At 70.2% G+C, this 43235-nt stretch carries 43 protein-coding genes and 2 pseudogenes; 24 read left to right on the forward strand and 21 right to left on the reverse strand.

The features are described from left to right. A partial coding sequence (locus Q0R13_RS04615; RefSeq protein WP_293900184.1) for a TonB-dependent receptor plug domain-containing protein occupies positions 1-827 on the reverse strand: 827 nt, incomplete at its 3' end. A gap of 200 nt (positions 828-1027) precedes the next feature. After that, positions 1028-1839, reverse strand: a pseudogene (locus Q0R13_RS04620) (glucose 1-dehydrogenase). A gap of 461 nt (positions 1840-2300) precedes the next feature. Between Q0R13_RS04620 and Q0R13_RS04625 the strand changes: the two are divergent. From Q0R13_RS04625 to Q0R13_RS04640, 4 genes are all read left to right on the forward strand, one after another. Further along, positions 2301-3845, forward strand: coding sequence for an enoyl-CoA hydratase/isomerase family protein (locus Q0R13_RS04625; protein ID WP_293900187.1), 1545 nt, complete (start codon positions 2301-2303; stop codon positions 3843-3845). Between the two features lie 187 nt (positions 3846-4032). Further along, the gene (locus Q0R13_RS04630; protein WP_293900189.1) at positions 4033-5694 is read left to right on the forward strand and encodes an NAD(P)/FAD-dependent oxidoreductase; all 1662 of its coding nucleotides are present in this window, start codon (positions 4033-4035) and stop codon (positions 5692-5694) included. Positions 5695-5764: 70 nt separating this feature from the next. Further along, positions 5765-6388 carry a TetR/AcrR family transcriptional regulator gene (locus Q0R13_RS04635; protein WP_293900192.1) on the forward strand — a complete coding sequence of 208 codons (624 nt, stop codon included), beginning with the start codon at positions 5765-5767 and terminating at the stop codon, positions 6386-6388. 99 nt (positions 6389-6487) lie between these two features. Then, the gene (locus Q0R13_RS04640) at positions 6488-7951 is read left to right on the forward strand and encodes an enoyl-CoA hydratase-related protein (protein WP_293900195.1); all 1464 of its coding nucleotides are present in this window, start codon (positions 6488-6490) and stop codon (positions 7949-7951) included. Between the two features lie 39 nt (positions 7952-7990). On the opposite strand, the gene Q0R13_RS04645 is transcribed toward Q0R13_RS04640, so the two are convergent. Beyond that, complete coding sequence (locus Q0R13_RS04645) at positions 7991-8455, reverse strand: helix-turn-helix domain-containing protein (RefSeq protein WP_293900198.1); 465 nt, start codon at positions 8453-8455, stop codon at positions 7991-7993. A 129-nt stretch (positions 8456-8584) separates the two neighbouring features. Here Q0R13_RS04645 and Q0R13_RS04650 point away from each other — a divergent pair, with 129 nt between their 5' ends. Further along, entirely contained in the window at positions 8585-9136 is a 552-nt protein-coding gene (locus Q0R13_RS04650; RefSeq protein WP_293900201.1) for a hypothetical protein, read from the forward strand. Positions 9137-9151: 15 nt separating this feature from the next. Here the strand turns inward: Q0R13_RS04650 and Q0R13_RS04655 are convergent, their stop codons facing one another. After that, entirely contained in the window at positions 9152-9853 is a 702-nt protein-coding gene (locus Q0R13_RS04655; RefSeq protein WP_293900204.1) for an SDR family NAD(P)-dependent oxidoreductase, read from the reverse strand. A 272-nt stretch (positions 9854-10125) separates the two neighbouring features. On the opposite strand from Q0R13_RS04655, the gene Q0R13_RS04660 reads away from it, so the two are divergent. After that, positions 10126-10671: a helix-turn-helix domain-containing protein gene (locus Q0R13_RS04660; protein ID WP_293900206.1), complete on the forward strand. Its 546-nt coding sequence runs from the start codon at positions 10126-10128 to the stop codon at positions 10669-10671. A 59-nt stretch (positions 10672-10730) separates the two neighbouring features. Here the strand turns inward: Q0R13_RS04660 and Q0R13_RS04665 are convergent, their stop codons facing one another. Together Q0R13_RS04665 and Q0R13_RS04670 are read right to left on the reverse strand one after the other, a co-directional pair. After that, positions 10731-11354, reverse strand: coding sequence for a 2-hydroxychromene-2-carboxylate isomerase (locus Q0R13_RS04665; protein WP_293900208.1), 624 nt, complete (start codon positions 11352-11354; stop codon positions 10731-10733). A 2-nt stretch (positions 11355-11356) separates the two neighbouring features. Further along, a complete protein-coding gene (locus Q0R13_RS04670) occupies positions 11357-13171 on the reverse strand; it encodes an AMP-binding protein (protein WP_293900211.1) in 1815 nt (604 codons plus the stop codon). Between the two features lie 312 nt (positions 13172-13483). Between Q0R13_RS04670 and Q0R13_RS22590 the strand changes: the two are divergent. The 7 genes and pseudogenes from Q0R13_RS22590 to Q0R13_RS04700 all read left to right on the forward strand — a co-directional run. Continuing rightward, positions 13484-13801, forward strand: a pseudogene (locus Q0R13_RS22590) (acyl-CoA dehydrogenase family protein); the annotation flags it as partial. A gap of 29 nt (positions 13802-13830) precedes the next feature. Then, on the forward strand, positions 13831-15072 hold the full coding sequence (locus Q0R13_RS04675; protein WP_293900214.1) for an acyl-CoA dehydrogenase family protein: 1242 nt from the start codon (positions 13831-13833) through the stop codon (positions 15070-15072). Between the two features lie 39 nt (positions 15073-15111). Next, a complete protein-coding gene (locus tag Q0R13_RS04680) occupies positions 15112-15864 on the forward strand; it encodes an SDR family NAD(P)-dependent oxidoreductase (protein ID WP_293900217.1) in 753 nt (250 codons plus the stop codon). Between the two features lie 161 nt (positions 15865-16025). Continuing rightward, positions 16026-16613 carry a helix-turn-helix domain-containing protein gene (locus Q0R13_RS04685; RefSeq protein ID WP_293900220.1) on the forward strand — a complete coding sequence of 196 codons (588 nt, stop codon included), beginning with the start codon at positions 16026-16028 and terminating at the stop codon, positions 16611-16613. Between the two features lie 70 nt (positions 16614-16683). After that, complete coding sequence (locus tag Q0R13_RS04690; RefSeq protein WP_293900223.1) at positions 16684-17154, forward strand: (2Fe-2S)-binding protein; 471 nt, start codon at positions 16684-16686, stop codon at positions 17152-17154. After that, on the forward strand, positions 17151-18140 hold the full coding sequence (locus tag Q0R13_RS04695) for a xanthine dehydrogenase family protein subunit M (protein WP_293900226.1): 990 nt from the start codon (positions 17151-17153) through the stop codon (positions 18138-18140). Before Q0R13_RS04690 ends, Q0R13_RS04695 begins: the two co-directional genes overlap by 4 nt. Then, complete coding sequence (locus Q0R13_RS04700; RefSeq protein WP_293900229.1) at positions 18137-20338, forward strand: xanthine dehydrogenase family protein molybdopterin-binding subunit; 2202 nt, start codon at positions 18137-18139, stop codon at positions 20336-20338. The genes Q0R13_RS04695 and Q0R13_RS04700 overlap by 4 nt, the downstream gene beginning before the upstream one ends. 12 nt (positions 20339-20350) lie before the next feature. Here the strand turns inward: Q0R13_RS04700 and Q0R13_RS04705 are convergent, their stop codons facing one another. Further along, positions 20351-20719: a Rap1a/Tai family immunity protein gene (locus tag Q0R13_RS04705; protein WP_293900232.1), complete on the reverse strand. Its 369-nt coding sequence runs from the start codon at positions 20717-20719 to the stop codon at positions 20351-20353. 40 nt (positions 20720-20759) lie between these two features. Continuing rightward, complete coding sequence (locus tag Q0R13_RS04710) at positions 20760-21068, reverse strand: hypothetical protein (protein ID WP_293900235.1); 309 nt, start codon at positions 21066-21068, stop codon at positions 20760-20762. A 177-nt stretch (positions 21069-21245) separates the two neighbouring features. Between Q0R13_RS04710 and Q0R13_RS04715 the strand changes: the two genes are divergently transcribed. The 7 genes from Q0R13_RS04715 to Q0R13_RS04745 all read left to right on the forward strand — a co-directional run bounded on the left by Q0R13_RS04715 (position 21246) and on the right by Q0R13_RS04745 (position 26186). Further along, the gene (locus tag Q0R13_RS04715) at positions 21246-21899 is read left to right on the forward strand and encodes a helix-turn-helix domain-containing protein (protein ID WP_293900238.1); all 654 of its coding nucleotides are present in this window, start codon (positions 21246-21248) and stop codon (positions 21897-21899) included. Between the two features lie 33 nt (positions 21900-21932). Beyond that, positions 21933-22802: a universal stress protein gene (locus tag Q0R13_RS04720; RefSeq protein WP_293900241.1), complete on the forward strand. Its 870-nt coding sequence runs from the start codon at positions 21933-21935 to the stop codon at positions 22800-22802. A gap of 47 nt (positions 22803-22849) precedes the next feature. Next, the gene (locus Q0R13_RS04725) at positions 22850-23137 is read left to right on the forward strand and encodes a hypothetical protein (RefSeq protein WP_293900244.1); all 288 of its coding nucleotides are present in this window, start codon (positions 22850-22852) and stop codon (positions 23135-23137) included. An 8-nt stretch (positions 23138-23145) separates the two neighbouring features. Then, positions 23146-23529 carry a c-type cytochrome gene (locus tag Q0R13_RS04730; RefSeq protein ID WP_293900247.1) on the forward strand — a complete coding sequence of 128 codons (384 nt, stop codon included), beginning with the start codon at positions 23146-23148 and terminating at the stop codon, positions 23527-23529. 110 nt (positions 23530-23639) lie between these two features. Next, positions 23640-25139 carry a PAS domain-containing sensor histidine kinase gene (locus tag Q0R13_RS04735; protein ID WP_293900250.1) on the forward strand — a complete coding sequence of 500 codons (1500 nt, stop codon included), beginning with the start codon at positions 23640-23642 and terminating at the stop codon, positions 25137-25139. Beyond that, positions 25132-25737: a response regulator FixJ gene (gene fixJ / locus Q0R13_RS04740; protein WP_293900253.1), complete on the forward strand. Its 606-nt coding sequence runs from the start codon at positions 25132-25134 to the stop codon at positions 25735-25737. The genes Q0R13_RS04735 and fixJ overlap by 8 nt, the downstream gene beginning before the upstream one ends. Before the next feature lie 53 nt (positions 25738-25790). Further along, complete coding sequence (locus Q0R13_RS04745; protein WP_293900256.1) at positions 25791-26186, forward strand: response regulator; 396 nt, start codon at positions 25791-25793, stop codon at positions 26184-26186. A 6-nt stretch (positions 26187-26192) separates the two neighbouring features. Here Q0R13_RS04745 and ccoS read toward each other — a convergent pair whose 3' ends face one another. From ccoS to ccoN, 8 genes are read right to left on the reverse strand one after another with little or no spacing between them, the layout of a single operon-like run. Continuing rightward, positions 26193-26351: a cbb3-type cytochrome oxidase assembly protein CcoS gene (gene ccoS / locus Q0R13_RS04750; protein ID WP_293900258.1), complete on the reverse strand. Its 159-nt coding sequence runs from the start codon at positions 26349-26351 to the stop codon at positions 26193-26195. After that, on the reverse strand, positions 26348-28516 hold the full coding sequence (locus tag Q0R13_RS04755) for a heavy metal translocating P-type ATPase (protein ID WP_293900260.1): 2169 nt from the start codon (positions 28514-28516) through the stop codon (positions 26348-26350). Before Q0R13_RS04755 ends, ccoS begins: the two co-directional genes overlap by 4 nt. Continuing rightward, positions 28507-28998, reverse strand: a complete 492-nt coding sequence (locus Q0R13_RS04760) for a FixH family protein (RefSeq protein WP_293900263.1) — start codon at positions 28996-28998, stop codon at positions 28507-28509. The genes Q0R13_RS04755 and Q0R13_RS04760 overlap by 10 nt, the downstream gene beginning before the upstream one ends. Beyond that, the gene (gene ccoG, locus Q0R13_RS04765; protein ID WP_293900265.1) at positions 28995-30473 is read right to left on the reverse strand and encodes a cytochrome c oxidase accessory protein CcoG; all 1479 of its coding nucleotides are present in this window, start codon (positions 30471-30473) and stop codon (positions 28995-28997) included. The genes Q0R13_RS04760 and ccoG overlap by 4 nt, the downstream gene beginning before the upstream one ends. Beyond that, positions 30470-31378 carry a cytochrome-c oxidase, cbb3-type subunit III gene (ccoP, locus tag Q0R13_RS04770; RefSeq protein WP_293900267.1) on the reverse strand — a complete coding sequence of 303 codons (909 nt, stop codon included), beginning with the start codon at positions 31376-31378 and terminating at the stop codon, positions 30470-30472. Before ccoP ends, ccoG begins: the two co-directional genes overlap by 4 nt. Further along, positions 31371-31544: a cbb3-type cytochrome c oxidase subunit 3 gene (locus tag Q0R13_RS04775; protein ID WP_293900269.1), complete on the reverse strand. Its 174-nt coding sequence runs from the start codon at positions 31542-31544 to the stop codon at positions 31371-31373. The genes ccoP and Q0R13_RS04775 overlap by 8 nt, the downstream gene beginning before the upstream one ends. After that, positions 31541-32278 carry a cytochrome-c oxidase, cbb3-type subunit II gene (ccoO, locus tag Q0R13_RS04780; protein WP_293900271.1) on the reverse strand — a complete coding sequence of 246 codons (738 nt, stop codon included), beginning with the start codon at positions 32276-32278 and terminating at the stop codon, positions 31541-31543. Before ccoO ends, Q0R13_RS04775 begins: the two co-directional genes overlap by 4 nt. Before the next feature lie 11 nt (positions 32279-32289). Then, complete coding sequence (gene ccoN, locus Q0R13_RS04785) at positions 32290-33948, reverse strand: cytochrome-c oxidase, cbb3-type subunit I (RefSeq protein WP_293900273.1); 1659 nt, start codon at positions 33946-33948, stop codon at positions 32290-32292. A 475-nt stretch (positions 33949-34423) separates the two neighbouring features. On the opposite strand from ccoN, the gene Q0R13_RS04790 reads away from it, so the two are divergent. From Q0R13_RS04790 to Q0R13_RS04800, 3 genes are read left to right on the forward strand one after another with little or no spacing between them, the layout of a single operon-like run. Beyond that, positions 34424-35191: a glucose 1-dehydrogenase gene (locus Q0R13_RS04790; protein ID WP_293900275.1), complete on the forward strand. Its 768-nt coding sequence runs from the start codon at positions 34424-34426 to the stop codon at positions 35189-35191. A gap of 8 nt (positions 35192-35199) precedes the next feature. Next, positions 35200-35652: a hypothetical protein gene (locus tag Q0R13_RS04795; protein ID WP_293900277.1), complete on the forward strand. Its 453-nt coding sequence runs from the start codon at positions 35200-35202 to the stop codon at positions 35650-35652. Further along, positions 35649-35903, forward strand: coding sequence for an NAD(P)H-dependent oxidoreductase (locus Q0R13_RS04800; RefSeq protein WP_293900279.1), 255 nt, complete (start codon positions 35649-35651; stop codon positions 35901-35903). The genes Q0R13_RS04795 and Q0R13_RS04800 overlap by 4 nt, the downstream gene beginning before the upstream one ends. Positions 35904-35916: 13 nt before the next feature. On the opposite strand, the gene Q0R13_RS04805 is transcribed toward Q0R13_RS04800, so the two are convergent. From Q0R13_RS04805 to Q0R13_RS04815, 3 genes are all read right to left on the reverse strand, one after another. Continuing rightward, positions 35917-36639 (reverse strand): glutathione binding-like protein, encoded by a 723-nt coding sequence (locus Q0R13_RS04805; RefSeq protein WP_293900281.1) that lies wholly within the window; start codon positions 36637-36639, stop codon positions 35917-35919. Positions 36640-36720: 81 nt separating this feature from the next. Next, complete coding sequence (locus Q0R13_RS04810) at positions 36721-38988, reverse strand: TonB-dependent receptor (protein ID WP_293900283.1); 2268 nt, start codon at positions 38986-38988, stop codon at positions 36721-36723. Between the two features lie 94 nt (positions 38989-39082). Next, positions 39083-40162 (reverse strand): Gfo/Idh/MocA family oxidoreductase, encoded by a 1080-nt coding sequence (locus Q0R13_RS04815; protein ID WP_293900291.1) that lies wholly within the window; start codon positions 40160-40162, stop codon positions 39083-39085. Between the two features lie 138 nt (positions 40163-40300). Between Q0R13_RS04815 and Q0R13_RS04820 the strand changes: the two genes are divergently transcribed. Next, positions 40301-41524, forward strand: a complete 1224-nt coding sequence (locus Q0R13_RS04820) for an MFS transporter (RefSeq protein ID WP_293900285.1) — start codon at positions 40301-40303, stop codon at positions 41522-41524. Between the two features lie 53 nt (positions 41525-41577). Here Q0R13_RS04820 and Q0R13_RS04825 read toward each other — a convergent pair whose 3' ends face one another. Continuing rightward, on the reverse strand, positions 41578-42642 hold the full coding sequence (locus Q0R13_RS04825; RefSeq protein WP_293900287.1) for an LLM class flavin-dependent oxidoreductase: 1065 nt from the start codon (positions 42640-42642) through the stop codon (positions 41578-41580). After that, positions 42639-43235, reverse strand: a 597-nt coding sequence (locus Q0R13_RS04830; RefSeq protein WP_293900289.1) for an aldo/keto reductase, incomplete at its 5' end; no start/stop codon positions are given. The genes Q0R13_RS04825 and Q0R13_RS04830, both read right to left, overlap by 4 nt.

Raw genomic sequence — 43235 nt, forward strand, 5'->3', positions numbered from 1 at the left:
GCCGGCAGCAACGCGGCGTTCGCGCCCAGGCCCACGACGCCGATGAGCTGTGGCGCGGGGGAGTCGGACCGGTCCTGCCAGGCGTTCAGGTTGAGGCTGATGCGAAACCGCTGGCTTGGCGTCCAGTCCAACAGCAGCCGGCCCTGCAGGAGGTTCTTCTGGCCCAGGGTCGCGTCGCTCGTGTAGCTTTTCTGCCAGTTGCCGCCTTCCACCACCCGCGCCGCGAACCGGGCTTTCAGGGTGTCGCTGATGGGCCCGCTGACGAAGCCGGAGGTCTCAAGCGTCGCGAACCGGCCGAAGCTGGCGTCGGCGCCGGCCGCCAAGCGATCGGTCGGCCGGGCCGCGATGAAGTTCAACGCGCCGCCGGTGGCGTTTTCGCCGTAGAGCGTCCCCTGCGGGCCCTTCAGCGCCTCCAGGCGCGCGACGTCCAGGCCGACGCCGATGGTCTCGGCGGAAAACGGGATCGGGACCTCGTCGGTGTAGACGGTGACGGTTGGGCTCGCCGCCAGGGTCGAATCCTGGAATCCAACGCCGCGGATCGTGTAGATCGGATGGCCGAACGCGTTGGTGTTGTATTCGAAGCCGGGCACCGCCTTCGACAGCAGGGTGGGATCCTGGAGGCCACGCTGCGCCAGATCGTCGCCGGAAATGGCGGTGATCGACATGCCGACGTCGTTGATCCGTTCCTCACGCTTCTGGGCGGTGACGATCACCTCCTGCAGCGTGCTGGCCGACGCCGCCGGCTCGGCGCTCCAGGCCGCGCTGGCGATGGCCGACGTCACCACGATGAATGGCGCGGCGTAGAGCAAGGTCGCTGACCGACGCATGTCTTTCCCCCTTTTGTAGCCGGATGCACCCGGCGCGGCGTTTCACTCACTTCGGCCGCTCCGAGTCCGGGCGACCTGCTTGTTGTCGCGACGGGGGCGTTCCCCGAGGCGTCGCAATAACATCAAATTCGATTGACGTTTTTTGTCAATATCAATTGACGACATTCGACGCGATCCCGGCCGCGGGAGCTGGGTCGCGGCTAGAGCCCGAGCCCACCGTCGATGACGATCTCGGCGCCGGTGATGTAGCTGGCCGCGTCGGAGAGCAGGAAGAGGACCAGCCCGGAGATGTCGGCCGGCGTGCCGGCGCGGCCGAGCGGGACCCGGGCGGCCCGCTGGGCGATCACTGCCTCCGGAACCTCGGCCAGCATCGCGGTGAGCACGAGGCCCGGATGGATGGAGTTCACCCGGATCTGCCGCGGACCGAATTCCTTGGCCGCGCTCTTGGTCATGCCGCGCACCGCCCACTTGGAGCCCACATAGGCGATGTCGGCGCCGCCGGCGCGGAGACCTCCGAGCGATGAGACTTGACGATCGACCCGCCGCCCCGCTCGGCCATCAGGGGCGCGGCATGCTTCATGCCAAGGAAGACCCCGAGCTCGTTCACCCGCTGGTGCGCCTCGAACATGGCGACATCGGTCTCCGCGATCGAAGCGAACCGCGCGATGGCGGCGTTGTTGACCAGGTAGTCAAGCCCGCCGGCGAACGCTCGCGTCGCGGCCAGCACCCGCAGCCAGGCCGCTTCATCGGCGACGTCATGCGGGAGGAAGAGCGCCGCCTCGCCGAGCTCCGCCGCCAGGGCTTGGCCCTCCGCGTGCAGAACGTCGGTGAGCGCGACCTTCGCGCCCTCGGCGACCAGTTGTCGCGCGTGCTCCGCGCCCTGGCCGCGCGCCGCCCCGGTCACGAGGGCCACTTTCCCGGCAAACCGCTGCAAGCGCACTGCTCCCCCCGCTGGACCCTGTCCGGTCAGGATGGAATTATCCGAACCCCACCAACAGGCTCGATCCCGCACGGCGCTCGGCCAATGCCGACGCAGGTCCTCTCAGATGTCAATCGACATTGACGAGATCACCTGGATTTCGTCTCGCGGCCCGGAGGGGTCTTACGCCGGCCGGGCGGCGCGCGGGTCGCTCAATCCAGGAAGCGCACGATCACCGACTGGCTCGCCGTCGCCAGCAGTCGCCCGTCTTCCGAGAACAGGTTCATCGCACCCTGCGCGACGCCCTGGCTTCGAGGCCTGGCGCGACATCGCATCGCCCGGGATGGCGCCTGCACCTCGCGCGCCGGGGCTCGCCGAAATGGCATGGGCTTGACACTTCCGGCGTCTGCGCGTGACGCTGGATTGTCCAATCGATCGCCGGTCAACGGCGGCTAACCGCCAATGGGCGTACGGGAGGATACTATGGACGGCGACGATATCTGCGCGGGCGCAGCGCGCGGCGCCATCGACGGCAAGGCCGCGGCGCCTGCGTCATGAAACTCTCCGCCGACCCAGACACCCAACTGAGCGGCGCAAGCCCGATGCCCTGGGTCGTCGAACGGCTCGGGACCACCCTTGTCGCCACCTGTGACGCGCCGCTCTGCCAGTGGGGGCCGGGGACCCAGAAGATTTTCGCCGCCCTGCTGGACGCCGTCAGCGGCGGCCCCGAAACCGACCGCATCGTCCTGTGCGGACAGACCGCGTTCGCCGCCGACGTGCAGTTCGACGGTGCGGGGCGGGTCCGACAGGCCGATATCCTTGAGCTCGTCACTGCCCTGGCGCAGTCCAAGACGCCGGTCGTCGCGGCGATTTCCGGCCTTGCCAGCGGGGCAGGGCTCGAAGCCGCCCTCGCCTGCGCCTCCCGCGTCGCCGGGCCGGACGCGCGCTTCGAAATGCCCGAGGCCGCGCTGGGCCTGCTGCCGATCAACGGCGGGGTGACGGCGCTCGCCGCCCTGGTCGGACTGAATGCCGCCGCCGATATGATGGCGCTCGGCGACGTCCATTCCGGAGCTTCGGCGGCCGCGATCGGCCTCGTCGACCGATGCGAGAGCGGGGACCTGATCCAGGCCGTGCTGGCGGCCCCGCCGCCGCGCCTGCCAGACCCGGCGTGCGCGACCCCCGACCGGCGCGGGGACTGGGACGCGGACCTGGTCAACCTGGGCAAGCGCCTGCGCCATCGCGCGCCCGGCAGCGTCGCCCATCGGGCGTTGACCCAGGCCCTGGAGTTGGGCCTGCAGCACCGCGCGATGCGGGCGACCCGCGCCATCCGCCAGGTGGCGGAACGCTGCGCAGCGTCCGACCAGGCCCTGGCGCTCGCCTATGCCTGGGCGGCACGGGCCGAAGACGCCCGAATCCGGGACCGCAGCTCACTGGACGCCGCGCTCCGCTGGACCCTGTTGCGCGAAGCGATCCACACGCTCGACGCGGGTGGCAGCCCTGACCTGATCGACCGCGCCCTGGTGGGTTTCGGCTTCGTCGACGCCCCGCTGGCGGCGGCCGACCGCATCGGCCTGGGCGTCATCCTGGATCGGTGCGCCGACACCGACGGCGCCTGGCGGATCTATTCGCCGACCGTGGACCTGATGTCCGGCGAGGGGCGCCTGGGCGTGGCGTCGGGCCTGGGCTGGTATCGTTATCCGCGCGGCGATGGGGTTCCACAGGTCGACCCGAGCCTCGACCGGATCCTGGGCGACTCGGCCCTGGCCCAGCGCCTTCAGCGCCGCCCGTTCACCCAGGACGAGGTCGTGGCCCGGTGCCTGGCGGCCATGGTGAACGGCGCCTTCAGCCTGCTGGGGAGCGGCGCGGCGCCGTCGGCGCTGGCGCTCGACGGCGCCTGGAACCGGATGGGCTTCCCCGCCTGGCGCGGCGGGCTGCTGTTCCATGCCGACCGCTGGGGCCTCCAGACGGTGATCTCGACGGTGCAGGCGGCGAACGCCTCGCGGCCCACACTGGGGCCTCCGGCCGACCTGTTGGTGGACCTCGCGGCCCGCGGCGTCGCCGCGGCGCCCTGGCCGCCGGAAAGCGCGCGCTCGCAATAGCGGCGGCAGAACCCGGCGCCGTCCCGGTCCGGGCCATCCCGCCTGAACACCCCGGGGTGGCGGGCGCCGGCGCGTGGTCCAGCATTCATAGATGTGATCTTCCGCCCCCCACGTCGGCATGCCTTGAAAAGCCGCGCGGCTGCGCCCTCAACACGGGGCGGCACAGGCAAAGCGAGCTCGGTCACAGATGGACGACGAAGTCGAGGTTCAGCCCCGCCCCGGGGCCGGTGAGACCCAGTATATCGACGCCCTGGTGATCGGCGCCGGCTTCGGCGGGATGTATATGCTCCACCGGCTGCGCGAGAGGCAGCTCACCGTGCGCGGCATCGAGGCGGGCGGCGACGTTGGCGGCACCTGGTACTGGAACCGCTATCCCGGCGCACGCTGCGACGTCATGAGCATCGACTACAGCTATTCGTTCTCTGACGAGATCCAGCAGGAATGGACCTGGAGCGAGCGCTTCGCCGAGGGCCAGGAAATCCGCGCTTACCAGCGCTTCGTCGCCGACAAGCTCGACCTGCGTCGCGACATCCAGTTCAATACCCGGGCCCAATCCGTGGCCTACGACGACGCCAAGCAACGCTGGATCGTCGAGACCGACCGCGGGGACCGGTTCGAGGCGATCTATTGCATCATGGCGACGGGTCCGCTGTCGGTGCCCAAGGACGTCGATATCCCCGGCGTCGAGACGTTCGACGGCCAGATCTACCTGTCCGGCAAATGGCCGCACGAGGCGGTGGACTTCAAGGGGCTGCGGGTGGGCGTGGTCGGCACCGGCTCCTCTGGCATCCAGATCGTCCCGGTGGTCGCCGAAGATGCCCAGGAGCTCTTCGTCTTCCAGCGCACGCCCAGTTTCAGCATGCCGATGCGCAACGGCCCCATCGACGCCGACTACATGGCGCAGGTGAAGGCGAACTATCCCGCCCTGCGCGCCGCCGCCAAGAGCAGCTACAGCGGCGGCGTCCGCTCGATCTCAAGCCGGCCGTTCTTCAGCGTCCCGGTGGCCGAGCGCGAGGAGCTTCTGCAGGACGCCTGGCGACGGGGGGCGCTCGCCCTCATGGGGACGTTTTCGGACCTGCTGTCGAATGCTGCCGCCAACGAGATCGTCGCCGAGTTCGTTCGCGGCAAGATCGACGAGGTGGTCGAGGACCCCGAGACGGCCGAGCGGCTCAAACCCCGCGGCTACCCGATCTTCGCCCGCCGCCCGGTTCTCGACACCAACTACTACGAGGCGTTCAACCGTCCGAACGTCAAGCTGGTCGACTGCCTGACCGATCCGATCGCCGAGATCACCCCCACCGGGATCCGCACGAACGCTCGGCGGATCGACCTCGACATCATCATCCTGGCGACGGGCTACGACGGTCTCACGGGCGCCATGCTGGCCGTCGAGATGACCGGCCGCGGCGGCCGTCGGCTGAAGGACAAGTGGGCGGCCGGTTCGAAGTCCTATCTGGGGTTGGCCATGGAGGGGTTCCCCAACCTGTTCATCATCGCCGGCGCCAACGGTCCGTCCGCCTTCGCCAACTTTGTCATCCTCAATGAGCAGAACGCCGAGTGGATCCTCGACTGCATCGACTACATGCGGGCCCACGATCTGACGACCATCGAAGCCACCACGGCCGCCGAGACCGAATGGATGGCCGCCGTCTCAAGCCTGGCCCAGACCTCGCTGATCCCGCGCGCGAACACCTGGTACACGGGGGCCAACATCCCGGGAAAGCCGCGCGTGTTCGGCATCTACACGGGCGGGTTCAACCGATATCGCGAGATCTGCGCTCAGGTCGCCTCGGAGGGCTACCGCGGCTTTACGTTCGAGCCCGGCCAGAAGGCGGCGAAGACGGGCTGATATCCGGTGCGCCGGGTTTGCCGCGTCCTGCGAATGTGGCTATGCAGCTCTTGAGTGAACCGCGGGTAACATGAGTTCCGATCGAACCTCCGCCCGGCTGTCCCGTCGCGACAGCGCCCTGGCGCGCCGCCAACTGATCCTCGACGCCGCTTGCCTGCTGATCTTCGAGCGGGGGTTCGAGGCGGTGTCCCTGACCGAGATCGGCGCCGTCGCGGGCGTCAGCGGCCCGGCCATCTACCGCCACTTCGCCAGCAAGGCCGACCTTCTCGCGGTGCTCTGCGGCCAGACCATCGACCGGCTCATCGAGCTGGTCGGCCCGCGCCAGGACGATCCCGCCAGGGAGCTCGAGGCCCTGGTGGCCGGCCAGGTTCGCCTGGTCGTCGCCTATCCCCAGCTCGTACGGGTGTTCGAGGATGAGCAGCGCTCCCTGCCGGAGGATCTGCGGCGCCAGGTGCGGCGGCGCGAGCGCGAGCACGCCCAGCGATGGGTCGAGGCGCTGCGCGACCTCAACCCGGGCGCCCGGACCCAGGACCTGGAGCTGGTCGCCTACGCCGCGGTGGGCATGATCCTTTCGGCGCCCCGCTGGCCCCGCGGGCTGCGCAGCGACGCGCAGGCCCAGGCCGGCCTGCTCGCCGCCGCGCGGCGTATCCTGCTGCCCTACCTTCCGGCAGCTACCCCGCCGCGGTTGGCTTGACGGTCTCCGGGACTGGGTTTAGGTTATCGGTCAGTAACTGATATGGATGCAGTCAAGCGTCTAACAGGGCCGCCTTTTGCCGGGCCAGGGTAGGAAATCATGACCATGCTCCCAGACGGCGAAGCGCCGTCACGTTCGCCTGTCGGCCTCAGCGCCGTCGTCGAGCGCGCGGCGGGGGGCGCGGTCGCCATCCTGCGGATCAACGGCCGCCCGCTCGCCGGTGGCGTTGCGCAGCGCTCGGCGCTGATGAAGCTCATCGGGCGTCTCGGCCGAAGCCGCGACGTGCGGGCCATCGTGCTGACCGGCGCCGGCCTTTTCGATCACGATGGGTTTGCCGCCCACGAGGACCTGGACGCGCTGCTTGGCCTGGTGGCGTCTTCGCCGGCGCCGATCGTCGCGGCGATCGCCGGCGACGCGACCGGGGCCGGCCTCGAACTGGCCCTCGCGTGCGCGGGTCGGGTCTGCGCCCCGACCAGCACCTTCGCCTGGCGAGGGGTCGCGGCGGCGCGGCTGCCCCGCGCGGCGACGCTTGTCCATCTCGCGCGCCGGGCCGGCATGGAGGCCGCGGCGGACCTGGTGGCCTTTGGCCGGCCCCTGAGCGCCGCCGGCGCCGCCGGCGTAGGTCTGATCGATCGGGTCTGTTGCGGCGATCTGGCGGAGGCCGCTGGCCCGTGGGCGCTCACGGAGGGGACGGCGCGCGGGCTCGCGCCGCTGGCCCTGAATGTCGAAGCCGAGGTCTTCGGGCTTCGGCTCAAGCTTCGCCGCCACGCGCCGGGCCAGGTCGCGCCGCTGGCCGCCGTGCGCGCGCTGGAAGCCGCGGCCGCCCTACCGGAGCGGCGACTGGTCGCGGAGATCGACCGGATCTCCAGCGAACTCGCGCGAAGCGAACAGGGGATTGCCCTTCACTACGCCGCCGCCGGCGAGGCGGCGCTGGAGGCGCTTGGGGAGGATGCTCCGGCCTTGGCCACTCGGCTCAATTGGTCGTTAGCCCGCGAGGCCATCCATCTGATCGACGCCGGCGCGACGCCAGCGCAGGTCGACAGGCGGCTTGAAGCGTATGGATTTGCCGAGGGTCCGTTCGCCCGCTCCGACCGCCTCGGCATGGCGCGCGTGTTCGCGGTGACGGAGGGGGCGCCGCCCGGCGATGACGCGTGGATTTCCTATTCGCCGACCATCGATCTGATGGCAGACGCCCAGCGGCCTGGAGGGCCCGGGGCGGCGGGCTGGTATCGTCGCGCCGGTGACGGCAGCCAGGTCCGGTTCGATCCCGAGGTGGACGAGCTGGTCCGGGCGTCAGCGCTCGGGCAGCGGTTGAACCGCACGCCGATCGCCGATGAGGTCGTCGTCGAGCGCTGCCTGCGCGCGGCCATCGAGGCCACCGCCGGTCATGAAACGGCGGACCTATGCGCCGCCGTGCTCGATGCCGTGTGGGTTCGGCATCTGGGCTTCCCGCGCTGGCGTGGGGGGCCGCTGTGGCAGGCGCAGCAGATGGGTCTGCGCACCCGGGCGGCGCCTTCCCGCGGTCGCGGCCTGCGTCCGGCCGCAACGACGAGCACAGCCTAGCCCAAGTCGCCTTGAACGTCTGATACCGGTATCTTGCGACTACCGCATATCCGTCGTGACGCCGGGACCCCTGCCGAGCATGACGTCGCGAGCGGTCAGGACCTTCCCGCTCCGGGCCTGCACGGCCAGCGGCTGCACGGGCGAGCCCGTCTCCCGGTCCAGGATCTGCGCCGGCTCATGACCCGCGCCAAACACCCAGCGATCGCCCCATTGCATCAGCGCCACCACCACCGGGAACAGCTCGCGACCCGACGCGGTCAGCCGGTATTCGAACCGCTCGACCCCTTCGCGCGCCCGAACCTTTTCGAGGATTCCGGCCTGCGTCAGGCGCCGCAACCGGTCCGACAGCACGGTCTTGGCCACCCCGAGGCTGGCCTGGAAGGCCGAGAAGGCGCGCACGCCATAGAAGGCGTCGCGCAGGATCATCAGCGCCCACCTGTCACCGATGATGTCGACCGTGCGGGCCACGCTGCAGTGGTGGGTCTCGAGCGATGTGCGCGTCATGCCTGCCTGCGTCTCCCGCCATTCTCATCACATGTCTGATATTCGGCCTGCCGCCGAAGCCGCGCCTTTCAGCCACGCGCAAGCCGTCTATATGGTAGCCTTAAGATACCAAATATTGGAGCGCCGTCCATGCCCTTGGTCACCGTTGAATATCCCGCCGGCCAGTTGTCGGCGCCGCAAAAGGCCGTTCTGGCCGAAGAGCTCACGGCGTTGATGCTGGAGATCGAGGGCGGTGGCGATACGCCGTTCGGTCGCGCGGGCAGCCTGGTGCGATTCCGCGAAACGGACCGTGCAGACTGGTTTGTCGGCGGCGTGAACGACGAGACCTATGTGCAGGGGCGGCCGATCTTCCTGGTCGAAATCTACGTACCGGAGGGCCTGCTCGACCAGCAGCGCAAGTCGCAAGCGCACAAGGCCGCCAACGACGCGCTCGCCCGCGTCATCGGCGCGGGCGAGGATCGGCGACGCTACTTCTGGATCCAGATCTTCGAATGGCCGGACGGCTCGCTGGCCAGCGACGGCGCCACCATCGACCTGTTCGGTATCGCCAAACGGGCCGGACATCCCGCCACCCATCCGGTGCTCGAGTTCCCGCGCGCCTACTTCGACGCCAAGAGCCGCCTGTTCGACGCCCACGGCTTTCCCAAGACGACCGCGGGCCGCGCCTTGAACCGCTATTGAGGCTCCAGCCCCGGTCTACCAGGTCTCCCCGAATGGCCTGATTTCCGTGAGGAACGACCAGGCCGAGCGGGGCTGGTGGGCAAGGTGCCAGACCTCGTCGGCGATGTCCGCGGGCCTGATGAAATAGTCGTCCGGCTTTTCGGGATTGCGGGCGCGGGTCCAGGCGAGATCGATCACCGCATCGATCATCAGGTAGGCCACGTGCACCCCCTTGGGGCCCATGTCGCGGGCGATGGACTCCGCGAGAATGCGTTGCGCCGCCTTGGTCGGCGCGAAGCCGGCGAACCGGGCCTTCCCGCGGATCGAAGCGGTGTTGCCGGTCACGATGAGGGCGCCCTCCCCGGCCGCCTCCATCTTCGGCGCGGCCCATCGCGCCAGGTGCAGCAGCGCCATCACATTGACCTGGAAATTGCGTTCGAGCACCTGCGGCTCGATCTCGAGGAAGCCGCCGAAGGCGCCGCCGACCGCGTTGTGAACGACAACCTTCGGCGGGACGCCGGCCGCCTGCGCGATATGCTCCAGCGCCGCGTTCAGCGCCGCGGCGTCTGCGACGTCACAGGCCACGCCGAACGCGCCCGGCAACTCTCGCTCAAGCGCCGCGAGGCGTTCGGCGGTGCGCGCCAGCATCGCCACCCGATACCCCCCGGCGTGGAGCCGGCGAACGATCGCCGACCCGGTTCCCGGACCGACGCCCGTTACGACAGCCAACGGCTTCATGCCAAGCGCGCCAGTGTAAGACCGGTCTTCATCGGATGAATGGTCACCTGATCCTCCGTCGGGCCCGCCCGGGTCGCCTGACGCCAATTCCAAACCATCCTAGCGAATGAGTACCAATTTAGCATCCTAGGTGTTCTCGTGGTCAAGCCCGCGTCGATGCGACGCGCTACGGAGTCTGGGTGGCAGTGCGGCTTGACCTGTCGTTTCGTCAGTTTCAAATCTATACGGAGCTACCGTCGCTGGACGGGGGTCGGCAGGAGAGATGGTCCGCAATGCAATGGCGTGAGCTCGAACAGCAGCCGTGCTCGGTCTCCAGGACCCTGTCGGTGATCGGCGATCGTTGGACCCTGCTGATCCTGCGCGACTGTTTTCTGAGGGTCCGCCGGTTCGACGACTTCCAGGCGCGGCTGGGCATCGGCCGGCCCATCCTCGCGGACCGGTTGCAGAAGCTCGTGGACAATTTCGTGCTCACCAAAGTGGCTTACCAGCAGCATCCGACGCGTTATGAATACCGCCTGACGCCCAAGGGGCTCGACCTCTATCCCGTCATCATGTCGATCGTGCACTGGGGCGATGTGCACATGTCCGGAAAGAAGGGCCGTCCCCTGCTGCACCGGCATGCGACCTGCGGCCATCACTTCGACCCGGTGCAGGTCTGCTCGGAGTGCGCCGAGCCGCTCGACCCGCGCCAGGTGCAGGTCGATCTGGGCCCGGGCGCCGCGGACGCGGCGCACATGCCCGTGGATCCGCCGAAGCCCCGCAGGGTTGGTCGAAGCCCCGCAGGGTTGGTCGAAGCCAGTAGGCGAACCCGCCGGTAAGGCCACGCGCACGGCTGCGCCGCCTCGCCGCGCGTTTCCTTGCCCGGAGCTCCGGCTGCTCAGACCGCCGCCGCCCCAGCCCGCTCAAGGTAGGCCTCCTCGACGTCCCGAAGGCGGTCCTTTCCAAAGAACATCTCGTCACCCACGAAGAAGGCCGGACTGCCGAAAACCCCGCGGCCGACAGCTTCCTCGGTGGAGGCGATCAGCGCCGCTTTGACGTCGGGATCGCCGATGTGCTCCACAAACGCCTGCGTGGGCAGGCCGGCCGCCTCCAGGACGCCGTGGAAGACCTCGAGATCGCCCATGTTCAGGGCCTGCTCCCACATCCCGGCGTAGACCGCGTCGACATACGGCTCGAAGACGCCCAGCTTCCTGGCCAGCATGGTCCCGCGCATCAGCTGCAGCGTGTTGATCGGAAACGCGGGATTGAACTTGAATTTGGTCAGCTGGTGGCGGGCAATGAAGCGGTCGGTCTCCTTGCGCTCGTAGGCCGCTTTGGTCGGCACGCCGGCCAGCGTCACCGCCGGGGACTGGTTGCCGGTGGCCTTGAAGATACCGCCGAGCAGGGCCGGCTTCAGCTCGACCTTCGTGCCCAGCCGCTGCTCGATCCCCGGCAGCACCTTGTAGGCCAGGTAGGCGTTGGGGCTGCCGAAGTCGAAATAGAACTCGATAGGGGGCGCCATGGTCATCTCCGTTGATCCTGAAGGGGCCGGACCTCGGGGCCAGGCGATGCTGCGTAGAGGTCGTCGACAAGGTCGGCCCTGCGCTGAAGCACGCCGCGCTGGTTCACATAGCCCTTGTCGGTGGTCTCGCCCGCGCCGAGCGAGGGGGCATCGTGCAGGATCCGGAAAGCCGCGATCCGCTGAGTGGCCCCGTGTTTGCCGGTGTTGAAGGCCTTCAGCCCTACCGCCAGCCGGTCGGCGAGGCTCTCGTAGGAGGCCGGGTCCAGGCGTCCCTCCGGCATGCCGCCGGCGCGCTGGCGCTCGCCGGGATCGATCCAGATGAGGAGGCGGACGTCGTCACGGTCATGCCCGGCGATGACCACGTCCGACGCCAGCGGCTGGCAGGCCTCGAGGGCGGCCAGGCGCAGCTCCCCGGTGGTGACCCATGAGCCGTTGGTGAGCTTGAAGTTCTCGCTGAGCCGTCCCGCGAAGCGCAGCCCTTGGGCAGGGTCCATTGGGTCGACGAACGTCACCAGATCGCCGACCTTGTAGTAGCCTTCCTCGTCGAAAGCCGCGGCGGTGAGGTCGGGCCGCTCCAGATAGCCCGGCGTGACGTTGGGCCCCTGGACCCGCACTTCGTAGCGATCCTCGACCGGGACCAGTTTCAGCGTGAGACCCGGCCCAGGCAGGCCGATCTCGCCGCCGCCACGACTGGGCCAGTGGGTCGCGGAGATCCCCGGGCCGGTCTCCGTGGCGCCATATCCTGAACCGAACGGCACCTCCGCCCCCGTGGCGCCTACGGCCAGCGCCTGGATGCGCTCCCAAATGTCTTGCGGAAGGCTGGCGCCGGCGAAGCTGAGGCGGCTCAGCCGCGAGAAGAAGGCGGTCCGTAGATCGGCATCGGTCTCAAGCGCGGTCACCAGCATCTGCAACGCCGCCGGGACGCTGAGCAGCGAAGTCGGCCGGATGCGGCGAATGTTTTCAAGGGTCTTGCCGAACTCGGACGGCGTCGGCCGCCCGTCGTCGATGTAGAGCGAGCCGCCCGCGCGAAGCACGCCGTGCTGCGTCGCGTTGCCACCCATGGTGTGATGCCAGGGCAGCCAATCCAGCAGGACCGGGGCCTCTTCGGTGGTCACCAGAAGGGCGCTTGCCGCGGTGGCGCTGCAGATCATGCCCTGGGTGTTGATCACGCCCTTGGGGGCGCCTGTCGATCCCGAGGTGAAGAGGATCTTGGCGACCGTGTCGGGCGTCACCGACCGGCGCACCGCGTCGAGACGGGCCGTCGGCGCCGTGTCGTAGAGATCGCTGAGCAGCACCGCGTCCGGTTCACCCGGCGTGGCGCTCATCCAGCGCGCCCCGGCGAGCTGCGGAAGGCTTCGGGCGTTGGCATACGCGCTGGCGCGCTGCGCGAATACCAGCGCGGGCGCGAGCACTTCGGCGATATCGACCAGGCGCGGCAGCGCGTTCGGCAATTGACTGTAGTTGGGCGAGACGGGGGCAACCGGGATGCCGGCCAGCATCCCGGCGAAGGTCAGGATTCCGTGTTCTATCGAAGCTGCGGAGAGGATGGCGATCGGCGTTGCCGAGGTCAGGCCCATGTCGAGCAGCGCCTGGGCCACGCCCTGCACCCGGCGCCACGCGACGCGGTAGGTGAGTTCCTCCCAATCGCCGCCGCCGCCGCGCTGCGCCAGGAACACCCTGTCCGGGGTCTGCGTCGCCCACTCCTCGAGGTGGTCGACCATATTCGCCGCGACGCCGGTAAGCGCGATCGGTGAGCGGAGCAGGATGGTCCCGTCGCACCGGTAGGGGGCCACCACCTCCTTGGGCGCGAACTGCACCCTGGAGGCCTTGGCGCCGGGCGCCGCGGTGGCGGATGCAGGACTCACGGTGACCCTCCCGGTTTCGCTCTTCGTCGTCGCGGCGGCAGCCTAGGTCAGTTTTCGCGTCTGGCAAGGTTCGAAAATAACACCCATAATTTTTATCGGTCGAGAGAACGCTCGCCGATGTTGCGCCGCCGGCTTGACACCCGGCGCTCGATGCGGAGATGAATAAGGTTCTAAAGCGAAACTGACCGGTGCGCGCCGCGTGCTGCGGCAGAAACCGCGACTGAAGACCCGTCGATCCATTTCGCCCATCCCGGAAAGACCGCCATGGACTTGAACTACACCCCTCAGGAGGAAGCGTTTCGGACCGAGGTTCGGGACTTCCTCGCCGCCGAGTTCCCGCCCGAGATCGCCCGGAAGGCACGGAACGGACAGCGGCTCAGCAAGGCGGAAATCGAGCGCTGGCAGTCCATCCTGAGCGCGCGCGGTTGGCTCGCCCCCCATTGGCCCGTGGAGTTCGGCGGGGCCGGCTGGTCCGTCGTCGAGCGCTTCATCTATGAGCAGGAAGCCGCGCTGGCGCACGCCCCAGCGCCGATCGCCTTCGGCGTGAACATGCTGGCGCCGTTGCTCATCAAGTACGCCAGCGAGGCGCAGAACAGCTCTGGCTCGGGCGCATGCTGCGCGGGGACGACTGGTGGTGCCAGGGCTACTCCGAGCCGGGCGCGGGTTCAGATCTGGCCAACATCAAGACCACGGCCGTCCGCGATGGCGACGACTATGTCATCAACGGCCAGAAGACATGGACGACGCTGGCGCAGCACGCGAACATGATGTTCGTGCTGGTCCGGACCGAGCGCAGCGAGAAGCGTCAGGACGGGATATCCTTCCTGCCGGTCGACTTGAACACGCCGGGGGTTGAGGTCCGGCCCATCATCACCCTCGATGGCGATCACGAGATCAACGAGGTGTTCTTCACCGATGTCCGAACCCCCGCGAGCAACCTGGTGGCCGAGGAGAACAAGGGCTGGACCTACGCCAAGTACCTGCTGACCTACGAAGCCCTGGGCGCCGGCGTCGTGGCCGAGCCGGTTCTCAGCGTCCTGATGAGCGGCCGCGCCCTGGCGCTCGCCAACAAACCGCTGCGCGAGTCTGTCGCCGGCGGTGACGCGATCGTCGCCTTTGCGCACGAGGAACCGGGGTCGCGCTGGGACCTGGCCCATGTCGAGACGCGGGCCACGGCGATGGCGACCGGCTGGTCCCTGACCGGCGTCAAGGCCGTCGTCGCCAATGCCGAGGCCGCCGACCGTATCCTGGTCAGCGCCCGCACCGCCGGCGAGGCAGACGATCCGAAGGGCGTCTCGGTGCGCGGCTATCGGCTCATCGACGGCGGGCGTGCGGCCGAGGTGATCCCGGACGGCGTCGCGCTGCCCGCCGACGCCTTGGTCGGCGCGCGGGATGGGGCCTTTCCCGTGATCGAGGCGGCGGTCGGCTTTGGCGTCCTGGCGCTTTGCGCAGAAGCGCTCGGCGCGATGGAGACCCTGAAGAGCACGACGCTCGACTACCTCAGGACCCGCGTCCAGTTCGGGACGCCGATCGGCACGAACCAGGCTCTGCAGCACCGCATGGCCAATCTGCTGATCGACATCGAACAGGCCCGCTCGGCGGTCATCTACGCGGCGGCCGCCATGGGCCGGGACCGGACGGAGCGCGAGCGGACTCTGGCCGCGGCCAAGTACACCATCGGCGCAACCGGCGCGAAGGTGGCCGAAGAGGCCATCCAGTTTCACGGCGGGATCGGCATGACCGAGGAACTTCCCGCCACCCAATTCGCCAGACGCCTGATGATGATCGACCATCAGTTGGGCGATACGGACCATCACCTTCAACGCTTCATCGACCTCGGCCGCGCAGCCTGACGGTCTGCCCCCTCACCCATCCCGGATCGGAATACCGCCATGTCCAGACCTACCCCGCGCAACGCCACAGCGACCGTCGTGGGCGCCGGCGATTTCATTGGCGGCGCCATAGCGCGCAAGTTCGCGGCGGAGGGCTACACGGTCTATATGGGCCGCCGGCAGGGCGAACTGCTGGAGCCGCTCAAGGCCGAGATCGAAGCGGCCGGCGGCCGCGCGGTGGCCCGCTCGCTGGACGCCCGCGACGAAGACCAGGTGACCGCCTTCTTCCAGGCCGCCGAAGCCGAGGCCCCGCTGGAGCTCAGCGTCTTCAACATCGGCGCGAACGTGAACTTCCCGCTGCTGGACACCACCTCGCGGGTGTTCCGCAAGGTCTGGGAAATGGCCTGTTTCGCCGGCTTCCTGTCCGGACGCGAGGCGGCGCGCCACATGCTCCCGCGCGGCCATGGGTCGGTGTTCTTCACTGGAGCCACGGCGGGCTTGCGGGGCGGGGTCGGCTACGCGGCCTTCGCGGCGGCGAAGTTCGGCCTGCGGGCCATGGCCCAGTCGGCGGCGCGGGAACTGGGACCCCAGGGGCTCCACGTGGCGCACCTGGTGATCGACGCCGGGGTCGACACGGCCTGGGTGCGCGAGCGGATGCGCGAGCGGGTCGGCGAGGAGGCGGTGGCGAACCTCAAGCCGGACCAGCTGATGCGGCCCGAGGCCGTCGCCGAGGCCTACTGGGCGCTGCACCAGCAGCCGCGCGACGCGTGGACCTTCGAGCAGGAGATCCGGCCCTTCGCCGAGAAGTGGTGAGGGCCCGTTGCAGCGCCACGCCCGGGATCGGACACCGGACCGACCGGGCTTGGGATCGAGGGATGGCGACGCTCAGGTCCTGAAAATCTGACCGCCTTCGGCCCGGTGGGGCCGGACGCGATCGGGCTTCAGCGGCGTGGCGGTCGCTGCTACGACAGGCCATGGGCGAGTTCCGCGACGCAGCGCGCACGCGCAAGAAGATCCTGGAGGCGGCCCGGGAGGAGTTCGCCGCCCGGGGCTTCTCCGGCGGCCGCATCGAGTCCATCGCCAAGCGCGCCGGCGTCGCCAAGCAGCTCCTCTACCACTACTTCGCCAGCAAGGAGGCTCTGTTCGAGGAGACGCTCGCCAGCAAGTACCAGCAGCACCGCGCCGCCGACACCGAGGAGGGCCGCGGCGCGGTCTTCGTCCAGCGCTTCCACGCCGCCTCGAAAGACCCGGACTGGATCCGGTTCATCACCTGGGAGGCGGCCGAGCACCAGGAGTCGGGCCGGATCATCGCCGAGTCCTCCCGGCGCGGGTCGATCGCCCGGCTCGCCGCGGCGATCGCCGCGCAGCAGGCGCACGGCGACCTGCCGGCGGACCTGCCCGCCGACCTGATCCAGCTCGCGGTCTACGCCCTGGGCGTCTATCCGGTCGCCTTCCCGCAGAGCACGCAGATGATCACCGGCGCCTCGCCGCAAGACCCGGACTTCCAGGCCCGCTGGGCGGCCTTCCTTGAGGAACTGGCCAGGCGGTTGGCCCGGCCATAACTTACCGCTTGTAAAATTAATCCTCGCCGGTAGTCTGGGGCTCTTCCAAGCCAACGACCTCGGAGCCGCCATGTCAGACGACGGGCGCATCGCGCTTTCGCTTACCCTCAATGGCCGCGCGCTCGACGTCGAGACGCCGGCCTGCGCCACCCTGCTGGACCTGCTCCGCGACCGGCTGGGCCTGACCGGGGTCAAGAAGGGCTGCGACATGGGCGCGTGCGGCGCCTGCACCGTGCTGATGGGCGGGCGGCGCATCAAGTCCTGCCTGGCGCTGGCCGCCGCCTGCGACGGCGGGGCGATCACCACCATCGAGGGGATCGGGACGCTGGACGATCTGCACCCGCTGCAGGCCGCCTTCATTCGCCACGATGCGCTGCAGTGCGGCTACTGCACGCCGGGCCAGATCCTGTCGGGGATCGCGCTGCTGGCGGAGACGCCAAAAGATCTCGCCGCCATCCGCGAGGGCATGAGCGGCAACCTCTGCCGGTGCGGCGCATATCCCAACATCGTGGCGGCCATCGCCGAGGTGGCCGGGCTGTGAGCGGCCCGGCCTTCAGCTACGCCCGCCCCGCCGACGTGGCCGGGGCGCTGGCCCAGGGGGCGCGGCCAGGCGCCGCCTTCCTGGCGGGTGGCACCGACCTCATCCAGCTGTGGAAGGCCGGCCTCGCGGCGCATGCCGAGCTGGTCGACATCTCGCGCCTGCCCCTGGCCGGGATCGACCTTGCCGACGGCGAACTGGCGATCGGCGCGCTCGCCCGGCTGAGCGACGTGGCCCTCCATCCGCGGGTCATGGCCGAGCATCCGTTGATCGCGCAGGCCATCGCGGCCACCGCCAGCGGCCAGGTGCGCAACATGGCCACGGTAGGCGGCAACCTGCTGCAACGGACCCGCTGCGCCTATTTCCGCACCCAGGGGATGGCCTGCAACAAGCGCGAGCCGGGGTCCGGCTGCGGCGCCGCGGCGGGCGAGACCCGGCAGGCGGCCCTGTTCGGCGCCAGCGCGGCCTGTGTGGCGACCCACGCCTCCGACCTGGCCGTCGCCCTGACCGCGCTGCGCGCCGAGCTGACGATCCTCGGCCCCGACGGCGAACGTCGCATCGCCCTGCCCGACCTCTACCGCCTTCCGGGCCAGACGCCGCAGATCGACACGACCCTGGCGCCGGGCGAGCTGATCGCCGCCGTCCAGGTCCGCCGCGCGGCCGGCCTCGCCGCGCGCTCGACCTATCTCAAGGTCCGCGACCGCGCCTCGTTCGAGTTCGCCGTCGTCTCGGTGGCCGCGGCGCTGCGGCTGGAGGACGGCGCGGTCGTCGAGGCGCGGCTGGCGGCCGGCGGGGTCGCGCCCCTGCCCTGGCGATTGGCCGGCGCCGAGGCGGCGCTGATCGGACGCGCGCCCGACGCCCGGGCCTTCGCCGAAGCCGCCGGGCTGGCCGTCGAAGGCGCCCAGCCGTTGGCCGACAACGGCTTCAAGGTCGAGCTCCTGCGCCGGGCCGTCATCCGCGCCCTGGAAACCGTCGGAGCGACGGCATGAGCCCCGGACCCGTCACCCGCTGGGAGGCCGGCCTCAAGGTTACCGGCCAGGCAGTGTTCGCGGCCGAGACCCCGGCTCCGGGCCTGCTGTACGCCGTGCTCGTGGAGGCGCCGGTCGGCTGCGGCACGGTGCTGGCGGTTGACGCGGCGCAGGCGCGCCGCACGCCCGGCTTCGCCGACCTGATCTCCTATCCGGAGGCCCAGGGTCTCAAGCCCTCCAGCGTGACCGCGCTGATCCGCGAGCCGACGATCCACTTTGCGGGCCAGCCCGTCGCCCTGGTCGTGGCCGAAAACCTGGCCGCCGCCCAGGCGGCCGCCCGCGCGGTCAGGGTCGAGGCCGAGGCCCGCCCGGCGATCGCCGCGCTCGGTCAGGCCCTGGACCAAGCCTACACGCCGGCCACGGCGGGCCGCAATCCGGCCGAGAGCCGGCGCGGCGACGCCGCCCGCGCGCTGGCCGAGGCGCACCTGGTGGTGCGGCGGCGCTACGAGACCGCGGTCAACAACCACCACCCAATGGAGCCCCACGCCGTCGTCTGTTGCTGGGAGGGCGACCGGGTCACGGTCCACACCAGCACCCAGGCGGTGTTTGGCGCCCGCGCGGCCATCGCGCATGCCTTTGGTCTGCCGGCGGAGGACGCGCGCGTGGTCAGCCGCTTCCTCGGCGGCGGCTTCGGCTGCAAGGGCCAGCTCTGGTGGCCGTGGATGATGCAGGCCATGCTGGCCGCCCGTCGCACGGGCCGCCCGGTCCGCCTAGAGCTCACCCGCGCGCAGCTCTTCACCCTGGCCGGCCGGCGCTCGGAGACCGTGCAGGAGCTGGCGGTCGGCCTGGACGCCGACGGACGGCTGACCGCCATCGACCACCAGGTCCTGGCCCAGACCTCGACCCACGGCGAGTACGCCGACACCACCGCGGGGGTGTCGCGCTGGCTCTACGCCTGCCCCAATGTCACCACCCGCCACCGGCTGGTGCGGACCAACGAACCTCAGCCCATCCCCATGCGCGCGCCCGGCACGGCGCCCGGAACCTTCGCCCTGGAATCGGCCCTGGACGAAGCCGCGGCGGCGCTGGGGATCGACCCCGTGGACCTGCGGGTGCGCAACCACGGCGACCATGACCAGGAGGCCGGGCGGCCATGGAGCAGCAAGCGCCTCCTGGAATGCTACCGGGTGGGCGCCGAGCGGTTCGGGTGGGCGCACCGCCCGGCGGCCGGAGCGGCCGGCGACGGCCGCTGGCGGCTGGGCTCTGGCATGGCCAGCACCTTCTACGCCCAGCACCTGCAGCCCAGCCGGGCGCGGGTGCGGCTGGCGGCGGACGCCTCACTGGTGGTCCAATGCGGCACCCAGGACATGGGCAACGGCGCCTACACCGCGCTGGGCCAGATGGCGGCCGAGGCGCTGGGCGTACCGATGTCCCGGGTCACCGTCGAGCTGGGCGACACGCTCCTGCCGCAGGGTCCGATTTCCGCGGGCTCCCAGGTGACGGTGAGCATATCGCCGGCGGTCGCGATGGCGACGGCCGAGCTCCGCGCGATCCTGGCGCAACTCGCCGTCGCCGACCAGGCCTCGCCGCTCGCGGGCCAGCGGCCGGAGGATCTCGACTTCGCGGACGGGTTGGTCCGCAGCCGGACCGGCAACGTCGCCGAGCCGCTGGCCGACCTGCTCGCCCGCCAGGCGCCCGCCGGGCTCGAGGCGGAGGGCTCGGCCGACCTGCCGCAGGTGCAGACCCACAGCTTCATGAGCCACGGGGCCGTCTTCGTGGAGGTCGGCGTCGATCCCGACCTGGGCGAGGTGCGCGTGCGCCGGGTCTGCGCCGCCTTCGCCGCCGGCCGGATCGTCAACCCGCTGCTGGCCACCAGCCAGTATGTCGGCGGGCTGATCGGCGGGATCGGCATGGCGCTGCACGAGCGCACGGTCACCGACCTCGCCAGCGGGCGGATCCTAGGCGACAATTTCGCCGACTATCTGATCCCCGTGCATGCCGACATGCCCACGTTCGACATCGCCCTGGTGCATGAGGACGACACCCACCTGCCGGGTGGGATCAAGGGCGTCGGCATGCTGGGGACGGCCGGCGTCCAGGCCGCCATCGCCAATGCGATCTTCGACGCGGTCGGCCGGCGAGTGCGGCGCCTGCCGATCCGGATCGAGGACATCCTCGGCCATCCGGACCCGCGCGACGGCTTCGAAACGCTCACCTGACCGGCAGCCGCCTCAGCGCCGGCTGCTTTCGCCGCTACAGGGATAGGCCTGCTCCATCGCAAACCGGACGAAGTCGGCCGCCCCCACACCATGGGCCGTGCTGGCGAACCGCGCATGCCGCTGCACCGCCTGCAGCGCCGCCTTCGGGGTCAGGTCGGCGGGAACGCAGACGGTGCTGCGGCCGCGACGCGCCTGCCGCGTCAGGAGCTGGTCCACCGCGCCGGCGACGTAGCCCAGGCACAGCGCGTGGGCCGAGGCCGCGTCGGGCCCGTCGGCGACGCACAGCGCCTGTAGCCGCGCCGCATCGAAGAACGCCGGATGAGAGAGCGCCGCGGGCGGCAGGGCGGTGACCAGCGTCAGCGCTATCAGGCCGAACAGCATTTCGCGCTCCTGTCGTTGGTCGGATTACGGCGGGCCGGGCCTACTCGGCCCTGCGCAGGCCAAGGCCCAGGATGGTGACCAGGGCGGCGGTCGCCGAGAGGGCCGCGGCGGCGGTGGCGACCGGGTGGGCCTTGGCCTCGTCGAGCGCCCTCTGAGCCAGGTGTCTGGTCTCAGGGGGAGCCCGCTCGGCCAGCGCCTGCCCCGCCTGGCGCAGCGCCTGGGTGGCCTGGACGATGGCCTTCTCGGCGTCGTCGCTCAGCCCGTCGGCGGTCTGGCGCAGGGTCTTAGCGACATCGTCGAGCGTCTCGTCGAGCTCGTGCTTCACGTGGTCTCGTCCGAATAGCGACATGGCCGGTCTCCTGGATCCCCGAAGCGGGACCGTCACATTGCGGCGAGGCCCGGGCCGCGCCTTGACCCGGATCAAACGGCCGCCTCCGCCGCCTCCGTGCTGGTACTTAGGGGACGTTCCCAGATGTCCGGCGGCGGGGCGGGGGCCTAGCTCTTGGGCCATCGAATGGAGCCCGCGATGACCCTCGCCTACCCTCTGACCGACGCCCGCACGGCCCGCCCGGCCTCCGCGCTGACCGATGCCTTCGAGCGGCACGGTGTGCGGATGACCTACGCCCGCAACGAGGAGATCTACGCCCAGGACGACGAGGTCGAGCTGCTCTACCAGGTGGCGCGGGGCGTCGTCCGCACCAGTCGCCTGACCGCGGATGGCCGCCGCCAGGTGGGCGACTTCTACTACGTCGGCGACCTGTTCGGCCTGGAGCCCGGCCCCGATCACCGCTTCGCCGCCGAGGCCCTGGCCGAATGCGAGATCATGGTGGTCCGCCGCAGCGCCGTGCGCGCCATCGCCGGCGACGCCGCGCTCGACCGGGCCATCCTCGAGGCCCAGCGCCTGGAGATGGAACGCCTGCAGGATCACGTGGTCATGCTGGGCCGCAAGAGCGCCCGCGAGCGCGTCGCGAGCTTCCTGATGTCGATCGCCCAGCGCGGCCCCGACGATCACGCCGACCTCGCCATGGGCCGTCAGGACATGGCCGACTACCTTGGCCTCACCATCGAGACCGTCTCACGCATGCTCACCCAACTGCAGGGCGAGGCGATCGTCGACTTCCCGTCCTCGCGCCGCTTCCAGATCCGCAAGTGGACCGCCCTCGAAGCGCTCGCCGCCTAACCCACCTTGGCCAACCCCGTCCTGGAGACCGACATGCACCGCACCCTCGACCGCCCCGCGGAAACCGTGGTCGTCAGACCGAACACCTACGCGACCATCCTGGTCCACGCCGAGCCGGCCCAGTATTCCGCCCACCGTGTCGAGGTCGCCGCCCACCTGGCCCGCGACCTGGGCGCCCACCTGATCGGCCTGGGCGCCGAGACCTTCGACCCCGCGCTGATGTCCGGCCCGTTCACCAGCTATGCCGCCGGCGAATGGATCGGGTTCGTGCAGGAGCAGATCACCAAGGAGCTCTCCGACGCCGAGGTCAGCTTCCGCCGCGACGCGGCCGGCGCCGACCTCGAGTGGCGCGCCGTGCAGGACTACCCGCACCACGCGCTGGTCCTGGCCGCCCGCGCCGCCGACCTGGTTGTCGTCAGCCCGCGGGGCGCCCTGGGCCCCACCCGCTCGGTCGACCCCGCCGAAGCCGTGATGACCGCTGGCCGGCCCGTGCTGATCGTGCCCGAGGGGCGCACCCACCTGCACGGCATGTCGGTCGTGGTCGCCTGGAAGGACACCCGCGAAGGCCGCCGCGCGCTCACCGACGCCCTGCCGTTCCTGCAGCGCGCGCAAGACGTGATCGTCCTGTCGGTGGTCGCGGAAGACGCCAGGCAAGCCGCCGCCAACGAGATCGACGACGTGGTCGGCAACCTCAAGCGTCACGGGGTCGAAGCCCGCCCGCTGGTCAGCATCATCGACCACGACGGGGTGACGGCGGAGATCGAGCGGGTCGCCCACGCCAACGGCGCCGACCTGATCGTGGCCGGCGCCTATGGTCACACCCGGATGCGGGAGTGGGCGTTCGGCGGGGTCACCGACGACTTCCTCAACCGCCCCGACTGCTTCGTCCTTTTGAGCCACTGATCCCCCATCGCGGGGCCGGCGACGGCCACGCGCTCCGGAAGGTCCCCATGCTGCGTATCGAACCCCTTCGCCTGGGGCTGGCCCTCGGCCTCACGCTCGCCGCCGTCCATCTGGCCGGCGCCGCCCTGGTGGCGGTCGGCGCGGTCGGCTGGCTTCTGGGCCCCGAGGCCGGACGCGCACTCGGCCCGGCGTTCGCGTTTGGCGGCCTGGACGCCTGGGACATTCTGGTCACCGTGGCCTTCACCACGGTGTCCGGGTTCCTGGTCGGTTGCCTGCTAGCCGCGATCTACAACGGTCTGCCGCGCGGCCCGCGGCCGCCGCCGATCGAGCGTTAGCGGCCGCCATGCGCACCCTGGTCCCTATGCTCGGCCTGGCCATGCTGCTGGCGGCCTGCGCCTCCACATCGCCGCCCGCGGCGCCCGTCGCGCCGCGGACCGCCGACGGGTCCGGCGTACCGCCGCTGCCGACCCTCGACCCCGCGCAGACGCGCGGCCACAACTTCGCGGTCCAGCGCTGCTCGGGTTGCCACGCGGTGGGTCTCGACGACGGCGGCCCCCAGGGGGGGCCGGCCTTCTACAGGCTCTCACGGCGCTACAACCCCCTGCAGCTCGAGCATCGGTTCAGCGAGGTCTCCGCCCACGGCTTCGACCGCATGCCGGCGATCTCGTTCACGGCCGCCGAGGCCGAGGACCTGATCGCCTATTTCGACAGCCTGAACGGCAACTGAGCCGAACGGGCAGTCCCGGCGCGATCGGCGCCCCGCGACGGCGCAATCCAGGCTAATTGGGACAGAACGCCGTCTTGGCGCAGCCCCACACCGGACCTAGCGCTTCGCCGATGGATTCCGCGCCACCTCTCGCGACCCGGCGGACCCGCTTCGGCGGGCTCACCGGTTACGCCGTGGCCGTGGGCGCGACGGCGGCCTGCGCGGCGCTGAGCCTGCTGCTGGTGCACGACTTCCACGACGGCGACCTGGTGTTCCTGCTGTTCGTACCGGCGCTCCTGGCCAGCGCGGCGGCCGGCGGGTTCGGACCCACGCTGCTGGCCGGGGGGTTGTCGGTCGCGCTCAGCCTGGCCTTCATCGGATCGGGGACGACCGAGAACCCGGAGGTGGCCGTGCGGGGCGCGGTCTTCGTGGCGCTGACCATCGCGACCGGCCTCGTCGGCTCGCGCATGCATCGCAACGCCGGCGCGATCCGGCGGGTCGTCGCCGACCTGCAGGCCCGCGAGGCCCACCTGCAGTCGATCCTCGACACCGTTCCGGACGCGATGATCGTGATCGACGAGCACGGGATCATGCGGTCGTTTTCCAGCGCCGCAGAGCGGCAGTTCGGCTGGACCGCCGCCGAGCTGGTCGGCAGCAACGTCGACATCCTGATGCCCGAGCCCTACCGGACCCAGCACGACGGCTATCTCCTGCGCTACATGACCACCGGCGAGCGACGGATTATCGGCATCGGCCGGGTGGTCGTGGGGGAGCGCAAGGACGGCTCGACCTTTCCAATGGAGCTGTCGGTGGGGGAGATGATCTCCGGCCAGCAGCGGTTCTTCACCGGCTTCGTGCGCGACCTGACCGAGCGCCAGGCCGCCGAACGGCGCCTGCAGGACGTGCAGGGCGAGCTGGTGCATGTCTCGCGGCTCACCGCCCTGGGCGAGATGGCCTCGGCGCTGGCCCATGAACTCAACCAGCCGCTCACCGCCGCCGCCAATTTCATGAAGGGCTGCCTGATCCTGCTGACCCGCAAGCCGCTCGACGAACCGCGCCTCGCCGACATGATCTCCCAGGGCGCGGACCAGGCGTTGCGCGCCGGCCAGATCATCCGCCGGCTGCGGGATTTCGTCTCGAAGGGCGAGGCCGACCGGCGGATCGAAAGCCTGCCGCAGCTGCTGGAAGAAGCCGGAGCCCTGGCCATGGTCGGCGCCCGGGAGCGCAGCGTGCGCCTGCGCTATCAGATCGACCCGCGGGTGAACCTGGTGCTGGCGGACAAGGTGCAGGTGCAGCAGGTCGCGCTCAACCTGATCCGCAACGCCATCGAGGCCATGGAGGACACGCCGAAGAAGGAGCTCTTCGTCGGCGCCCGGCCGGCGCCGGACGACATGGTCGAGATCTATGTCAGCGATACCGGCCACGGCGTCAGCCCGAAGGCCGCCGAACAGCTGTTCCAGCCGTTCATGACCACCAAGGCGCAAGGGATGGGGATCGGCCTCTCCATTTCCCGGACCATCGTCGAGGCGCACGGCGGCCGGATCTGGGTCGACCCCAATCCGCAGGGGGGCGCGATCTTCCGCTTCACCCTGCCCGGCGTCGGGGCGGAGGAGTTCGCGAAAGATGAGTGAGCCGATCGTCCATCTGATCGACGACGACGAGGCGGTCCGCGTCTCGCTCGCCTTCCTGCTGGAGATGAACCATCTCCCGGCGCGGGCCTATGGCTCGGCCCAGGAGTTCCTGGCGATCGCCGGCGGGCTGACCGGCGGGTGCGTGGTCACCGACGTGCGCATGCCGGAGGTCAGCGGCCTGGACCTGGTCCGCCGGCTCAGGGAGCGCGGGAGCCCCTTGCCGGTGATCGTCATCACCGGGCACGGGGACGTGCCCCTGGCGGTCGAGGCCATGCGCGCCGGCGTCGTCGATTTCACCGAGAAGCCCTTCGAGGACGAGGTCCTGCTGGGCTCCATCCGCCGCGCGCTGGACAGCCGGGTCGAAAGCGACGCCCAGGCCGAGGAGCGGCGTCGATTCGAGCAGATGCTGGCGACCCTGTCGGGCCGCGAGAAGGACGTCCTGCGCGGCGTGCTCGCCGGCAAGATGAACAAGGTGATCGCCTTCGAGCTCGGCATCAGCCCCCGCACGGTCGAGGTCTACCGCGCCAACGTGATGACCAAGACCCACGCCAATGGCCTCTCCGAGCTGGTCCGGATCGCCCTGCTCGCCGGCTTCTGAGGCGCTTGCGCGAGATCAAGGTCCCCGCGCGCCGCGCGTGAGACACCCTCGGCATGGATCAGCACGGTCTCCCTCGACCTGTCGTCTTCGTCGTCGATGACGATCCGGGCGTGCGCCGGGCGCTGGCGTTCGCCCTCGACCTGGAAGGCTTCGTCGTCGAGACCTTCGAGTCCGGCGAGGCCCTGCTCCGGAGCGACCTACCCGAGGCGCTCGGCTGCCTGGTGCTCGACGAGCGCCTGCCCGGGGTCTCGGGCCTCGACACCCTTCGCCAGCTGCGCGCCCGCGCGATCGACCTGCCGGCCATCCTCGTGACCAGCCACCCCAGCGCGCCCTTCCGCGAAGCCGCCGCCCGCGCCGGCGCGCCGATCCTCGAGAAGCCGCTGATGGGAGAGACCTTGATCTCGGCGATCCAGGACCTGCTCGGCGCTGAGCCGGCCTCGGACGGCTGATCCAGATCAATCGGCCGGCCGGTCCTCGGGATCGTCGACCAGGATGCGCGCGGCGTCCCCCGCCGGGTCCTCGTACTGGCCCGCCCGCAGGCTCCACCAGAACGCGCCAACCGCCAGCAGGCCGAGGCCGAGCGATAACGGCGCGAGGAACATCACGATGTTCATCGGCGCGCGCCGGTGCGCAGGGCGTTGAGCGTGACCAGCAACGACGAGCTCGACATCGCCAGGGCGGCCACGAAGGGGTTCACCAGGCCCAGCACGGCCGCGGGGGCGGCCAGGCTGTTGTAGAGCGCCGCGAACCCGAAGTTCTCCAGCGCGCGGCGGTGCGCGCTCCTGGCCACGTCGAAGGCGGCTGTCACCGCCCCCAGCCGCTCGCCGGAAAAGACCAGGTCGGCGGCGTTCTGACTGGCTTCCAGTGCGCTCCCCGGCGCCATGGCGGCGTGGGCCCTGGCCAGCGCGGCCGCATCGTTGAGACCGTCGCCCACCATCAGCACCTTGCGGCCCTCACGGGTCAGGGCGTCGATTCGCGCGGCCTTGTCCTGCGGGGTGCAGCCACCGCGCCAGGTCGCGACCTGCAGGGTGTCCGCCACCCGTTCGACGGCGGCGGCCACGTCTCCGGAGAGGATCTCGACCGACAGGCCCCGCGCCGCCAGTGCCGCCAGCGTCTCGTGCGCGTCCGGTCGCAGGCGGTCGGCGAAGCGGAAGCGGATCCTGGTGTCGCCGTCGAACCCGAACCAGAGTTCGGTCTCGCAGCCGGCCCCTGCGAGGCCAAGGAAGCCGGCCCGCCCCAGGCGCGCCCGCCGTCCGTCGATGGTCCCCTCCACGCCCTGGCCGGCCCGCTCGGTCACCTCCAGCGCCAGAGGCCCCGCTCCGGCCGCCTCCGCCAGGGCCCGGGCCAAGGGGTGGCGGGACGCGCGAGCGAGCGGCGCGGCCATCGCCAGGGTGCGCGGCATCGGATCGAGCAGGCTGGGCCGGCCCTCGGTGAGGATGCCGGTCTTGTCGAACACCACATGGTCGACCTCGGCCAGCCGTTCCAGCGCCGCGCCGGATTTCACCAGCACGCCGCGGCGGAACAGCCGCGCCGAGGCAGTGATCTGCACCGCCGGGACGGCCAGGCCCAGGGCGCAGGGACAGGTGACGATGAGCACGGCCACGGCGCGGATCAGAGCTTCGCGCGGGCCGAGGCCAAGCGCCCAGCCGCCGGCGAAGGTCAGCAGCGCGACGGTATGAACCACCGGAACATAGATGGCGGCGGCCTTGTCGGCGAGCCGGACGTAGCGCGATTTCGACTGGGCGCCGGCCTCCACCAGCCGCGCGATGGCGGCCACGGCGGACTCCTCCGACCGGGCGTTGGCGACCAGGCGCAGGGCGCCGGAGAGGTTCAGCGCGCCGGCGCGGCACTCGTCCCCGATGGCGACGGGCGCCGGGGCCGTCTCGCCGGTCAGCAGGCTGTTGTCGAGCTCGGAGCGCCCGGACAGGATGCGGCTGTCCACCGGCACGCGTTCACCCGGCCGCACCAGCAGCCGGTCCCCCGGCCGCACCTCGGCCAGGGGTCTGGCGACCAGGGCGTCGTCGGGCCCGAAGACGGTGGCGGTCGGGGCCTGCAGGGCCAGCAGGTCGGCGGCCGCGCTGGAGGCCCGCGCGCGCAGGCGATGCTCGAGCCAGCGGCCGACCAGCAGCAGGAACAGCAGCGAGACGGCGGCGTCGAAATAGGCGTCCCGGCCGCCCAGCAGGGTCTCGGAGAAGCTGATCGCCAGGGTCAGGATCACGCCGATGGAGATCGGCACGTCCATGTTGGCGCGGCGCGCCTTGAGGGAACGCCAGGCCGAGCGGAAGAACGGCTGGCCGGCATAGAGGGCGCAGGGCGCGCCGACCAGGCCGGAGAACCACATCATCAGGGTGCGGGTGGCAGGCCCGAGTTCCTGGCCGAACAGCCCGGCCCAGAGCGGAACCGAGAACATCATGGTGTTCATCACGCCAAAGCCGGCCACGGCCAGGGCGAGGACGAGCTGACGCCCCTCGCGGTCATAGGCGACCTGCGCCCGGCCGGGATCATACGGGCTTGCCGGATAGCCCAGGCGCCGCAGCGCCGTGACCACGGCCCCCGCGTCGCCCATCCCCATCCCGAACTCCACCGTGAGCCGCTTCTGCGTCAGGTTGAGCCGCGCCGCGGCGACCCCGGGCAGGGCCAGCACGGTGCGCTCGATCTTCGACAGGCAGCCCGCGCAGCGCGCGTCCGGCACCAGCAGGTCGAGGCTTTCGCGGCCGTCGTCGCGGCGCCGCAGGAAGGCGCTAAGGTCGGCGCGGGCGGGGTCGTAGGTCAGGGCCATGTCAGCCGACGCTCCAGCTGGAAGGCATGGCCGGAGCGGTCACGGGCCTGCGCGGTGAGGTCCCAGGCGCCGGAGACCCCGGCCAGGACGGCGTCGTAGCGGCCAGGCGCGGTCTCCACGAACCGCGGGGTCAGCCGGCCGGTCTCGGTGGCGGGCCGCTCGAGCTTGCCGACGATCGCCAGGCCCGGCAGCGGCCGGCCCGCACGGTCGCGCACCAGCACCCGCACGCCGTGGGGCCGCGCCTGCGCGCCGGCCTCCCAGCCGAGACGTTCCTGCGCCCGCATCTGGGCGATCTGCCGGTCGTAGAGCAGGCCGTCCTCGTAGGGGGTGACCGACACCTCGCCGGGATGGGTGCGGTAGGCGATCACCGCGAAGCTGACATCGACCCCGATCACCACAGCAAAGAAGGCGACGATATAGGCCAGGGCGTGCCAGCCAGTGATCCGGAAGTCCGTGTGCGGTGGGGTGTCGGCCTGGGTCATGAGGGGTTCGCGGCGCCCGAAAGGAAGACGGTGGCGGTGCGCGCGACGACCCGGCCGGCGCGCGCCTCGAAGCTGGCCGGCACGCTGGTTGCGGCCAGGCCGGCTGGCGGAACCGTGACGAAGACCCGCAGCGCGCGGACCTCGTTCGGCGCCGCGACGATCCGCAGGACCGCCCCGGCGGGCTCGCCCGGGCTGCTGACGGTTGCGCCGGCGACGCCCGAGAAGCGGACCTCCACCGGAACCGGCGTGAAGCTGCGGTTGGCGATCTTCAGGGTGTAGCCGTTGCGGATCGCCCCGTCGTGAAGCTGCACGAAGGTCGGGTTGCGGTCGCGCAGCGCATGCAGGTCGAGGATCGAGCGCGCCGCCAAGCCCCAGGCCATCAGCCCGGCGACCGCCGTCAGCGCGATGGCGTAGTAGAGCGTCCGCGACCGCACCGGCTTGTAGCGCGCCGGCCGCCCGGCGCTGCGCTCGACGACCGCGAAGTCGGTGTCGTAGGCGATCAGGCCCCGCGGCCGGCCGACCCGATCCATGATCTCGTCGCAGGCGTCGATGCAGAGACCGCAGTTGATGCACTCCAGCTGCGATCCGTTGCGGATATCGATGCCCATGGGGCAGACGACGACGCAGGCTTGGCAGTCGATGCAGTCGCCGCGGCCCTCCCAGCTGTCGGCCTTCTTGTGCGGGGCGCGCGGCTCGCCACGGTCGAGGCAATAAGTGACCTGCAGCGAGTGCTCGTCGATCATCGCGCCCTGGATGCGCGGCCAGGGGCACATGTAGGTGCAGACCTGTTCACGCATATGGCCCGCGAACAGGTAGGTGGTGGCCGTCAGGATCGCGCAAGACGCATAGGAGGTGATCGGCGCCTGGCCGGTCCAGAATTCCCGCAACAGGGTTGGCGCATCGCGGAAATAGAAGATCCAGGCGCCGCCGGTGCCGAACGCCACCGCCAGCCAGGTCAGGTGCTTGCCGCCCTTGCGCCAGAGCTTGTCGAACGACCAGGGCGCTGCGTCCAGGCGCATGCGCGCGTTGCGGTCGCCCTCGAAGGCGCGCTCGACGTAGATGAACAGGTCGGTCCAGACCGTCTGCGGACACGTGTAGCCGCACCACAGGCGCCCGAACAGCGCCGTCACCAGGAACAGCGCCAGCGCGCCCATCACCAGCAGGCCGGTGAAGAAGAACACCTCCTGCGGCCAGAGCTGGATGTTCAGGAAGTAGAACCTGCGCCCAGCGAAATCGACCAGGACCGCCTGGTCCGGCAAGGCGCCGGGGCGGTCCCAGCGCAGCCAGGGGGTGATGTAGTAGATGGCCAGGGTGGCGATCAGCAGCGCCCACTTGATCGCCCGCCAGCGCCCGTGCACGAGCTTCGGGTAGATCGGCGTGCGTGGCTTGTAGAGCCCGCCGCCGGCGTCGCCGCGCGCCTTCGCCCGCTGGGCCGCCGAGGCGGGGCGCGACGCCTTGCCGATGACGACAGTCATCGCCCGGCGACCGCCGGGGCGGGCGGCCGCGCCGTCGCGTCACCGGCGGCGTTGGCATGGACATAGACCGCCAGCGCCTTGATCGTCTCCGGCGAGAACCGCGCCTCCCAGGTCGGCATCACCCCGTTGCGGCCGTTGAAGATCTGGCCGCGGATCGCCTCGCGGTCGGATCCGTACAGCCAGTCCGCGTCGGTCAGGTTGGGGATGCCGCGCTTGACGTCGCCGGTCCCGGCCGGGCCATGGCAGGCCGCGCACTGATCCGCGAAGGTCTGGCGCGCCCGTGTCACGGCCGCCGGGTCGGCCCGGCGATGCGACAGCGCCACCACATACTCGGTCAGATCGCCGATCTGCGCCGAGGTCAGCATCTGGTCGCGGCCGAAGGCGGGCATCATGGCCTCGCCCCGGGCGTGAGGATGACCCGACCGGACCCCGACGGTGATGGTGTGCTGGATATCCTCCGGCGACCCGCCCCACAGCCAGACGTCGTCGCGCAGGTTGGGATACCCCTTGCCGCCGCCGCCGCCCGCGCCGTGGCAGGTGGCGCAGTTGTCGCCGAACACCGACTGGCCGACCTGCAGCGCATAGGTCTGCAGGCCCGGGTCCGCCTCGATCTGTTCGAGGCTGGCCCCGCGCAATTTCACCAGACCGGCGCCGCGCACGGCGTTCAGCTTCGCCAGCTCAACGCTCACCGCGGCCCGGTCGGACTTGCCCAGCAGGCCATGGGTGTAGCCGCTGATCCCGGGCCAGGCCGGCATCAGCACCCAGTAGACCACGGCCCAGGCGATGCAGGCGTACCAGGTCCACAGCCACCACCGCGGCAGCGGGGTGTCGAGCTCCTTGATCCCGTCCCACTCGTGGCCGGTGGTCTCCACGCCGGAGTGGTCGTCATGTTCGCGCTCAGGCATGGGGCGCCTCGTCGTCTTCAAGCGGGAGCAGGGCGAGGCGCTGGAACGCCTGCTTGTGGCGCGGCCAGAGCGCGTAGATCAGGCCGCCCAGGAACATAAGGCCGAAGAACACCGTGCCGGCCTGCTGGGCGAAGCGGGCCACGGACTCGTAGGTCAGGCCGCTCATCGCAGGTTCTCCGGATCTTCCGCCTTGTAGGTTCGGAAATCGACCATGGTCCCCAGCACCTGGAGGTAGGCGATCAGGGCGTCCATCTCCGACAGTTTCTGAGGGTCGCCATCGAAGTCGCGCTGGGCGACCTTGGCGCCGTAGCGCGTCTTGAGGCCCGATTTCTCGCCGGCGAACGGATCGACCTGACCTTCCAGATCGGCCCTGGCGTTGGCGATTTCGGCCTTCGTGTAGGGGACGCCAACGGTCTTCAGGGCGGCCAGGCGCTGCTCGATATTGCGATAGTCCAGGTCGGTCTCCGCCAGGAACCGGTACGGCGGCATGTTGGATTCCGGCACCACCGAGCGCGGATCCGTCAGGTGGTCGCGGTGCCAGCCGTCGGAGTACTTGCCGCCGACCCGGGCCAGGTCCGGCCCGGTGCGCTTCGACCCCCACTGGAACGGGTGGTCGTACATGCTCTCCGCGGCCAGGCTGTAGTGGCCGTAGCGCTCCACCTCGTCGCGTAGCGGGCGGATCATCTGCGAGTGGCAGCCGTAGCAGCCCTCGCGGACGTAGATGTCGCGGCCCGCCTGTTCGAGCGGCGTGTAGGGACGGATCCCGTCCACCTTCTCGATGGTGCTCTCCAGGTAGAACAGCGGGCTGATCTCGACGAGGCCGCCGATCGACACCACCAGGATGATGCCGATCAGCAGGACGAGCGAATGCCGCTCGAACTTGGCGTGATGCTTCCACATGTGCGGCGCCCCTACTCAGCCGCCAGCAGGGCGGCGCCCGGCGGCGGGACGAGGCGTTCCGGCGTCCGGGCGACGCTGGGCAGGCGGGTCGTTCGCCACAGGTTGTAGACCATGATCAGCGCGCCCGAGAGGTACATGAGCCCGCCCACGGTGCGGATGACGTTCTCGACGTGCTTGGCCGAAACGGTCTCGACGAAGGAGTTCGCGAGGTAGCCTTGCGGCGTGTACTCGCGCCACATCAGGCCCTCCATGATCCCGGAGACCCACATCGCGGCGATGTAGAGAACGATGCCGGTGGTCGCGATCCAGAAGTGCCACTCGACCAGCTTGTCGGAGTAGAGCCGGTCCTTCTTCCACAGCCACGGGACCATGCAGTAGACGGCCCCGAAGCTGATAAAGCCGACCCAGCCCAGCGCGCCGGAATGCACGTGGCCGATGGTCCAGTCGGTGTAGTGGCTGAGCGCATTGACCGCGCGGATCGACATCAGCGGGCCTTCGAAGGTGGCCATGCCGTAGAAGGCGATGGCCACCACCATCATCCGGACCACCGGGTCGGTGCGCAGCTTGTCCCAGGCGCCCGAGAGCGTCATCAGGCCGTTGATCATGCCGCCCCAGGACGGCATCCACAGCATGATCGAGAAGGTCATGCCCAGGGTCTGGGTCCACTGCGGCAGGGCCGTGTAGTGCAGGTGGTGCGGGCCGGCCCAGATGTAGATGAAGATCAGCGACCAGAAGTGGACGATCGACAGCCGGTACGAATAGACCGGCCGGTTCACCCGCTTGGGCACGAAATAGTACATCATGCCGAGGAAGCCGGCGGTCAGGAAAAAGCCGACCGCGTTGTGGCCGTACCACCACTGCACCAGGGCATCCTGGACGCCGGCGAAGGCGGAATAGCTCTTGGTCTCCAGCAGGCCGATGGGGACGGCCGCGTTATTGATCAGGTGCAGGATCGCGATGGTGACGATGAAGGCCAGGTAGAACCAGTTGGCCACATAGATGTGCGGCTCCTTGCGCTTCCAGATCGTCCCCAGGAACACCAGCAGGTAGGCGACCCAGACGACGGTGAGCCAGATGTCGATGTACCACTCGGGCTCGGCGTATTCGCGGCTCTGGGTGATCCCCGCCAGGTAGCCGGTGGCGGCCAGGACGATGAACAGCTGGTAGCCCCAGAACACGAACCAGGGCCACACGCCGCCGGCCAGCCGGGCCTTGCAGGTGCGCTGGACCACATAGAAGGAGGTCGACATCAGGGCGTTGCCGCCGAACGCGAAGATCACCGCCGAGGTGTGCAGCGGCCGCAGGCGGCCGAAATTCAGCCAGGGCAGATCGGGGAAGTAAAAGATCCTGGGCCAGCTCAGCTGCGAGGCGATCAGCGCCCCCGCGCACAGTCCGGCGATCGCCCAGAACATGGTGGCGATGACGCCGGCGCGGATCACCCCGTCCGAGTAGCGGCCAGGGTCGGAACGGAGCTTGCCGGAGCCGATCCGCAGGCTCAGCACGCAGAAGCCGAGGACGAAGGCGGCCGTCAGTATGTAGCCATGGAACCGGAACAGCGGATCCTGGGTGAAGGCCGTGGCCAACACCGCCAGGAAGGCGCTCACCCCGATGAAGATGTAGAGCGCGACGACGTCGAGCGGCGTGTCGTCGCGTGCGATGGCTTCGGTCATGAATCCCCAGTCCCTCTGAGAGACGGCGGCCTTCATGCCGCGTCTCCCGCCGGCGAGCCTTGATCTCGCTCAAGGACAGGCGGGTGAACCGATGCGACACCGCCGCGTCCGAGGAGATCGTCCATGCGCCGGCCGCCAAGCCCCCCCGAAGCGGCCGTCGAACGCCTGGCCACCGATCTCCTCGGATGTATCCTCCTGGCGTCGGCGGCCCTTGCGGCAAGCCTGGGCCGGGACGACGCCGCCCTGCGCGGCGTCGTCTGCGGCATCGGCCACGCCCCCCATTGTGGCTGGTGTTACGGCGCGGTGGGCTTCGCTCTGGCGGGGCTCACCGCGTTCGCCCTGGCGCGACGCGCAGGCGGTCTGCCAGAACCGGCCGCCAAGCCTCGGGGTCGACCGCCAGTCCCAGGTTGATCCTGCGCAATGCGCCGCCGCGGCCGGAGCCTAGTCTCCCTGGCATCGACGGAGGAGAGCCCGAATGAACCGCCTCAATGGAAAGGTCGCTGTCATCACCGGTAGCGCGCTCGGCCTTGGACGCGCCACTGCCGTGCGCATGGCCCAGGAAGGGGCGACGGTCGCCATCACCGACATCCTCGCCATCGAGGCGGGGGCCTTCGCCGACGAGCTCAATGGTCAGGGCTTCGAGACTTGCAGCTGGCCCCTAGATGTCTCCAAGGAGACCGAGGTCGAACGGGTGCTGACCCAGGTCGGCCAGCGTTTCGGCCGCATCGACATCCTGGTGAACAACGCCGGCGTCTGCGGCGCCAACAAGCCCACCGACCAGATCACCGAGGCGGAGTGGGACTATGTGCAGGGGATCAACGTCAAGGGCGTGTTCTTCTGCACCAAGCACGCCATTGCCCACCTGCGGCGCGCCGGCGGCGGGAGCATCATCAACCTCAGCTCCATCTACGGCCTGGTCGGCGCCGCTGACATCCCGGCCTACCATGCCTCCAAGGGCGCGGTGCGGCTGATGACCAAGACCGACGCCCTGCTCTACGCCCCCGACCGGATCCGGGTGAACTCCATCCACCCCGGGTTCATCTGGACGCCGATGGTCGAGGCCTTCGTGCAGGACCAGGCGGACGCGGCGGTCGCCCGGGTCGACCTGGACGCGCTGCACCCGCTGGGCCATGTGGGCGAGCCGGACGACGTCGCCTGGGGCTGCGTCTACCTAGCGTCCGACGAAGCCAAGTTCGTCACCGGCGCCGAGCTGGTGATCGACGGCGGCTATACGGCGCACTGAGACCCGCCATGCCCGCGTTCAGCCTTTCCGTCCTCCTGCGCGCCCTGATCGTCTGGCTGGCGGTCATCGCCAGCGAGAGCCTGAACGGCGCGCTCCGCCGCGTGGTGTTGAATCCGGATATCGACTTCGCGCTCCGCCAGGGCTCGGTCGTGGTCGGCGCCGTGATGATCTTCGTGATCACCTGGTTCTTCCTGGACTGGATCCGCATCCGCACCGCGCGTGGCGCCCTGGCCATGGGCGCGCTGTGGGTCGCCCTGACCTTCGCGTTCGAGCTTGCGCTCGGCCGCCTGACCGGGCTCGGCTGGGCGCGCATCCTCGCCGACTACGACCTCATTCACGGCGGCCTGATGCCGCTGGGTCTGCTGGCCATGGGGCTGACGCCCTGGGCCGTCCGCCGGCTGAAGGCCGGACGCCCGGGCCGCCTTCGACCCGAGGACCGCGATCTGCGAGGAACCCCATGAAGCACGCCATCGTCCTTGCCCACCCGTCCCGCAAGAGCTTCAACGCGGAGATCGCCCGGACCTACCGCGAGGTGGTCGAGCGCCTCGGCGACGAGACGATCCTGCGCGACCTCTACGCGATGCGGTTCGACCCCTGCCTGAAGGCCGCCGAGATCCCCGGCCCCAAGGCGCAGCTCGGCGGCCACGCCCGGCTCGGCAGCACCGCCTATCGCGGGGCCGAGGTCGCGGTGGTCTTCCCGCACCGCGCCTGAAGGCGGACCGTTCCTAGAGCCGCACCGCACCCAGCATCGTCTCGCCGAACATGTTGGAGCGCTGCGCCTCGGTGAGCGCGGCCTTCTTCTGCAGGTACTTCTCGGGGATGGCGCGCTCGGCCGTGCGGCCGCGGATGACGCCCGGGCGCTGGGCGATCTGCGCGAACCATCGGTAGATGTTGGGATACTGCGCCTGCAGGTCGATGCTCATCGTCCCCGCCGCCGCGCGGCCCGGCCAGATCGCGATGTCGGCGATGGAATATTCGTCGCCCGCCAGGTACTCGGCCTGCCCCAGCCGCCGCTCCAGCACCTCCATCAACCGCCCCACCTCCTTGGTGTAGCGCTCGACGGCGTAGTCGAGGGTCACCGGCGCATAGCGGACGAAGTGCGCCGCCTGCCCGCCCATGGGCCCCAGGCCCGCCACCTGCCAGGTCAGCCACTGGATCGCGACGCTGCGCTGGCGCGGGTCCCTGGGCAGCAGCCGGCCGGTCTTCTCGGCGATGTACTGCAGGATCGCGCCGGACTCGAACACCGCGTGCGGACCGCCGCCGAACGCCGGGTCGTGGTCGACGATAGCCGGCAGTTTGTGGTTCGGGTTGATCCTGCCGAACTCCGCGGTGTGCTGGTCGCCCTCGAAGATGTCATAGCCGATCAGCCGGTAGGGGAGCTCGACCTCCTCCAGCGCGATGCTGACCTTCTGGGCGTTCGGTGTCGGCGTGAAATGCAGGTCGATCATCGGCCGAGCCTAGGCCTTCGCCGCACGGCGGTGAAGATGGCGCTCCCGGCGACTTAGCCGCCGGGAGCCCATCGCGCGGCCTCAGAAGTTGAATCGTCCCGTGACGCCATAGTAGCGGTCGGCTTCGCGCGGGATGATGTAGCGGTAGCTGCCGCCCGGCCCGCCGCTGGTGATCGCCGCGGCGAAGCTCTCGTCGAACAGGTTCTTGACCTGGAAAGTTACCCGGTAGCGGTCGTCCGGGTCGGCGATCCCGGCCGACAGGTCGACCAGGCCATAGGCGTGGATCCGGGTGGCGATGCGGTTGGCCAGCACCGCGTCCGGCTGGCTGATCTGGCTGGACTGGTAGGAGGTCTGCGCGCCCAGGACCACGTCGAAGGCGCTGCCGGTGCGGATCCGGTAGTCGGCCGCCAGCGACCCCTTCCACTTCGGCGCATAGGCCAGTCGGGTGCCGGAGGGCACGACGCCGGTGTTGTTGCCGTTGGTGGGGATCTTGAACTGGTCGACGTGGGCGTCGGTGTAGGCCAGCCCGCCGGACACCGACAGGTCGCGCATCGGCCGGAACAGCAGGTCCAGCTCGCCGCCGCGGGTGGAAACCGTCCCGGCGTTGGTGAACCGGGTGACCAGCACGCCAGCCACCGTGTCCGGGTTATTGGCCTGGAAGTTGTGGTATTTCGCGTAGTAGGCGGCGAGGTTCAGGATCAGCCGGCCGTCCAGAAAGGTGTTCTTCATCCCCGCCTCGAAGCTGTCGGCGGTCTCGGCCGCGATGACGTTCGTGCCGGTGGCGGTCAGGTTGTAGAAGACGTTGTAGGCCGGGCCCTTATAGCCCCGCGCATAGGTGGCGTAGACCGTGGTCTGCGGGGCGAGATCGTACTGCGCGCCGGCCTTGCCCGAGACATTGTCGTGCGAGGTCGAGGCGGCGAACGGGCCGAAGCTGGGCTGGATGCCGGGCCCGGCCAGCACGGTCGTGCGGCTGTGGAAGACGTCCAGCTTGTCGTGGGTGTAGCGCAGGCCGCCGATCAGCCGCAGCCGGTCGGTAAGGTTGGCCGTGCCCTGCCCGAACAGCGCCAGGTTCTTGAAGGTCGACCCGAAGTCCGCCGTGCCGGTCGGCGTCGTGACCACGGTTCCAGCGGTCGTGCAGGGGGTCAGCACGGTGGGCGCCGGGGACAGCGAACAGACGATGTCGTTGCGGGTGAAGGTCCGCTCGGTGTGGGCCCGCGAATAGTAGGCCCCGACCACATAGGTGAAGAACTGGCCGGTCGGCGAGGTGAGCCGCAGCTCCTGGGTCAGGGTGTTGCTGGTTTGCGGCCCCAGGTCGTGCAGCTGGCCGAGGCCCACATAGGGGCGCGACAGCCAGTCGCCGTCGCGGACCTCGGTGTTGTCGTACTTCCGGTAGGCGCCGATGTAGGTGACCGTCTGGCCCGCCACCTGCCAGTCGGCCTGCAGCGAAATCCCGCCGCTCTTCTCGGTGGCCGAGGTGATCAGGTCCTGGTTGACCTGGCGGGTCTTGTCGCCGCGCGGGACCGGCAGGCCGCCGGCCGCCAGGTTGGTCGGCAGCGTGCCGATCAGCTCGGCGCAGCAGTCGTCGTCGCTCTTGCGATAGTCGGCGATGATCGTCAGCGTCAGGTCGGGCGTCGGGTCTGCGACCACGATGCCGCGGACGCCATAGTGCTCGTAGCCGTTCACCCGCTCGCCGCCGTGGGCGAGGTTGTGGATGTTGCCGTCGTAGCTGGAATAGAAGGCGGTCACCCGGCTCTTCACGTTCGCCGCCAGCGGCACGTCGACGGCGCCGCGCAGCCGGTACTCGTCGCCGTTGGTGAAGAAGCCGCCGTCCAGGAAGCCGCCGAATTTGTCGCCCGGCCGCTTGGTGATGATGTTGATCACCCCGGCCGAGGTGTTCTTGCCGAACAGGGTGCCCTGCGGACCGCGCAGCACCTCGATGCGCTCGACGTCGATCAGGTCGCTGAACGCCTCGCCGGCGCGGCTGTAGACCACCCCGTCGACCACCGTGGAGATCGACGGTTCGCCGGCGATGGAGAAGGTCGAGGTGCCGACCCCGCGCAGGAACAGCGACTGGTTGATGTTGGTGCCCGACTTGCGGAAGTTCAGGGTCGGCACGAGGTACTGCGCGCTCTCCAGGCTCACCGAGCCTCGGTTGGCGATGGCGTCGCCGGAGATCACCGAGACGGCGACCGGCACCTGCTGCAGCCGCTCCTCCCGCTTCTGCGCGGTGACGACGATCTCGGCGACGCTGCTGTCGCCGCTTGCGGCGGCCGCGGCCTGCGCCAGGGCCTGGGGCGCGCCCAACAGGGCCGCGATGCCGGCCCCCGCGATCAGAATGGCTTTTTTCATGTTTCCCCCCGCTCCTTTTTGTCTGTGGTTTCGGGAATGTCTGGCGCTGTCATATCGACAGCCGATTCAAGGTGTTCGGCGCACGTCCTCTGTTTCAGAATCCAAGCTCGGTCATCTCGACGACGCGCCGCTCGCGAGCGCTGATCTCCGCCGCGGTCCCGATGGCCACCGCCATCAGCCCGTCGCGGGCGGTGACCTCGACAGGCCCCTGCCCGCGCACCGCGGCATTGAACCGCTGATGCTCGTAGAAGGTGGAGCCGTGGTGGGTGCCGACCTTCAGCGCGGTCTCGTCCACCGGCACGATCCACCGCTCGACCCGCTTCTCGCCGCGGAACCCGACCCGCGGCGAATAGACGATCTCCCCGGCCGGGATCAGCACATCCAGGCGGGCCTTGTCGCCCACCGCGGTGATCTCCTCCTGGTTCTCCGCGCCCTCGGCGAACATCGACAGATCCAGCATGGCGCGCACGCCGTTGGCGAAGTCGACGGTGGTGTAGCTGTTGTCCAGGATGTCCGGCGTCCGGCCATCGTAACGCTCATCCAGATGGTTCACGTCCATCGCCCCGGAGCAGTAGACGCGGACCGCCTCGGAGGCCGTGATCAGACGCATCAAGTCAAAGAAATGACAGCACTTTTCGACCATCGTGCCGCCGGTGTTGCTGGCGAAGCGGTTCCAGTCGCCGACCTTCGGCAGGAAGGGAAACCGGTGTTCGCGGATCGACAGCATCCGAAGCGTCCCGACCCGCCCGCCATGCACCTGCGCGATGAAATCCGCGGCCGGCGGCATGTAGCGGTATTCCATCGCCGTCCAGAACGGCGCCGCCGACCTGGCGGCCCGCTCCACCACCCAGCGCGCGTCGTCCAGGGTGGTGGCCAGCGGCTTCTCGCAGAGGATCGGCAGCCCGGCGTCGAAAAGCGGTTCCAGCACGCCGCGGTGGGTGTTGTTGGGGCTGGCGACGATCACCGCGTCGACCAGCCCGCTCCTGGCCAGGGCGGCGCTGTCTGCGAACGCCGCCGCCCGGTCGGCGCGGTCGGCCAGCGCCCGGCGCGCCCACCCCAGCGAGGTCTCCACGGGGTCGGCCAGGGCCGTGACCACCGCGCCCGGCGTCACGGCGAGGTTGTTGAGGTGCTCGATCCCCATCATCCCCGCGCCCACCAGACCGTAGCGAACCACGTCGGCCAAAAACCCCTCCCAGAAAGCTTATGACAGCGCTGACTTATTGTGAGCATTCTCCCAGACTGGCGGTTCGGGCAAGCCTAAAAGTCGCGAAGACGGCGCAGGCGCGACCCGCGACGATGGGGAGGACCAGGCTTGTCGACGACCCGGCGCTGGCTGCTGTTCGCCCTGCTGGCGATGGCCGGAATCCTGGCCCTGGTCGATCGCCAGATCATCTCCGTGCTGAAGCCGACCATCGCCGCCGAACTGGGCTGGTCGGACGACGACTACGGCACCCTGGGCGCCTGGTTCCAGGGCGCCACCGCCGTGGCGCTGCTGGCGGCCGGGCCGCTGGTGGATCGGCTCGGCGTCAAGTGGGCCAACCCGATCGGCGTCTTCACCTGGAGCGTGGCGGCCATCTTCCACGGCTGGGCCCACTCGCTGGTCCAGTTCACCTTGTGCCGCATCGGCCTGGGCGCGACGGAAGCGGCGGTGACGCCGACCGGCATCAAGACCATCGCCTCGATCTTTCCGCCGCACATGCGGTCCACCGGCCTCGGCCTGCAGAACGCCATCGCCAGCCTGGGCGCCATCTGCGCGCCGTTCGTCATCCCGCTGATCGCCTCGCCCTACGGCTGGCGCGGCGCCTTCGTGCTAGCCGGCGTGGCCGGCGCGGTGTGGGCCGGGGCCTGGGCGCTGGCGACCCGCAAGGTCCGGTTCGAGGACGCCGCCCCGCCGGCCGCCGCCACCGATGTTCCCCCGCCGGCGATCCTGCGTGACCGCGGCGCCTGGGCGATCGCCGTGGCCAAGCTGCTCAGCGATTCGACCTGGTGGCTGATGCTGTTCTGGATGCCGGACTTCCTGAACCGCCAGTTCGGCCTGACCGGCGCGGCCATCGCCCCGCCGTTGGCTCTGGCGTATGCCGGCGCCGCTGTGGGCGCGCTGACCAGCGGCGGACTGGCGACGCGGTTCCTGCGGCGCGGCGTGCCGGTCAACCGGGTGCGCAAGACGGCGATGCTGATCAGCGGCCTGCTGGCCCTGCCCCTGCCGCTGGCCCTGCAGGCGGGCAGCCCGTTGGCCGCCGCGGCGATCCTGGCGCTGGTGCTGGCGGCCCACCAGGGGTTCTCGACCAACCTCTTCGCCCTGATCACCGACGTCACCGACAAGGGGCGGCTCGGCCGGGTGACCAGCTTCGGGGTGTTCAGCGGCAACATCGGCGGCATGGCGATCCTGAAGATCGCCGGCCTGGTCCTGGCGGCGGGCCTGGGCTACCTGCCGCTGTTCCTGTTCGCGGCGGTGTCCTACCTGCTGGCGCTGGCCTGGATCCAGCTGCTGCTGCCGACCATCCGGCCGATCGAGGCGCAACCGGTTCCCGCCTGACGATCAGGAGTGGGAGATCGCGCGCCCAACACGCCTCTGAATGCTGCCTGGCCCTACACCAGCGGTCCGTGCTCGAGGTTCGGCAGCACGTGGCGGGCGAACAGGTCGGCCTCGGCGGCGTGCGGGTAGCCGGACAGGATGAAGGCCTCGATGCCCATGTCGCGGTAGTCGTTGAGCTTCGCCAGCACCTGGTCCGGGTCGCCGACGATGGCCGCGCCGCAGCCGGAGCGCGCGCGGCCGACCCCGGTCCACAGCCCGGGCTCGGCATAGCCGTCGTCCGCGGCAGCCTCGCGCAGCGCCGTCTGCGCCTGGACGCCGGCGGAGGTGGAGTCCAGCGACTTGGCGCGGATCGCGTCGCCGGTCGCGGCATCCAGTTTCGAAAGCAGGCGGTCGGCCGCCGTGCGCGCCTCGGCCTCGGTGTCGCGCACGATCATGTGGGCGCGGTAGCCGAACCTCAGGGTGCGGCCATGCCGCGCGGCGCGCAGCTTCATGTCGGCGATGATCGCGGCGACGGTCTCGCGCTTGTCGGGCCACATCAGGAATACGTCGCAACCCTGGGCGGCGGCCTCGCGGGCATCCTCCGACAGGCCGCCGAAGTAGAGCAGCGGGGCCTTGCCCGAGACCGTGCCGACCCGCGGCGGATCCAGCTTCAGCTTCCAGAACTCGCCGTCGTGGTCCAGCGGCCGGCCGCTGAGCAGGGTCTTCAGGATGCTCATCGCCTCGACCGTGCGGGCATAGCGCGGGGCCGAGGCCAGTTTCTCGCCCGGCAGGTCGGAGGAGATGATGTTGATGGTCAGCCGGCCGCCCAGCAGGCGGTCGATGGTGGCGATCTGGCGCGCCAGTTGCGGCGGCCACAGCTCGCCGATGCGGACCGCCATCAGCAGGCGCAGGCGCGTCAGCAGCGGGGCGACGGCGGCGGCGAAGGCGGTGGTGTCGATGCCCAGCTCATAGCCGGACGGCAGCAGGATGTTGTCGAACCCCCCGGCCTCGGCCTGCAGGACGATGTCGCGGCAATGCTCCCAGCTCGACTTCAGCTTGGGGTCCGGCACGCCCAGGAACTCGTAGTCGTCATCGCAGAGGGCGGAGAACCAGGAGACTTCGCACGGCGTGGCGGTCACGGCAGGGGCTCTCCTCGGGCGGCGGTCAGGACGGCGTACCATTCGGGTCGGGTGAAGCTGACGGCCAGCGCCTGGGCGGCCTCGGCGATGCGCGCCGTCTGCTGCGAGCCGACGATGGGGATCGGCCGGGCGGGATGGCGCAGCAGCCAGGCGTAGGCGGCCACGGGGCGCGAGACGCCGTTGGCCTTGGCGACAAAATCCAGGGCCTCGCGGACCGCCTGGGCGCGGGGATCAGCGGCGGTGGCGGCATGCCGCGGGTCGCCCTCGCCCAACCGGCCCTGAGCCAGGGGCGACCAGGCCAGGACTCCCATGCCGGTGGCCAGCGCCTGGTCCAGCGTGCCGTCCGTGAGCGGGCCGATGGCCAGGGGCGAGAACTCGATCTGGATGCAGGCAATGGGGAACCCCAGGTGCGCCTGCAACGCCGCGGTCTGGGCGGCGGTGTGGTTGGAGACCCCGATCTCGCCGATCTTGCCCGCCCTTCGCAGGCCGCTCAGCGTCTCGGCGACCTTGCCTGGATGGGCCAGGCTGTCGGGGCGATGAATCTGCCACAGGTCAATGCGTTCGACCCCCATCCGGGTCAGCGACGCCTCGAC

Source organism: Phenylobacterium sp. (assembly GCF_025351295.1).
In the GTDB taxonomy this organism is placed as follows: domain Bacteria; phylum Pseudomonadota; class Alphaproteobacteria; order Caulobacterales; family Caulobacteraceae; genus Phenylobacterium.

Bases quoted from the DNA above. Each gene is read 5' to 3' on its own strand.
- Q0R13_RS04625 (WP_293900187.1), top strand. From the start codon at position 2,301: ATGAAACTCTCCGCCGACCCAGACACCCAACTGAGCGGCGCAAGCCCG.
- Q0R13_RS04630 (WP_293900189.1), top strand. From the start codon at position 4,033: ATGGACGACGAAGTCGAGGTTCAGCCCCGCCCCGGGGCCGGTGAGACC.
- Q0R13_RS04635 (WP_293900192.1), top strand. From the start codon at position 5,765: ATGAGTTCCGATCGAACCTCCGCCCGGCTGTCCCGTCGCGACAGCGCC.
- Q0R13_RS04640 (WP_293900195.1), top strand. From the start codon at position 6,488: ATGACCATGCTCCCAGACGGCGAAGCGCCGTCACGTTCGCCTGTCGGC.
- Q0R13_RS04645 (WP_293900198.1), bottom strand. From the start codon at position 8,455: ATGACGCGCACATCGCTCGAGACCCACCACTGCAGCGTGGCCCGCACG.
- Q0R13_RS04650 (WP_293900201.1), top strand. From the start codon at position 8,585: ATGCCCTTGGTCACCGTTGAATATCCCGCCGGCCAGTTGTCGGCGCCG.
- Q0R13_RS04655 (WP_293900204.1), bottom strand. From the start codon at position 9,853: ATGAAGCCGTTGGCTGTCGTAACGGGCGTCGGTCCGGGAACCGGGTCG.
- Q0R13_RS04660 (WP_293900206.1), top strand. From the start codon at position 10,126: ATGCAATGGCGTGAGCTCGAACAGCAGCCGTGCTCGGTCTCCAGGACC.
- Q0R13_RS04665 (WP_293900208.1), bottom strand. From the start codon at position 11,354: ATGGCGCCCCCTATCGAGTTCTATTTCGACTTCGGCAGCCCCAACGCC.
- Q0R13_RS04675 (WP_293900214.1), top strand. From the start codon at position 13,831: ATGCTGCGCGGGGACGACTGGTGGTGCCAGGGCTACTCCGAGCCGGGC.
- Q0R13_RS04680 (WP_293900217.1), top strand. From the start codon at position 15,112: ATGTCCAGACCTACCCCGCGCAACGCCACAGCGACCGTCGTGGGCGCC.
- Q0R13_RS04685 (WP_293900220.1), top strand. From the start codon at position 16,026: ATGGGCGAGTTCCGCGACGCAGCGCGCACGCGCAAGAAGATCCTGGAG.
- Q0R13_RS04690 (WP_293900223.1), top strand. From the start codon at position 16,684: ATGTCAGACGACGGGCGCATCGCGCTTTCGCTTACCCTCAATGGCCGC.
- Q0R13_RS04700 (WP_293900229.1), top strand. From the start codon at position 18,137: ATGAGCCCCGGACCCGTCACCCGCTGGGAGGCCGGCCTCAAGGTTACC.
- Q0R13_RS04705 (WP_293900232.1), bottom strand. From the start codon at position 20,719: ATGCTGTTCGGCCTGATAGCGCTGACGCTGGTCACCGCCCTGCCGCCC.
- Q0R13_RS04710 (WP_293900235.1), bottom strand. From the start codon at position 21,068: ATGTCGCTATTCGGACGAGACCACGTGAAGCACGAGCTCGACGAGACG.
- Q0R13_RS04715 (WP_293900238.1), top strand. From the start codon at position 21,246: ATGACCCTCGCCTACCCTCTGACCGACGCCCGCACGGCCCGCCCGGCC.
- Q0R13_RS04720 (WP_293900241.1), top strand. From the start codon at position 21,933: ATGCACCGCACCCTCGACCGCCCCGCGGAAACCGTGGTCGTCAGACCG.
- Q0R13_RS04725 (WP_293900244.1), top strand. From the start codon at position 22,850: ATGCTGCGTATCGAACCCCTTCGCCTGGGGCTGGCCCTCGGCCTCACG.
- Q0R13_RS04730 (WP_293900247.1), top strand. From the start codon at position 23,146: ATGCGCACCCTGGTCCCTATGCTCGGCCTGGCCATGCTGCTGGCGGCC.
- Q0R13_RS04735 (WP_293900250.1), top strand. From the start codon at position 23,640: ATGGATTCCGCGCCACCTCTCGCGACCCGGCGGACCCGCTTCGGCGGG.
- fixJ (WP_293900253.1), top strand. From the start codon at position 25,132: ATGAGTGAGCCGATCGTCCATCTGATCGACGACGACGAGGCGGTCCGC.
- Q0R13_RS04745 (WP_293900256.1), top strand. From the start codon at position 25,791: ATGGATCAGCACGGTCTCCCTCGACCTGTCGTCTTCGTCGTCGATGAC.
- ccoS (WP_293900258.1), bottom strand. From the start codon at position 26,351: ATGAACATCGTGATGTTCCTCGCGCCGTTATCGCTCGGCCTCGGCCTG.
- Q0R13_RS04755 (WP_293900260.1), bottom strand. From the start codon at position 28,516: ATGGCCCTGACCTACGACCCCGCCCGCGCCGACCTTAGCGCCTTCCTG.
- Q0R13_RS04760 (WP_293900263.1), bottom strand. From the start codon at position 28,998: ATGACCCAGGCCGACACCCCACCGCACACGGACTTCCGGATCACTGGC.
- ccoG (WP_293900265.1), bottom strand. From the start codon at position 30,473: ATGACTGTCGTCATCGGCAAGGCGTCGCGCCCCGCCTCGGCGGCCCAG.
- ccoP (WP_293900267.1), bottom strand. From the start codon at position 31,378: ATGCCTGAGCGCGAACATGACGACCACTCCGGCGTGGAGACCACCGGC.
- Q0R13_RS04775 (WP_293900269.1), bottom strand. From the start codon at position 31,544: ATGAGCGGCCTGACCTACGAGTCCGTGGCCCGCTTCGCCCAGCAGGCC.
- ccoO (WP_293900271.1), bottom strand. From the start codon at position 32,278: ATGTGGAAGCATCACGCCAAGTTCGAGCGGCATTCGCTCGTCCTGCTG.
- ccoN (WP_293900273.1), bottom strand. From the start codon at position 33,948: ATGACCGAAGCCATCGCACGCGACGACACGCCGCTCGACGTCGTCGCG.
- Q0R13_RS04790 (WP_293900275.1), top strand. From the start codon at position 34,424: ATGAACCGCCTCAATGGAAAGGTCGCTGTCATCACCGGTAGCGCGCTC.
- Q0R13_RS04795 (WP_293900277.1), top strand. From the start codon at position 35,200: ATGCCCGCGTTCAGCCTTTCCGTCCTCCTGCGCGCCCTGATCGTCTGG.
- Q0R13_RS04800 (WP_293900279.1), top strand. From the start codon at position 35,649: ATGAAGCACGCCATCGTCCTTGCCCACCCGTCCCGCAAGAGCTTCAAC.
- Q0R13_RS04805 (WP_293900281.1), bottom strand. From the start codon at position 36,639: ATGATCGACCTGCATTTCACGCCGACACCGAACGCCCAGAAGGTCAGC.
- Q0R13_RS04810 (WP_293900283.1), bottom strand. From the start codon at position 38,988: ATGAAAAAAGCCATTCTGATCGCGGGGGCCGGCATCGCGGCCCTGTTG.